The organism is Lentimicrobium saccharophilum (assembly GCF_001192835.1).
Classification (GTDB): domain Bacteria; phylum Bacteroidota; class Bacteroidia; order Bacteroidales; family Lentimicrobiaceae; genus Lentimicrobium; species Lentimicrobium saccharophilum.
In genome coordinates, this window is the sequence record NZ_DF968182.1 from 1234311 (window position 1) to 1291981 (window position 57671).

At 46.2% G+C, this 57671-nt stretch carries 50 protein-coding genes and 1 tRNA gene (2 of these 51 cut by a window edge); 36 read left to right on the forward strand and 15 right to left on the reverse strand.

The genetic code is table 11. The annotated features are described in order from the left end of the window. From dnaB to TBC1_RS04480, 4 genes are all read left to right on the forward strand, one after another. Positions 1–1302 carry the 3' portion of a replicative DNA helicase gene (gene dnaB, locus TBC1_RS04465; protein WP_062039081.1) on the forward strand. It extends 231 nt beyond the left edge of the window, so the window shows 1302 of its 1533 coding nt (coding positions 232–1533); its start codon lies beyond the left edge, outside the window; its stop codon occupies positions 1300–1302. Between the two features lie 107 nt (positions 1303–1409). Next, positions 1410–2669 (forward strand): asparagine synthetase B, encoded by a 1260-nt coding sequence (locus tag TBC1_RS04470; RefSeq protein WP_062039083.1) that lies wholly within the window; start codon positions 1410–1412, stop codon positions 2667–2669. A gap of 64 nt (positions 2670–2733) precedes the next feature. Next, on the forward strand, positions 2734–5106 hold the full coding sequence (locus TBC1_RS04475; RefSeq protein WP_062039086.1) for a TonB-dependent receptor: 2373 nt from the start codon (positions 2734–2736) through the stop codon (positions 5104–5106). Positions 5107–5111: 5 nt separating this feature from the next. Continuing rightward, the gene (locus TBC1_RS04480; RefSeq protein ID WP_062039089.1) at positions 5112–5984 is read left to right on the forward strand and encodes a DUF4249 domain-containing protein; all 873 of its coding nucleotides are present in this window, start codon (positions 5112–5114) and stop codon (positions 5982–5984) included. 7 nt (positions 5985–5991) lie between these two features. On the opposite strand, the gene TBC1_RS04485 is transcribed toward TBC1_RS04480, so the two are convergent. The 7 genes from TBC1_RS04485 to ung form a co-directional block, all read right to left on the reverse strand. Continuing rightward, positions 5992–6489 (reverse strand): dihydrofolate reductase, encoded by a 498-nt coding sequence (locus TBC1_RS04485; RefSeq protein WP_062039092.1) that lies wholly within the window; start codon positions 6487–6489, stop codon positions 5992–5994. A 53-nt stretch (positions 6490–6542) separates the two neighbouring features. Beyond that, positions 6543–7337, reverse strand: a complete 795-nt coding sequence (locus tag TBC1_RS04490; RefSeq protein WP_062039094.1) for a thymidylate synthase — start codon at positions 7335–7337, stop codon at positions 6543–6545. A 177-nt stretch (positions 7338–7514) separates the two neighbouring features. Next, complete coding sequence (hydE, locus tag TBC1_RS04495; RefSeq protein WP_062039098.1) at positions 7515–8594, reverse strand: [FeFe] hydrogenase H-cluster radical SAM maturase HydE; 1080 nt, start codon at positions 8592–8594, stop codon at positions 7515–7517. Between the two features lie 44 nt (positions 8595–8638). After that, positions 8639–9868 carry a GWxTD domain-containing protein gene (locus tag TBC1_RS04500; RefSeq protein ID WP_082189475.1) on the reverse strand — a complete coding sequence of 410 codons (1230 nt, stop codon included), beginning with the start codon at positions 9866–9868 and terminating at the stop codon, positions 8639–8641. Between the two features lie 186 nt (positions 9869–10054). Then, positions 10055–10990 (reverse strand): M23 family metallopeptidase, encoded by a 936-nt coding sequence (locus TBC1_RS04505; protein ID WP_172668824.1) that lies wholly within the window; start codon positions 10988–10990, stop codon positions 10055–10057. 314 nt (positions 10991–11304) lie between these two features. Beyond that, the gene (locus TBC1_RS04510; RefSeq protein WP_062039107.1) at positions 11305–12912 is read right to left on the reverse strand and encodes an OmpP1/FadL family transporter; all 1608 of its coding nucleotides are present in this window, start codon (positions 12910–12912) and stop codon (positions 11305–11307) included. 193 nt (positions 12913–13105) lie between these two features. Continuing rightward, positions 13106–13777, reverse strand: coding sequence for a uracil-DNA glycosylase (gene ung, locus TBC1_RS04515; RefSeq protein WP_062042772.1), 672 nt, complete (start codon positions 13775–13777; stop codon positions 13106–13108). A gap of 353 nt (positions 13778–14130) precedes the next feature. On the opposite strand from ung, the gene TBC1_RS04520 reads away from it, so the two are divergent. Next, positions 14131–14895 carry a hypothetical protein gene (locus TBC1_RS04520; protein WP_062039109.1) on the forward strand — a complete coding sequence of 255 codons (765 nt, stop codon included), beginning with the start codon at positions 14131–14133 and terminating at the stop codon, positions 14893–14895. 371 nt (positions 14896–15266) lie between these two features. Here the strand turns inward: TBC1_RS04520 and TBC1_RS04525 are convergent, their stop codons facing one another. Then, positions 15267–16742 (reverse strand): T9SS type A sorting domain-containing protein, encoded by a 1476-nt coding sequence (locus TBC1_RS04525; protein WP_062039112.1) that lies wholly within the window; start codon positions 16740–16742, stop codon positions 15267–15269. A gap of 56 nt (positions 16743–16798) precedes the next feature. After that, on the reverse strand, positions 16799–19672 hold the full coding sequence (locus tag TBC1_RS04530; protein ID WP_082189477.1) for a T9SS type A sorting domain-containing protein: 2874 nt from the start codon (positions 19670–19672) through the stop codon (positions 16799–16801). A gap of 385 nt (positions 19673–20057) precedes the next feature. Here TBC1_RS04530 and TBC1_RS04535 point away from each other — a divergent pair, with 385 nt between their 5' ends. From TBC1_RS04535 to yaaA, 18 genes are all read left to right on the forward strand, one after another. Next, on the forward strand, positions 20058–21254 hold the full coding sequence (locus TBC1_RS04535) for a C1 family peptidase (protein WP_062039119.1): 1197 nt from the start codon (positions 20058–20060) through the stop codon (positions 21252–21254). Between the two features lie 145 nt (positions 21255–21399). Beyond that, positions 21400–22392 (forward strand): AAA family ATPase, encoded by a 993-nt coding sequence (locus TBC1_RS04540; protein ID WP_062039122.1) that lies wholly within the window; start codon positions 21400–21402, stop codon positions 22390–22392. Positions 22393–22440: 48 nt separating this feature from the next. Beyond that, on the forward strand, positions 22441–23316 hold the full coding sequence (locus TBC1_RS04545; RefSeq protein WP_062039125.1) for a DUF58 domain-containing protein: 876 nt from the start codon (positions 22441–22443) through the stop codon (positions 23314–23316). 27 nt (positions 23317–23343) lie between these two features. Further along, positions 23344–24357 carry a hypothetical protein gene (locus tag TBC1_RS04550; protein WP_137305435.1) on the forward strand — a complete coding sequence of 338 codons (1014 nt, stop codon included), beginning with the start codon at positions 23344–23346 and terminating at the stop codon, positions 24355–24357. 5 nt (positions 24358–24362) lie between these two features. Next, positions 24363–25358 carry a vWA domain-containing protein gene (locus tag TBC1_RS04555; protein WP_062039131.1) on the forward strand — a complete coding sequence of 332 codons (996 nt, stop codon included), beginning with the start codon at positions 24363–24365 and terminating at the stop codon, positions 25356–25358. Between the two features lie 34 nt (positions 25359–25392). Beyond that, the gene (locus tag TBC1_RS04560; RefSeq protein ID WP_062039134.1) at positions 25393–26439 is read left to right on the forward strand and encodes a VWA domain-containing protein; all 1047 of its coding nucleotides are present in this window, start codon (positions 25393–25395) and stop codon (positions 26437–26439) included. Then, a complete protein-coding gene (locus tag TBC1_RS04565; RefSeq protein WP_062039137.1) occupies positions 26436–27125 on the forward strand; it encodes a tetratricopeptide repeat protein in 690 nt (229 codons plus the stop codon). Before TBC1_RS04560 ends, TBC1_RS04565 begins: the two co-directional genes overlap by 4 nt. Positions 27126–27179: 54 nt before the next feature. Beyond that, positions 27180–29024 (forward strand): BatD family protein, encoded by a 1845-nt coding sequence (locus TBC1_RS04570; RefSeq protein WP_082189478.1) that lies wholly within the window; start codon positions 27180–27182, stop codon positions 29022–29024. 25 nt (positions 29025–29049) lie between these two features. After that, positions 29050–29805 carry a tetratricopeptide repeat protein gene (locus TBC1_RS04575; protein WP_062039142.1) on the forward strand — a complete coding sequence of 252 codons (756 nt, stop codon included), beginning with the start codon at positions 29050–29052 and terminating at the stop codon, positions 29803–29805. An 8-nt stretch (positions 29806–29813) separates the two neighbouring features. Next, the gene (locus TBC1_RS04580; protein WP_062039145.1) at positions 29814–30755 is read left to right on the forward strand and encodes a hypothetical protein; all 942 of its coding nucleotides are present in this window, start codon (positions 29814–29816) and stop codon (positions 30753–30755) included. Beyond that, a complete protein-coding gene (locus tag TBC1_RS04585; RefSeq protein WP_062039148.1) occupies positions 30748–31431 on the forward strand; it encodes an ATP-binding cassette domain-containing protein in 684 nt (227 codons plus the stop codon). Before TBC1_RS04580 ends, TBC1_RS04585 begins: the two co-directional genes overlap by 8 nt. An 86-nt stretch (positions 31432–31517) precedes the next feature. Next, entirely contained in the window at positions 31518–32321 is an 804-nt protein-coding gene (locus TBC1_RS04590) for an energy transducer TonB (protein WP_062039150.1), read from the forward strand. A gap of 29 nt (positions 32322–32350) precedes the next feature. Continuing rightward, positions 32351–33256, forward strand: coding sequence for a DUF3078 domain-containing protein (locus TBC1_RS04595; protein WP_082189479.1), 906 nt, complete (start codon positions 32351–32353; stop codon positions 33254–33256). 42 nt (positions 33257–33298) lie between these two features. Next, positions 33299–33715, forward strand: coding sequence for a large-conductance mechanosensitive channel protein MscL (gene mscL, locus TBC1_RS04600; protein WP_062039156.1), 417 nt, complete (start codon positions 33299–33301; stop codon positions 33713–33715). A gap of 305 nt (positions 33716–34020) precedes the next feature. Continuing rightward, positions 34021–34914, forward strand: a complete 894-nt coding sequence (locus tag TBC1_RS04605) for a mechanosensitive ion channel family protein (protein WP_062039159.1) — start codon at positions 34021–34023, stop codon at positions 34912–34914. A 2-nt stretch (positions 34915–34916) separates the two neighbouring features. Then, positions 34917–35981 carry a magnesium/cobalt transporter CorA gene (gene corA / locus TBC1_RS04610; RefSeq protein WP_062039162.1) on the forward strand — a complete coding sequence of 355 codons (1065 nt, stop codon included), beginning with the start codon at positions 34917–34919 and terminating at the stop codon, positions 35979–35981. 132 nt (positions 35982–36113) lie between these two features. Continuing rightward, positions 36114–36731: a hypothetical protein gene (locus TBC1_RS04615; RefSeq protein ID WP_062039165.1), complete on the forward strand. Its 618-nt coding sequence runs from the start codon at positions 36114–36116 to the stop codon at positions 36729–36731. 31 nt (positions 36732–36762) lie between these two features. Beyond that, complete coding sequence (yaaA, locus tag TBC1_RS04620; RefSeq protein ID WP_062039167.1) at positions 36763–37527, forward strand: peroxide stress protein YaaA; 765 nt, start codon at positions 36763–36765, stop codon at positions 37525–37527. A 1065-nt stretch (positions 37528–38592) separates the two neighbouring features. On the opposite strand, the gene TBC1_RS04625 is transcribed toward yaaA, so the two are convergent. Then, positions 38593–38682, reverse strand: a tRNA-Ser gene (locus TBC1_RS04625). A gap of 149 nt (positions 38683–38831) precedes the next feature. Between TBC1_RS04625 and TBC1_RS04630 the strand changes: the two genes are divergently transcribed. From TBC1_RS04630 to TBC1_RS04690, 13 genes are all read left to right on the forward strand, one after another. Further along, positions 38832–39644, forward strand: a complete 813-nt coding sequence (locus TBC1_RS04630) for a hypothetical protein (RefSeq protein WP_062039169.1) — start codon at positions 38832–38834, stop codon at positions 39642–39644. Between the two features lie 551 nt (positions 39645–40195). Continuing rightward, positions 40196–41647, forward strand: a complete 1452-nt coding sequence (locus TBC1_RS04635; protein WP_062039171.1) for a c-type cytochrome — start codon at positions 40196–40198, stop codon at positions 41645–41647. 49 nt (positions 41648–41696) lie between these two features. Then, positions 41697–44648: a TAT-variant-translocated molybdopterin oxidoreductase gene (locus TBC1_RS04640; RefSeq protein WP_062039174.1), complete on the forward strand. Its 2952-nt coding sequence runs from the start codon at positions 41697–41699 to the stop codon at positions 44646–44648. A gap of 41 nt (positions 44649–44689) precedes the next feature. Continuing rightward, on the forward strand, positions 44690–46075 hold the full coding sequence (gene nrfD, locus TBC1_RS04645; protein ID WP_062039177.1) for an NrfD/PsrC family molybdoenzyme membrane anchor subunit: 1386 nt from the start codon (positions 44690–44692) through the stop codon (positions 46073–46075). Beyond that, entirely contained in the window at positions 46068–46595 is a 528-nt protein-coding gene (locus tag TBC1_RS04650) for a DUF3341 domain-containing protein (RefSeq protein WP_172668825.1), read from the forward strand. The genes nrfD and TBC1_RS04650 overlap by 8 nt, the downstream gene beginning before the upstream one ends. Before the next feature lie 5 nt (positions 46596–46600). After that, a complete protein-coding gene (locus tag TBC1_RS04655) occupies positions 46601–47179 on the forward strand; it encodes a c-type cytochrome (protein ID WP_062039182.1) in 579 nt (192 codons plus the stop codon). 10 nt (positions 47180–47189) lie between these two features. Then, complete coding sequence (locus TBC1_RS04660) at positions 47190–48353, forward strand: hypothetical protein (protein ID WP_062039185.1); 1164 nt, start codon at positions 47190–47192, stop codon at positions 48351–48353. A gap of 203 nt (positions 48354–48556) precedes the next feature. Further along, positions 48557–49354 (forward strand): SCO family protein, encoded by a 798-nt coding sequence (locus TBC1_RS04665; protein WP_062039188.1) that lies wholly within the window; start codon positions 48557–48559, stop codon positions 49352–49354. Beyond that, positions 49354–50976: a cytochrome c oxidase subunit I gene (locus tag TBC1_RS04670; RefSeq protein WP_236695638.1), complete on the forward strand. Its 1623-nt coding sequence runs from the start codon at positions 49354–49356 to the stop codon at positions 50974–50976. The genes TBC1_RS04665 and TBC1_RS04670 overlap by 1 nt, the downstream gene beginning before the upstream one ends. A 12-nt stretch (positions 50977–50988) precedes the next feature. Next, positions 50989–51612 carry a cytochrome c oxidase subunit 3 family protein gene (locus tag TBC1_RS04675; protein ID WP_236695639.1) on the forward strand — a complete coding sequence of 208 codons (624 nt, stop codon included), beginning with the start codon at positions 50989–50991 and terminating at the stop codon, positions 51610–51612. Between the two features lie 12 nt (positions 51613–51624). Next, positions 51625–51909: a cytochrome C oxidase subunit IV family protein gene (locus TBC1_RS04680; protein WP_062039190.1), complete on the forward strand. Its 285-nt coding sequence runs from the start codon at positions 51625–51627 to the stop codon at positions 51907–51909. Positions 51910–51917: 8 nt separating this feature from the next. Next, positions 51918–52853 carry a cytochrome c oxidase subunit II gene (gene coxB, locus TBC1_RS04685; protein ID WP_062039192.1) on the forward strand — a complete coding sequence of 312 codons (936 nt, stop codon included), beginning with the start codon at positions 51918–51920 and terminating at the stop codon, positions 52851–52853. Continuing rightward, positions 52850–53722, forward strand: coding sequence for a protoheme IX farnesyltransferase (locus TBC1_RS04690; protein ID WP_062039194.1), 873 nt, complete (start codon positions 52850–52852; stop codon positions 53720–53722). Before coxB ends, TBC1_RS04690 begins: the two co-directional genes overlap by 4 nt. 204 nt (positions 53723–53926) lie before the next feature. Here the strand turns inward: TBC1_RS04690 and TBC1_RS04695 are convergent, their stop codons facing one another. From TBC1_RS04695 to TBC1_RS04715, 5 genes are all read right to left on the reverse strand, one after another. Continuing rightward, on the reverse strand, positions 53927–54112 hold the full coding sequence (locus TBC1_RS04695) for a hypothetical protein (protein WP_062039200.1): 186 nt from the start codon (positions 54110–54112) through the stop codon (positions 53927–53929). A 242-nt stretch (positions 54113–54354) separates the two neighbouring features. Further along, a complete protein-coding gene (locus TBC1_RS04700) occupies positions 54355–54813 on the reverse strand; it encodes a c-type cytochrome (protein ID WP_062039202.1) in 459 nt (152 codons plus the stop codon). Positions 54814–54949: 136 nt separating this feature from the next. Next, the gene (locus tag TBC1_RS04705; RefSeq protein ID WP_062039204.1) at positions 54950–55534 is read right to left on the reverse strand and encodes a hypothetical protein; all 585 of its coding nucleotides are present in this window, start codon (positions 55532–55534) and stop codon (positions 54950–54952) included. 268 nt (positions 55535–55802) lie between these two features. Next, entirely contained in the window at positions 55803–56816 is a 1014-nt protein-coding gene (locus tag TBC1_RS04710) for a hypothetical protein (RefSeq protein ID WP_062039205.1), read from the reverse strand. 65 nt (positions 56817–56881) lie between these two features. Next, on the reverse strand, positions 56882–57671 hold the 3' portion of the coding sequence (locus tag TBC1_RS04715; RefSeq protein ID WP_082189480.1) for a TonB-dependent receptor. 1553 nt of this gene lie beyond the right edge of the window; 790 of the gene's 2343 nt are visible here — the last part of the coding sequence; its start codon lies off the right edge, out of view — the gene reads right to left on this strand; the stop codon is at positions 56882–56884.

The window sequence follows — 57671 nt, forward strand, 5'->3', positions numbered from 1 at the left end:
ACCCGGCTTTTTGCCAAAGGAGAGCCGATTGACATACTAACTGTCACCAATGAACTGAAATTTACCGGTGAGCTTGAAACTGCCGGAGGACCATTTTATATTGCCCAGCTTACAAACCGTGTAGCTTCCGCCTCAAACACTGAATTCCATGCACGCATCATTCTGCAGAAATTCATACAGCGCGAACTGATCAGGATTTCTTCCGAGATCATCCACGATGCCTATGAAGACACTACGGACGTTTTCCAGCTACTGGACAAGGCTGAGAATCAGTTGTTCAGTGTCGGAGAAACCAACATGAGACGAAATTACCTCGACATGCAATCGCTGGTGCGCGATGCCGTAAAGCGCATTGAAGCCGCCAAAAACCAGACCGGGCAATTCAGCGGAGTACCATCGGGATTCACCGAACTTGACCGGGTTACTGCCGGATGGCAGCCCTCGGATCTGATCATTGTTGCTGCCCGTCCAGGTATGGGCAAGACTGCATTTGTGCTTACCATGGCCCGCAATGTTGCAGTGGAATTCAAAAAAGCGGTAGCAGTTTTCTCCCTTGAAATGTCGTCAGTTCAGCTGGTAACCAGGCTTATCTCCGCCGAAGCGCAATTACCGGGAGATAAACTGAGAAAGGGCAATCTCGAAAACTATGAATGGGAGCAATTGAATGCCAAAATCAGCACGCTGATTGATGCACCGCTTTACATTGACGACACCCCTTCCCTGTCGGTTTTTGAACTCCGGGCGAAGTGCCGCAGGTTGAAAGCCCAGCATGATATACAAATGGTAGTCATCGACTACATACAGCTCATGTCTGCCGGCATCGACCGCAGCAGCGGGAACCGCGAGCAGGAAATCAGCACCATCTCAAGATCATTGAAGAGCCTTGCCAAAGAACTTAATATTCCGGTTATTGCACTTTCACAGCTAAACCGTTCAGTCGAACAAAGGCCCAACAAAAAGCCGCTGTTGTCCGATCTCCGTGAATCCGGAGCTATTGAGCAGGATGCGGATATGGTTGTATTTATCTACAGGCCTGAATACTACAATCAGAGTGTGGATGAGGGCGGTGCCAGCCTGGTGGGACATGCTGAAATCAGCATTGCCAAACACCGTAACGGTGCACTGAAAGATGTGCCACTGAGGTTTATCAGCAAATATGCAAAGTTTACCGACCCGGAACCCGGCGACTTCGACATCTCAGGAGCGCTTGCGCCCAACGGCAAATTCGAAAATGGCATCAACACGCTGACCGTTCAATCCAAAATGAATGATATGCATGAAGACCATGATGTTCCATATTAAAGTTTAAGCATAATTACCACTTCTGCGTTCATTATTAAAATTAAAAGCCGGATAACAAAACCGGCCCATATTGCGTTTAACATGCAGAATTATTCATGGCTCAACCGATGAGAAAAGCTTTATTTTCGATTACCATGATGCTGTTCCTGAGTCTGACTGTTCAGGCAGCTTACCTGCTGCTCCCGATGGACAATACTCAGAAAAACCATCTGAAAGCATACGGCATTGCTTACTGGACGCTGCAGCAGGATGTTGAAGTCAGCTGGCTGCTGAATTACAGAGGGGGCAGTTTTATGTTCCGGCATCATCCACTACTGGAATCAGAATGCCTGATAAGGGGGGTAACTTTTCAGGTAATCGCGGATGTGCAGGCTGATGCTATTCTGGCTGAAATCAGCGACCCTGCTGTTAATATGGATGAGATGCGACTTCAGAAAGCGCCTAAAATTGCCGTTTACACTCCAAAAAATAAACTTCCCTGGGACGACGCCGTTACCCTTGCGCTGACCTATGCCGAGATTCCGTACGATATTGTTTACGACGACGAAGTGATTGGCGGGGTATTGCCGTTATACGACTGGCTTCACCTGCATCACGAAGATTTCACCGGACAGTATGGAAAATTCTGGGCCGCTTACCGTAACGCACCCTGGTATCAGGAAGATGTCAGCAAAACAGAAGCTGCCGCAGCCAGGCTTGGATTCAGCAAGGTATCACATCTTAAGAGGGCCGTAGCCCATAAAATCAGGGAGTTTACCGCGGGCGGAGGTTATTTGTTCGCGATGTGCTCCGCCCCTGACAGTTACGACGTAACCCTGGCAGCCGAGAATCTTGACATCTGTGATGTAATGTTTGATGGCGATCCCGCCGATCCGCACGCGAATGATCATCTTGAATATCATAACTGCTTCGCATTCACCGATTTCAGCCTGGTAATGAATCCCTATGAATATGAAATTTCCAACATCGATGTAACGACAACAAGAAAAGTCACCCTGGCCAACGATTTCTTTACTTTATTTGATTTCTCGGCAAAATGGGATCCCGTCCCGTCGATGCTTACCCAGAATCACGAAAGGGTGATTAAAGGATTTATGGGACAAACCACGGCATTCAACAAGAATTTCGTCAAGCCTAATGTCATTTTAATGGGAGAAAACAAGGCGGCCAATGAAGCCAGATATATTCACGGGACTTATGGCAAAGGGACCTGGACTTTCTACGGCGGACACGACCCTGAAGATTATCAGCATCTGGTGGGCGATCCACCCACTGATCTTAACATGTACCCCAATTCGCCCGGGTACCGCCTGATACTGAACAATGTATTATTCCCGGCAGCAAAAAAGAAAAAACAAAAGACCTGATTTGCAGGTGCTGGCCTGATTTTTGACTTAACAAGCAATCCAGACACTCATCCATACGCCCTGTATGCAAAAAATAATACTATTATCCCTTCTGCTCTTTATGTTGCAGGAGTGCTCCCTTTATGCCCAGCAAAAATATTCCGTGAGCGGGTATGTCCGTGAAAAGAACAGCAGAGAATTGTTGCCGGGCGTAAATATATATATTCCTGAAATCCGCAACGGTACGGTTACGAATAATTACGGTTTCTACTCTGTTACCCTGCCTGCCGGCAAATACCTGATCAGCTATTCCTATGTCGGCTACAAATACGAATCCAGGGAAGTTAACCTGAATTCAAACCTGATGATCGATGTAGAGCTTGATCCCAGCCTAAACCTCAGCGAAGTCATCATCACCGCCGAAAAAGCAGAAAGGGTCAGTGAGAGCAACCGCATCAGCATGATCACGCTGCCGGTGCAGCAAATACGGGATATTCCTGCCCTGCTGGGTGAAAAAGATGTTTTCAAAGCGCTTCAACTGATGCCCGGAGTTCAGAAAGGCTCCGAAGGAAGCAGTGGCCTTTATGTGCGCGGAGGCGGTCCCGATCAGAATCTTATCATCCTGGATGATGCTCCGGTATATAATGCCAGCCACCTTTTCGGATTTTTCTCCATCTTCAATGGTGATGCACTTAAAAGCGTGGAGCTCACCAAGGGCGGATTTCCGGCCCGTTACGGCGGACGGCTTTCGTCAGTGGTTGAAATGACCATGAAGGATGGCAATAAGCAGAAATTTTCAGGAGAGGCAGGCATAGGTCTGATTTCTTCAAGGCTGGTGCTGGAAGGGCCATTGAAAAAAGACACCTCTTCATTTCTTATATCAGCCCGGAGAACCTATCTGGATGTCATTATAAAGCCTTTCGTGCCATCCGAAAGCCAGGGCGGATATTACTTCTACGACCTGAATGCAAAACTGAATTATGACTTCGGCCCCAGAAATAAACTATACCTGTCGGGTTACTTTGGAAGAGACAAATTCCAGTTTGTGGACAGATACAGTTATGACAACAACAGTTACAAGAACAAAGGTGGATTGTACTGGCAAAACGCGACCGGCACCCTGCGCTGGAACCATCTCTTCACCGAACGGATTTTTGCTAATACTTCCCTGATCTTCAGCCGGTACAACCTCACGATCTTCAATGAAGAAAAAGATAATTCAGGTACTTATACACTTGACTACAACTCTGGTATCCGCGACATTGCCTTCCGGCACGATCTCGAATATCATTTATCAACATCCTACAGGCTCAGGGCCGGATTACAATCCACAACCCATTTGTTCACACCTTCGGCCATCGTTGAAAAAAACAGTCAGACGCTGCTTGATTACAAACAGAAAACGAAGTACAATTCACTTGAATCCGGTGTTTATCTTGAGAATCATTTTAACATCAACAACCGGTTTCAGGCTAATGCCGGCATACGTTTAAGCCATTTTATCGCCGACGGCAAACATTACTTTTCTCCCGAGCCGCGCCTTTCTGCCAATTTCTTAATCAAAGAAGGGTTCTCCGTGAAAACCGCCTTTGCCGAAATGAACCAGTACATTCATTTGCTCAGCAATACCGGCATCGGATTGCCGACTGATCTTTGGGTACCTTCTACCGACAGGGTAAAACCACAGAACTCGAGGCAAATTTCAGGTGGTCTGGCTAAAGACATGATCAGCAAGAATCTGACAGTGACCCTTGAGGGATATTACAAATGGAGCAGGAATATATTGGGATATAAGCCCGGCGCGAGCTTTCTCCTGCTTGACGACCCTACCGAAGCCCAGAATTTCACCTGGCAGGATAATGTTACAGCCGGAGAAGGTCAGTCGTACGGCGCAGAACTGCTGATACAGCGAAAAACCGGCAAACTGAGCGGCTGGATAGGTTATACCCTGTCATGGACCCGGCTCAGGTTCGATGAAATTAATTTCGGCGAATATTTCTGGGCCAGGTACGATCGCCGGCATGACCTTTCTTTGGTGCTGATCTACGACCTTAAGGAGAATATCACCCTGTCAGGCACCTGGGTATACGGAACCGGCAACGCCATCACCCTGCCACTGGGAGAATATCCGGGAATCACCCACAATCCGTTTATTGATTTGATGGGAGACGAAAATCCTTACTATTATGAGTATTACAACACCATTACCGATTATGGCGAGGTAAACTCTTACAGGATGAAGGCCTATCACCGTCTCGATTTTGCGATTCAGTTCCATAAAAGTAAACCGGGGTATGAGAGGACCTGGGAACTTGGCGTGTACAACGCCTATAACCGGAAAAATCCTTTCTTCTATTTTATCGAAAATGAGTACAGTGAGTCAGGGAGCATCAGCAAGCTCAAGCAGGTCTCAATTTTCCCGCTGATTCCATCTGTTTCCTATAACATTAAGTTCTGAAAAAAATGAAAATCAAGACAATAAGGCTGATTCTCATCTTTGCCACAGCCCTGCCCATTACAGCCTGCGAAGATATGATCTCAGAAGTGGATGTGCCCGAATCGGATCCCAAAATCGTAGTCTATTCGGTAATTTCCCCTCAGGATGAATTCATCACTGTAAAGGTATATAAAAGCCGGGCATTGTACAGCCTTACACCCCAGCACTCCTGGGAAGAATCATTCCCGGTAATTCCGGATGCAACTGTCAGGATTTCAAACGGAGTCGATTGGTTGCAGTTACCCTACAACGCTGAAACAAGGTCATACCGGATTTCTTCGGTAAATATGCCGGTGCAGGCGTCACAAACCTATTATCTCGACATCAAAGCTCCCGGCGGATACGCTGCAGAAGCCAACTGCACAGTTCCTGCCGGCATCCCGCCTGACATTGAAATTACGGCAACAGAATATGTCGAAAATTATGGAGAGCAGTCTGCTATGGTTAGTTTCAGGTTTAAGGATATCCCTGGAAACGGGCACTTTTACAGAGTTTTACCAGGGACGTATTTCAGTGATGAATACTACGGAGATAATTTCTTCAGTGAAACCGGCCTCAGCAGGGGCGAAAGCGTTTTCTCGGATAAGAACCGTGAGGGTGCTTTTTTCAATTTCAGAACATCAGAAATATACAATGGGAACAACCCGGATAACAGGTTGCTGATATGGTCTTCGGTTACCGATGAAGATTATTATAATTATCACCATTCGGTGATGTCATTTCAGGGTGACAATCCTTTCTCAGAGCCTTCACCTGTTTTTACAAATATTGATGGAGGGCTGGGCATTTTTGCCGCTGTCAACGGAAGGTTGCAGGAATTCAGCCTGAATCAGCAGTAATCCCGGTTCAGTCCTGCTTCCGATCGTAAGTCACATAAGAGTAGCTAAATCCCAGTGATTCAACGGCATCCACATCGGTTCTTTCCACTTCGGCCCATTCATCGAAGTTTATTTCCGGATAGAAAGTATCCGCATCAAACTCCTTGTGCACAAGTGTGAGGTAAAGTTTATGGGCAAGGGGCATAAACTGCTTGTAAACCATGCCACCGCCAATGATGAAATTCTCACGGCCGTCTTCCATTTTCTCAATGGCATCATCAATGGAATATGCCATCACACAACCGGGAATCTGCTCTCCCGGCACATCCGTAATCACAACGCTCCTGCGGTTAGGCAGGGGGCGCAATGGCAATGATTCGAATGTGCGTTTACCCATTACGATGGTGTGACCGGTAGTAAGGGCTTTGAAACGCTTCAGGTCTTCGGGGATATGCCAGAGCAGGCGGTTATCTTTTCCAATGGCCAGATTGTCGGCAATGGCGACTATAATTGAGATGGTTTTCATAAACTTCAGCGCAGGCTATACAATAATCAGTTGACTAATCATCCGGTGCTGCATCAGACAGCCACCGGAGCCTTGATATGGGGATGCGGATTATAATCAACAAGAGAAAAATCCTCAAACCTGAAATTAAAAATATCTTTCACTTCCGGGTTAATAACCATACGGGGGAGCGGCCTTAAGTCACGGCTCAGTTGCAAGGCAACCTGATCGGTGTGATTAAGATAAATATGCGCATCGCCGAATGTATGAATAAACTCCCCCGGCTTCAGCCCTGTAACCTGAGCCATCATCATTGTCAGCAATGCATAGGAGGCTATATTGAAAGGCACACCAAGGAAGATATCCGCGCTGCGCTGGTAAAGCTGACAGGATAGTTTCCCATTGGCAACATAGAACTGGAAAAGCACATGACAGGGAGGCAGCGCCATCTGTTCCACTTCGCCGGGGTTCCAGGCACTCACCATCATCCGGCGCGAATCCGGTTTTTCCCTGATCAGTTTCAGCACTTCACTGATCTGATCAATCGTTCTGCCGTCAGCAGTTGCCCATGAGCGCCATTGCCTTCCGTAAACCGGGCCGAGGTCGCCGTTCTCATCGGCCCACTCGTCCCAGATGGACACTTTGTTGTCATGCAGATACCTGATGTTGGTATCTCCTTTCAGAAACCACAGCAACTCATAGATGATGGACCTCAGGTGCAGCTTTTTGGTCGTAAGCACAGGAAAACCCTCTTCAAGGTTAAACCGCATCTGGTAACCAAAAACACTGATCGTACCTGTCCCGGTGCGGTCATCTTTGCGGATGCCGTTATCCATTACATGCCGGAGCAGATCATGGTATTGCTTCATTGCTTATTGATATTTATGCAAATTTAAATTTTTACAGGTAAAAAATGCTGGTTCATCAAAGGTGGGCAGAATAAATCTTTTCCGTTGTCACTTTCTCTCCTTCAGAGGAACAACTGGCTGTATGGCTCCGGCTGCTTACCCGTATGACTGCAACCTGATTCAGGGTAAAGGACCGGTTCAGTTTCTCTCCTTAAAATGAAGTGAATCCCCCCACTGATCATAGCCGATTTTATTCCCTGACATGTGGATCCTTGCTTCGAGGCAATTCTTGCAATCGGCAGCCTCCTCGTCGGTGCAGGGTTTATTCTCATAAAGTTTATAATCGTCGCGGTATACACCGGGGGTTATGTTCGGCATGATGATATTGGCTCCTATCTTGAGGGCTTTTTCCCTGCCGATGGGATCAATGGCCTGCAAAGCCGTTGCCGAGGCGATATTAATTGTTTTCATCATCAGCCGCAACACTGCAATCATTTTAAGTGCCAGGTCAAATCGGGCTTCGAGGGGCAGTAACTGATCACGGTATTCCCAAAGCGGTGTATCGGCATGTTCAATGTACGGACCCATACCGCACATATCAATGTCGAGCGCTTTCATAAAAAGAAGATCACCGGCCAGATGATCAGTTGTTTGAAACGGAAGGCCTATCATCACGCCGGTACCTACCTGGTAGCCGGTATCCCGGAGATCATATAATGCCTGCAAACGCCTTTCAAAACTGTGATTTTTATCCCGGGGATGTATTTTGTAATACAATTCGCGGTCAGATGATTCAATGCGGAGCAAATAGCGGTGAGCACCGGCCTCATACCAACGCCGGTAAACTTCCCTGGTCTGCTCTCCGACTGAAAGTGTAATGCCCAGCCGGCCATCCGATAACTCCTTGATCCGATGCAAAAGGCGCTCAATTCTGAGGGTAAAGGCCTCGCCCTCGAGTTCACCCCCCTGAAGCACCACCGAACCATAATTGCTTTCATAGGCAAACCGGGCGGCTTCAAGGATCTCATCATCCGTCAGATTGTAACGATTCGCCCTTTTGTTTCCTTTCCGGATGCCACAATAGAAACAGTTCTTGCCACAAATATTGGAAAACTCAATCAGCCCCCTGAAATAAACGATATTTCCCACATTTTCTTCCTTAACCTTTGCCGAACAGGCAAAGAGGGCACTTCTGTCCTCATTCTCAGAGGCAAGCAACCGGATAATTTCTTCACGGGAGAAGTTATCCTTATTAAGAATCTCGCTGATCGGAATCATTTAAAAATTTATTACCAATGGCAAAGTTAGTCTAAAATCCCTTACTACCTGCGCCAGTTTGAAACGGCCATGTGCCATGGTGTACGGTAGGTCTCCGACCTGATCAGAAAATACTCGGACTGGTTATCCGGGAGTGTCTCAAGGTTGAACAGGAATCTTAAGGACAGCGGATTCCCTGCTTCACCATAAGTCCACTGCTCCGACAAAGTATTGCGGTAAACAAGATTCGGCGGCCCAAAAACCATGTATATCATTCCACGGTCCGATTTCCATCCTTCACGGCTTAAACTGAAAAAACGGTTGGCCTCCTCCACCCTGCCATAGTATCTTCTTATCTGAGACAAGGCCCTTTCGGAATGCCCGGTAAGTTTAATCCAGAACTCATCAATGGCAGCCCGGGGCGGCAACTGACTCATTTCCCTGTATTCTGCATCGGTTGAGATATACCTGAGCGATTCCCGCATCTGACCGGTTGAACCGATATCTGGAAATCCGTCGTAGAACCTGTGTATAACCATCACCGGACTTCCGCCACCATATAATAGATATCTGCCTTCTCCCGGCACTGTGCCGGAAGAGGTGACACCATCCCGGAATTTAACTCCAAAAACACTGTCAGCAGCATTTATGGCTATGTTATCCGGAAAGCCAAAAGGCGGAGTTCCCGGCAAATACTTTTCAGTAAAGTATTTAAAGTGCAGGGAATCAGAAAGCCTGTTTGACCGTATCCGAACCTTTTCATTTCTATACAGGAAGTTGCGCATCAATGGTATCCCTGACTCATCCAGCAGCAGAAAATCATGAACATTATAGATCTGCCTCTTTTGCAAACTGAGAAATGCACCATAATTATTACCTGCATTAAGATCAAGCAACTCTATACTAAGCACATAATCATTTCCAGCCAGGGCCCGGATGGGAACTGAATCCATAAAGATGGCCCTACCCGTCAGGGAATCCATGCCGGTAAATGAAGCAGAATCAATCAAAACGCCCTTTTCAAAGCCATCAAACAACTGATAGCTAAGTCTGAACCGGGATTTGCCAGCCCCGTTATCAGGAAGGTATCTGAGGCCTTTCATCGGTATGCGGACATATAGGTTGGTGATACTGTCGTTCAGATTGAACAGGGCATAAGATAATCCGGCCAATTGCAGGTCAGGCTTGTAAAAGTTGGAAATATTTCTGTAAGAAAGCTTCGCAGGGCCTTTACAGTATGCCAGTGCCATAGCGGTCAGAAGCGTTGCAAAGAAGAACGTCAGTCGGGACTTCATCCGTGTATATTAAAAAGTTCGGCAATTAAACAGATTTTCTAACGATGCATGGTTTGCAATCCAACAACCGTATTAACCGGAAAATCAAAAAATCTGACTAACCTTAATGAATGGTAAATTTAATACATTTTGAGCAGTAGACCAGGCTGGTTCTGCAGATCAGGAAACAATTAATGCAGGAAATGATTACGCAACCCTGATTCGTGAGCCGATTCTGAGCACTTTGGTTGGTTTGATGCCGTTAATTCTGCACAATTGGTTTACCGTTGTGCCGTATCGTCTGGCTATTTTCGAGAGGGTGTCTCCCGACCTTATCGTATGATATTTACTTCCGGATGAAGCCGTTCCATCATTTGCCAAAGATGAAGCACTCCGCCCTAAGCTCCAGAATTCTTTGGATATCAGCAATGTATCCACCCGAAGGGTGTAATTCTCAAAATCGATAATCTTGCCGGGATTAAAATGCTCACCGCGAAAACGGGTTTCGAAATGCAGGTGGGTGGTGCTCGCCCTGCCTGTTCTGCCACCCAATCCGACCGGCTCTCCTGCTTTGACTTCCTGATTGATATTTACCAGAATTTTTGACAAGTGGCTGTAAACCGTCTCCAGACCGTTATGATGCCTGATCACCACCATTTTTCCGTATCCGCTCATCACCCTGGCAATCCTCACCTTCCCGTCAAAAGCGCTCACTACGGTGTCACCTGTCTCAAGCTTTATATCCATACCGGCATGAAACCGGCTTCCCCGCTGCCCATACTTAGAAATAAGCTTTCCTTTATGCGGAAAAGCAAAAGGTGTTTCCGCCGGATTATTCAACAGCAGCAGCACCGAATCAGACATACCGGCCGCATCAATCCTGCCTGTCCTTATATACAGCGTATCCCACCTGTTATTGTATAATACATCCGAGGGCACAAAAATCATATCTTCCGGCACAAAATTGTCACCGTCCTCTTCAGTAAGCAACTCCTCTTCATTAGTTGATTCAGCGTCATGCTCCGGCATCTTTTGTATTCTCAGATATTCCCGCTCTTCATTCAAAAAAGCACTGGTATCAATGGTAAATGATTGTGCAAAGCCGGGAGGTGGTAATACAGCCAGCAACAAAAAAGCGGTCAAAATACTCTGATATCTGAAAGATATGCCAGATCGATCAAGAACCGACCGGAAGAAAGGATACAGCTTTCCATATAACATGCAGAAATATCTGTGCAGGACGCAAAGTAGAAATTTCTGATTTATTTCCGGATTAGCTCTCATGGCATGTTATCATGTCACAAAAGTACTATTTTGCCGGAAAACGCGACACCCGCAATCCGGATACTGAGCATTACACAAAGATTGTCATTATTATAATAAATTAATTATAAAGCAATTACAAAAAAAAGACCGGCCCTTTCAGGGCCGGTCCTTAGTTAAAAATTAACTTTTTTTTAGAAACTGATATCGACTCCAAGCGCCACGGTGAAGGCGCTGCGGTTATAGGTTTCGGTGTATGCAGGCAACGGAGCTGCTGCCGGGAAATCTCTGGTATCTTCAACATAAGAAGTGTTCATAGCGCCCAGGTTGATCCCGATTTTCTCGTTAACCATGTAACGAAGACCGGCAGCAATACTATTTGTTGAAAGACTATGACTCAGGTCGGTCTGATACAAATCCATCACACCGGTCTGGGTGCGCAGATAACCAGCGCTGACCAGCCATTTGTCGGTAAGGGCATATTCAAGTCCCAGGGCAAATTCCCAGAAATTCTTATCCATCACTTTATCATTCTTCACATATTCGCCCTCAAGCTTTTTGCCGTATTCTGCACTTTTATCAAAATAATAATGCAGGCCGGCGCTTATATTAAGCTTTTTGGTTGCCTCAAAGCCAATTCCGGCAGTAAACATTGCCGGCAGATCACTTGGCACTTCTGCTTTATCAGGGTACAAACCGACATCATCCACTTTGGTGCTGTTCTTTACCTTAATGCTGGCTTTATGCTCATATTTCAGTCCGACATTGAACCGTTCAAACTTCAGGTTTACACCGATAATGGGAACGATGCCGGTTCCGCTCTGCGATGCATCCACTTCTTTATCCTGGGTTGCTGCAGCATTCCCGGCCATTGCCTGCTGCTGAGCTACAAATACAGGTGTAGCCGCACTGTAGGCACCCTGAATCTGCTCAACCGACAGAGTCATCGGATCGATGGATGAATTGATAAGGGCAAAACCTCCTGCAATCGATTCTACATCTTCAGATGTCAGATATCCGGCCTGCTGAGCCTGTTCGAGTGTGAGGCTCCCACCGCCACCTGCTACCAGTGGTTCCAACGACCCGGCTATTCCTGAAAGTCCCTGAAACATAACTGACATTGCATCGAAGAAATCTTTTGCAGGCACCATCTCACCGGTATAATTCAAAGCAGGAAATAACGGATTGATCATAATATCTGATAAATGGCCTTTGTAGTTGTTGTTAAGCATTACGTAACGCAATCCAAGGCTGACAGAGAGTACCTCGTTCACCTGATAGGAGGCTCCGGCCTGAATGCCATAAAATACAGACTTGCCTTCAAATTCCGTATCGAAACTATACTTTGTTGTTTGGATTCCTCCATTGCTCAATGCACCTGGAATGCCGGCTACCTGCATCTCAAAGGAAGGCAGACCGTCCTCAAACAAGGCACTGCCTCCACCACCAATCGGATTGAAACCGAGTGAGAATGCGAGTTTACCGGTTTTGTAAGCTGCATAAACCGACGGAAACAGCGGAGCAACAACATTTCCTTCAAAACCATCACGATTAAGCCCTGGAAAACTGGTATAAATTTTCCTGGTCTGTATAATATACTGATTGTTGAGAGAAAGGTGGAATCCATCCTTAAGCTGCGTAAGTCCGGCAGGATTGTAATACACACCATCCAGACCCAAAGAAGCATCCCTCGCAGGCATGCGGATAAAAGAGGCACTCTGATTCGTGTTGTGCACTATACCGCCGGCAAATGAAGCGATAGCAAAGGCACCGAATGATAAAATCAGTAATGTTTTTTTCATGTGGTTCGTATTTGGTTAGGTTAGCTAAAATATTGCAATTATTAAATATTTCAAAATAATTTACTTCCTAACAGAAAAAACATCCGGGTGACGGCTTAAATCCTTGGAAAATAGTCAATGAAAATGCTTTAAAACCTGCTTTAGGAAAATATCAGAGCAGTATTAAAGAACGGAAGTCTTAAACGCTGGACAGCTAATCAAGTTTCCAGTCAACCGGTGATAAACCTGAATCAACAAGAAACTGGTTTGTCAGGGAAAAATGCCTGCACCCGAAAAATCCTCGGTATACACTCAGAGGAGAGGGATGCGGAGCTTCCAGTATAAGGTGTTTTGATGTATCGATAAGAGATCTCTTATTCTGTGCATATTTTCCCCAGAGAAGAAATATTAGTTTATCCCGTTCAGATGACAAGGCGCTGATTACAGAATCGGTAAATGTCTCCCACCCCCTGCCCTGGTGAGAACCAGCCTGATTGGCCCTGACCGTGAGTGTTGCATTCAGAAGAAATACACCCTGATCAGCCCATTTCGATAAGTCACCGCTTTGCGGGTACGGATAACCAAGATCGGTCTGCAACTCACGTAAAATGTTTTGCAGCGAAGGAGGAAAAACGGTACCTGCCGGCACCGAAAAGCAAAGCCCGTGCGCCTGACCCGGACCATGATAGGGATCCTGCCCCAGCAGCACTACTTTTACCTTGTTAAAAGGAGTCCGGTTGAAGGCTTCAAAAATTTTTGATCCGGGCGGATATACGGTATATCGGGATTTTTCTGAAACCAGGAATGACTTGAGTTCACCGAAATATGGCTTACCAAACTCAGCAAAAAGTATTTTCTTCCAGCTTTCTTCAATTTGTGGATTAATTTCTGACATCAGGCGTTACTTTTAAGCATTTCAAACATAAACAATATAAACTTGTTTTTTAAGTTACTTTATCAGGCACTTTATCTTTGCAAAAAAAATGTCACTCAACTGAGTAAAATTATGAAAAAAATTGTTGTATCACTACTGGTTGTAGTTTCTCTGGGATTAATTCTGTCTGCGTGCCAGTCGAGTAAGAAGTGTGCTGCTTACGGCGAAGCAAGCAGATATAAGATTGAGAGAAACCGTTGATGATTTCAGATCATCCTGCTACAGCCTGTGATAAGTCATGGGCTTTTTTTGTTTGATACGGCATATTGTTTGTGTACTTTTGCTTAACCCTTATCCGGATATTAATGAATCGTTTCTTTTATCTTTTCCCGGCGGTGTTGCTGCTTCTTTTCAGCAAATCCGATCTTCATGCGCAGGTCGATGAGGAGTACGACAGTATTGCAGACAATGTGCTTTTCCGGAAAGAGATGAATGGAAGCCTGATCATTCACAGCAATGGCTGGGGACTTGAATTCAGGGCCGGCAGGAACCAGAGCATTTTCACGAAGTGGATGTTTGAAGCCAATCTGCTTGAAATGAAGGACAGCAAGGAGATAAAATCCATCAATCCGTTTTTTACCAATACACGCAGCTATTACTACGGAAAACTGAATGCCATTTATATGATCAGGGCCGGAGCGGGACAGCAACGGATGCTCAACAGGAAACCTTACTTCGGCGGCGTTGAGCTCAGGCTCTTCTATTCGGGAGGGCTTTCAGTTGCGTTTACAAAACCTGTTTACCTTAACATCATCAAGCTTGATGAAAGCACCTATCGTTACATCACGGTCACAGAACGTTACGATCCCGAAAATCATTTCCCGGATAATATTTATGGCCGGGCTTCTTTCACCAAAGGTTTCAACCAGCTTAAGCCATATCCTGGCATTTACCTCAAAACCGGTCTGAATGTAGAGTTTGGCACGATCAATCAAAAGCCAAAAACCGTGGAAGCCGGCATTGCACTGGATGTATTTGCCAGACCGGTTCCCATCATGGCCTTCCGCGATCCGTCTCAATTCTTCTTTACACTCTACCTTAGTGCAGGGATCGGTAAAAGATACGATTAAGCTTATCAGGAATTATTATAGTTTAAGAAAAAAAAACTGAAACCGGCCCCAAACAAAAAAGCAATCCTGATATATTGTGTGACAACACACATTGCTCATTGTTTTAACCAGCTATTAGCCACAACCGGCCTTATCAGCCATTGCCGGCAAGCAGATTTCTCCTGCAATCTACATCCTGCCTGAATCGTCTTTAAAACAGAGAACTGATTAATCACCAGTAATAAACCTGAATTACTCAATAGGAAGGCTGGAAGGTTTATACGATTGATTTTATTAGTGTAATCCTGATTAAGTAGTGTCAAAAGCTTGATCCGTGGTAAAAAAAAGCCCTGGCTGAATAAACAACCAGGGCCTTGAGTCAGATATTTTTATTAATGCCTTACAATAATTTTGGTCGTGGCAGCAGATCCTCTCATTTCCATCAGGAGCATATAAACACCATCGGGCAATGGACCAAGATCAAAGTTACTGATTAATCCGGCTTCAACCTGAACATCCCGGCTGATGCGGGTTTTTCCAAGCAGGTCTAGAACCTTGATGGTCGCTGTACCATTGATGGAATTTTTCATGCGGATGGTCACGAAATCATTCGCCGGTGCAGGATATACACTCAACCCAGAAACCGAACCAGGATCATCGATACTAAGCGCGACGCAACGGAAATTCCATGTTTCGCTCCATTCCGTGGTATCGCGGCTGCTGATGGCATTGACCCTCCAATAATATGTACCTGCACTGTCGAGAACATGAAGGGGCACTTTAAACTGCTCATCCCCGGCCGACGTAGTTGCAGTAATGCTGTAATTCCTGGCATCTGTAAATCCAGCATTTGAAGCAAGTTGTAGTTGATATTTGAGCACTCCTGTCATTTTTTTCCAGGCCAGCGAGGGTTGCAGTACAACATTCGTGGAATTGTTGAGCGGTGAAGTTAAGGTAACCGAACTTACCGTTGTAAAAGACCTTGATGCTGAAAAGAGAGTATCTTTTGAATGATTGGCAGACATTTTCCAGTAATACGTAGTACCAAAAAGCAAAGTATCAGGCCTGGTGCGGGTGGCTGTCGCCAAAACATTATATACATCATAATGGATCATTTCAGGCTCCTGTGAAAGATAGATATTGTATTTATTGATGCCTTTCACGGCTGTCCATTGAAATTCAGCGTCAGGAACCACATCGATGGCATTGTCGTTTGGCCTGCTGAGGTTGAAGGTACTTGTAACGTTGAAAAAGGTCGTTGCTGTCCAGGCGGAAGTGTCAGCAGCATGCCTTGCCCTGAGCCTGAGGTAATGGCCGGTTCCGAACAGCAGGTTTGCAGCATTCACCTCTTTCAGTGTTCCGTTCACGGAAGTGATATAGGCAAAGGGACTGTCAAAGTTGGCGGAAGTATCAACCTGATAGTCAAAATTACTTACTCCGGTAATGGCATCCCATTGCAGCAGCACATTGGCATCCTGGTTATTTGCATTGTTGGCAGGGCGCCTCAGGATGGGCCGGGCCACCACGGTGAATGCGCGGGTTTCAGTCCAGTCTGATGTACCTGTCTGATCCACGGCCCTCACTTTCCAGTAATAGGTCTGACCAAACATAAGATTTGCCATATTGTACCTGGTGAGATCGGTTGAAAATTCCACCGGATTGGTAAATGCCTCATCCTGACTGAGATGAACGATGTAATGAAGTCCTGTTGTTCCAACTACGGCATTCCAGTCGAGCAATACATTCGGAGCAACGCCGGTTTGGTTGTTGCTGGGGGAAACAAGTTCAGGGGTATAGATGGTCGGAGAAGCAAGTATCACCTGACAACTGATCGCTAAAAACAGCAATGAGAGAAATATTTTTTTCATTTTCCTTGAATTTTTCTGATTTACAAACTTACGCCGATGGACGGCTTCAGCTAATGCTATTTGGTTACAACAAACTTGGCTGTTTTAACAGATGAGCCTTCTGTTACCTTCATAAGATAGGTTCCGTTGACCAGGTCAGAAGCCGGAATAGTCAGCTGATGTTCTCCACGGCCGGGCATGCCGAAATTAACAGACTTAACGAGCTTTCCTTGCAGGTTGTAAAGGCTGACCTGAAGTGAGCTGTTCCCGTTCAGACTGACATTGAAATGAATCTCTGACTGAACAGGGTTGGGATAAACACTCAGTGTGACTGATTTTCCCTGCGGATCAGGACCGGGGCCGTCAATCCCCACAAACATGCGGTTCTCAAAAATTCCGTTTCCGTGTGAAGCCAGGTAAATAGCCCCGAAGTTACTGACACCGGTAATTCCATCTATCCAGGGTCTGCTAACCGTTTGCTGGCGAACCATCATTACCGGAATCTCACCAAGACCGGTATTCTCAGCGGTCCATGACGGACTTGAGCCAAGTGATTCAGTAGTAAATACGCCAAGATCAGTACCGAGGATAACCCTGCTTGAACTGTTCATTTCGATCAGGCAGGAGTAAACCGGCATGGCCGGGAGGTTACCCTGGATCGGGTTGAAATCAGGAAACTGAGCCAGCGCGTTGGTGGAACGGAAAACATATTCGCTGTTTCCATAATTACCCAGGGTAACAATAACATGATTGTCGTCGTTGGGATCAACAGCGATTGAGGTAACGAACCGGGCCCCGAAATCCTTAACAATACCGGATGAAATGATACAGGCAGAACTACGCACATCGGCCCGGAGTGAATCGTAAGCCAGGGCAATATTGGCGATCCTGAGCAGTTTGCCATCGGTAGTTCCGACATAGAGGTAATTTGCATCCGAGGAGTAAGCCAGGCATGACGGCACTCCGGTAAGGTTGGCAATGCGGTCCCATGAAGGCAGTTTGCCGAAATCCAGCACATCTCTTGACATATAAACGGCGTTCGTCATCCCGACAAAGAAGATTGAGGAAACGGGATCAACGATATGCAGCGAGTCTCCGTTTGCAAGCGGTTGTGTCAGGGTATAGCGGAAGGGGAACTGGGCATTCTTACTCTTGAGCGACAATACATCACCGGTGTTGTAATTGGCTTTGGCATGAAAAGTAATGCTGTCGCGCGAATTCGGGTTATTGAAGTCTTCCCAGATTCGGAATGGCGTAATAAACACATTCCCGTTATTATTGGTCACTTCTCCGTTATATATAAAATTATTTGCTTGCGAAACACCAAGGTCGGTTGAGCGCCAGAGGCGACCACCGGTAGAGGAATAAAAAACAGCGCGAGGATTAATCATCGACATTTCAACTGTCCCTCCAACAAACAAGTTAATGGGTATATTATTCTCATCAACAGGAATAATCTTGGTTCCGGTTTCAGGTGTATTGCCTTCCTGATCAAGAAAAACAACGCCATTGCCCTGGGATCCTCCTACTACGCGGCCCTTGTCATCATATGCCACAGAATAAAACATGGAAGTAACATAATTCTTGTTAATCAACTTAATGGTGACATAGTCATCTTCAGTCAGGGCAAGTCCTTGGTCTGAAGCCATATATGCATTTAATTCATTTGCCGGGTTAATAAATATCTGGTGGAAATAAAGCCCTGCATTGCCCAGGGTTTTCTGTTGCCACTGGTAAAAACCATCATCAAGTACTTTAAGGCCTTCCCATACATTGACGCCGCCGACATAAATTTTATCGGGATTCGTCGGGCTTACCACGATGGAAGCAGCATAATCGCCATAATGTGTTGTATTGGCGGCATTGCCGAATACATTGAAAACCGGGCTGGCTCCGGGACCGACAAGGCGCCAGGTTTCACCCTTGTTTTTCGAAACAAAAATTCCTTTCAGCTGGCCGCGCAATGTTCCGCTAAGGGTACCGTCAGAAATAAGCACTGCATAAAGTGTGGAAGCATCGGAAGGAGCAAAAGCAACCTCAATGCGTGCCACGCCTTCTGCAGGCAGGCTATCCTGACCCGCGCCCGTTGAACGCAGAATAAAACCATCGGCAGAGCCGGAAGGTGAAACATATAGTTTATTATCAACCGAAGCAGCGATGGCACCATCGGGACCAATCTTTACTTCGTTGCTGGTTCCGGAAAGATTTTCGCCACCTGACTTTGCCATCGACCAGGATTGTCCTCCATCGGAAGAATATTTCAAACCGTAATTGGTTGCGGCTATCACCCTGTTGTTATCACCAGCGGCAATTTTGTTGACAAAAGCCCATTCGGCAGTCGGGTCATTATAGGTTCCCGGATCAGTTGAAGCCAGTTTGGTAAAACTGCTACCATCCGTTGATTTATAGATTCCCTGACCAATAAAACCGCTGAAAAGGTTGAAACGGTCACTGGCAAAGGTCTCTCCGGTTCCTACATAAATATCGCCGCTTTTTGACTGGGTAATGCAGCTGACATTTAGAATTACCCCGCCTGCCTGAATCTGATTCCATGTTAGTCCACCTGAAGTGGATTTCCATAAACCACCCGAAACGCTTCCGGCAAAAACTGTGCGGCCGGAATTGTCCCTGTTGTCCAATATCACAGCACGGGTGCGGCCTGCAAAGTTATCCGGTCCCATCGATGACCAGTTAAGGCCGATCGCCCCTGACTCTCTTAACCCTGAAGCCTGGTTTCTGGCTTTTAAAACATCAGCAGGGTTTACCTGACCGGTACTGTAATTGCCGCGGATCTGCGACAGGTAATCCCAGCCGTTTTCAAGCCCCTCCGCAAGATTTCCCTTAACAGAGCTACTGACAATTTGCCTGAATGAGCCTGAAGTAGTCAGCAAAATCATTCCGGCTCCAAAAATTAAAGCAAGAAAGCCAAAGAGTAATCGTCTATTTTTCATATTCTTGTAGTTTATGGATATTACGATTTCAAGTCAACAAAAACAGTGGCACAAGTTACATCTTTTTTAAAGATGAACAAGATTCACCTCCTTTTTTCCAAACAAAAATAAACCAAAAATCCAATACCGACCCAACTTTCAGCAATAAAATATATTGAATTGGCATCCGGTATCAGGCGGCAAATGTAGGAGAATTTGACAATTTAAAAAAGACCGGTTAAATCTTCGGAAAAAAATAATGTGTCTGACAAAAATATTCTGTCTGAAATGCCGTTTGAATCGCTTTTTTCATACGTTTGCCGGTAGCTTCACATAATCCACTACCTGTACAGGCTATTGTTTGACGGCAAGAATTATGTAATTATAAATCAATTAGTTAAAAACCATGAGAATTATTGCACTGGTAATCATGTCCGGGCTGGCGGCATCCTTTTCCTTTTCATATGCCCAACAGGACAGCGTAAAGAAAGAAGGTTTTCAGTTTGAAATAATCATAAACAATCCGGCTACTCCCGTTAAAGACCAGTACCGGTCAGGAACCTGCTGGAGTTTTGCGACCGTTTCGTTTGTGGAATCAGAACTTCTCAGGCTGGGCGCCGGAGAAAAAGATCTTTCGGAAATGTATTTTGTTAACCATGCCTACCGCGAAAAGGCAGAAAGGTATGTACGTCTTCACGGATCTTCAAATTTTGGTCCCGGTGGCCAGGCCCACGATGTTATGAATACCATCGCGAAGTTTGGTTTTGCCGGAGAAAATGACTATCCCGGACTCCTTGCCGGCGAATCAAAGCATTTACACGGGGAACTGGATGCTGTGTTGAAAGCATATCTTGATGCGGTTTTGCAAAAGAAAGACGGTAAACTGTCGAAGGTATGGCCCCATGCCTTCGCCGGCATCCTCGAGGCCTACCTGGGCCCTGTGCACGATCAGGCCAATGGAAAAAATGCCGGCGCATTGCCTGTTTATGCTCAGGCAGCAGGTTTTAATCCTGCAGATTATGTTGAGCTCACTTCCTATCTGCACCATCCGTTCTATCAGAAAATCAATCTTGAAATACCCGACAACTGGTCGCAGGACCTTTATTACAACCTTCCGCTCGATGAGCTGATGGATGTGATGAACCATGCCATTGAGAAAGGTTACACTATCTGCTGGGACGGCGATGTGAGCGACAAAGGATTTTCCCATGCAAAAGGCGTTGCCATCCTGCCCGAGATTTCAGGCAGCTCTCTTGAAGGAACTGAACGGGCCCGCTGGGAAAAGCTTACCGAAAAAGAGAAAAATGCCGAGCTTTACAGCTTCAGCAAACCAGTGACGGAAAGAATCATCACCCCTGGTATCAGGCAGGAAGATTTCAATAACCTGAAAGCTACCGACGATCATCTGATGCATATTACAGGACTTGCAACTGACCAACTCGGCACCAGGTATTACATTACCAAAAATTCGTGGGCAGCCGACAGCAATAAATCAGGAGGTTACCTCAATATGTCGGAAGCCTATGTACGCCTTAACACCATAGCTGTGATGATTCATAAAGATGCCGTTCCGCCGCTGATCAGAAAAAAACTGGGCATCTGAGTTTCCTCTTTTATTCAAATTTTCAGGGAATTGAGGATTGCAGAATCAGCAAAGTCCCTGAAAGCCTTATGGTTTAACAATTTTTAACACCGGTTCTGCACTCCGGCAGCATTGGTAGTAATACTTTTGCAAAAAAAACATTGCCATGATTGAAACTGATATCAAGGAACTGAACGACCGCATCCAGAAGGAAAGTGCTTTTGTTGATCTCATTGAGATGGAGATGCACAAAGTTATCGTAGGTCAGAAACACATGGTGGAACGACTCCTGATCGGATTATTGTCGAACGGGCATATTTTGCTGGAAGGAGTTCCGGGTCTCGCCAAAACGCTGGCCATTAAGTCATTGGCCAATATTATAGATTCCAGGTTCAGCCGCATTCAGTTTACCCCCGACCTGTTGCCTGCCGACCTTATAGGAACCATGATCTACAGCCAGAAAAAGGAAGAATTTCTGGTCCGGAAAGGCCCCATATTTGCCAACTTTATCCTTGCCGACGAAATCAACAGGTCTCCTGCCAAAGTGCAGAGTGCACTGCTGGAGGCAATGCAGGAAAGGCAGGTTACCATCGGAGAAAATTCTTATCCGCTTTCAGAACCTTTCCTGGTGCTTGCCACTCAGAACCCCATTGAGCAGGAAGGAACCTATCCTTTGCCGGAAGCCCAGGTTGACCGTTTCATGCTGAAGGTAATCATTGGCTATCCCAGCCGTGAAGAGGAAAAACTCATTATGCGTCAGAATATGTCGGGTAGCTTTCCGGAAACAAAAACAATCATTTCACCTGAACAGATTCTGAAAGCAAGAAATCTGACCCGGGAAGTTTACCTTGATGAAAAAATTGAAAACTATATTACCGATATTGTTTTTTCCACAAGATTTCCTGCAGAAAACAAGCTTAAAAAATTTGAAGGACTGATTGCTTACGGAGCCTCACCCCGTGCAAGCATCAACCTGGCCCTGGCCGCCAAAGCCTATGCCTTTATCAAACGTCGCGGTTATGTTATCCCTGAAGATGTCCGTGCCGTTGCCCATGATGTAATGCGGCACAGAATCGGGCTTACCTATGAAGCTGAGGCCGAAAACATCACTACCAATGATATCATCAACGAAATACTCAACACGGTTGAAGTTCCCTGATCGGGACGATACTGACCGGAAACCAGTTTCTCATTAAGCTAAATTCTGATGGAAACCAGCGATATCCTTAAAAAAGTCCGCAAGATTGAAATCAAGTCCAGAGGCTTGTCCAACCAGATTTTCTCCGGACAATATCATAGTGCGTTCAAGGGTCGCGGTATGGCATTCAGCGAAGTAAGGGAATACCAGTACGGTGATGACATCAGAAACATCGACTGGAATGTTACGGCGCGGTTCAATCATCCTTATATTAAAATTTTCGATGAGGAACGCGAACTTACGGTTACTTTGCTGATAGACGTGAGCGGATCCAACGAATTCGGCAGCCGGCAGTGGCTTAAAGAGGAAATGATGACCGAAATTGCTGCTGTACTTGCTTTTTCGGCAATACAAAACAACGACAAAGTAGGGGTCATTTTTTTCAGCGATAAGGTTGAAAAATTTATTCCGCCCAAGAAAGGGCTGAGCCACATTCTGCGCATCATCAGGGAACTGATTGATTTCAAGCCGGAAAGTCAGAAGACCAATATTTCTGAAGCCCTGAGGTTTCTGACAAATGCCATGAAGAAGCGTTGCACGGCGTTTCTTATTTCCGATTTTATGGACAGCGGATTCGAGGATGCCCTCAGAATAGCCGGAAACAAGCACGATCTTGCAGCCCTGCATATCATCGACGAAAGGGATTTAAGCATCCCTGACATGGGTCTGGTAAGGATGTACAGTAAAGAAGCCAATAAAGCAATCTGGGTCGACACTTCAAGCCGGGCCGTCAGAAATGATTATGCCGCTTACGCTGAAAGCAGGATGAAGATGCTTGAACTGGCATTCCGGAAAAGCGGGGTGGATGTTGCGCGGTTCAGAACCGGTCAGGATTATGTAAAACCTTTGCTGGGACTTTTTAAAGCAAGAGAATCGAGAAGATAAGCAGACCACAGTTAATGCAGGATGGAGATGAAGGGAGCGTTAATCATAAAAAACACCGGTAAGCTGACGGGATTGTTTATTCTGCTGCTGCTTTGCCCGTTTCACGGCATAGGGCAGAAAGCGACACCCGATACAACCAGATTCCTGATCGGGCAGCAGATCAACGTTACACTGGAATTGCAGGTGCAGGAAGGCACGCTGGTTAACTGGCCGGTTTTCGGCGATACGATTACAAAGTCACTTGAAATAATATCCGTCTCCGGAATCGATTCGCTGAAGCAGGAAAACACCAACGATATTTTACTCCGCCAGATAATCAGAATTACATCATTCGACAGCGGCTATCACGTACTCCCTCCTGTTTCATTTGCGATAAAGGAAGCCGGATCAAATGAATTTAAAGATCTGCTTTCAGAAGCATCCCTGCTGGAAGTAATGAATGTGGCCGTTGATTTATCTGCCGATATCAAAGACATTAAACCGGTGCTGAAAGCGCCTTACACGCTCCGTGACTTTCTGCCGTACTTTTTAATACTGCTTGGGCTGGGGCTTGCGGGGCTGCTTTTATGGTACTACCTGCAGAACCGGAAAAAGAACAAACCTCTGATCAGATTTCCTTTGAAACCGGACAAGCCGGCCCACCTGGTTGCCATTGAACAGCTTGAAGAGCTGAAAAGAGAACAACTCTGGCAAAAGGGTCAGGTAAAGGAGTATTACACCCGGCTTACCGATATTCTAAGGACATATTTTGAGGCACGTTTTCAGGTGGATGCCATGGAAAAGACCTCTGATGAGATTCTTGATGCCATGCGTGATCACCTTGCCGATGCAGGAAGAATGGAAGATCTGCGAAAAATTCTGACGCTTTCGGATATGGCAAAATTTGCCAAAGCCCGGCCGTTGGGCGCTGACAATGAACTCAGCCACACCCTGGCCGTTTCCGTTGTCAACAGCTCCATTCCTGCTCCATCGAGACCGGAGACGGGCTCTGTTCAACAGCCTGAAAGAAATGAGCAATCAGATACAAATATCAATCACTGACAGTCATGTTTGAGCACTTAAAATTTGCCAATCCTGAAGCGTTGTATCTCCTGCTGCTGATTCCTGCTGCCATTGTCTGGTACTGGTTCAGGGGACAGGACACCAAAGCACGGTTACAGGTCAGTGATTTCGGGGCGTTTCTCAATAAGCGGAAAACCCTGAAGCAAAGGCTCCGTCATTTAACCTTCATCCTTAAAGTAATCGCTTTCTCGCTGCTGATCCTCTCGCTGGCCCGTCCCCAGTCCACTACATCACGCCAAAACGTCAGTGTGGAAGGTATAGATATTGTATTGGCGATGGATATCTCAGGCAGTATGCTGGCCGAGGATTTTAAGCCAAACCGCCTGGTAGCGGCCAAAGAAGTGGCGAAGGATTTCATCAAAGGACGGCCCAGTGACAGGATCGGCCTGGTTGTATTCAGCGGTGAGAGTTTCACACAGTGCCCGCTCACTACTGACCATGCAATATTATTTAATCTGCTTGATGAGATTAAAAGCGGAATGATCGAGGATGGCACAGCCATCGGCGATGGCCTGGCAACGGCTGTAAGCCGGCTCAAAGAGAGTTCTGCGGTTAGTAAAGTCATAATACTGCTCACCGATGGCGAAAACAACCGGGGCTTTATCGATCCCGCATCAGCGGCTGAAATTGCAAAGGTATTCGGACTCAGGGTTTATACCATCGGGGTCGGTACCATCGGCACTGCACCCTATCCGGTTCAAACCCCTTTCGGGATGCAATACCAGCAGATGGAAGTAAGGATAGATGAACCACTGCTCAGACAGATTGCTGAAATGACAAACGGCAGGTATTACAGGGCGACAAATGCCGGCAAGCTGAAAGAGATTTACCAGGAGATCGACCAGCTCGAAAAATCCAAAGTCGATGTGACTGAATTCCGGAAGAAAACCGAAGAATTTTTGCCTTTTACACTGGCAGCGCTGGTCCTGCTGCTACTTGATTTTGTCCTGGGTATCTCTTTTTTCAGGAAATTCCCCTGACAAAAAATTTTTAAATTAAAGACAGGAAGAGACAATGTTTAGATTCGAACATCCTGAATATTTAAACCTGCTGATGCTGCTTCCTCTGCTGCTCGTAGCTTACCTGTTCTACCTGCAATGGAAGAAACGCGCTGCGCTCAGGTTTGGAGAAAAACCATTGGTTACACGGCTGACACCGGATGTTTCGCCTGGCAGGTCACACATAAGGTTTTTACTTCTTTCACTGACCATCGCCTCAGTTTTACTTGCGCTTGCGAATCCCCAGATCGGCTCGAAACTTGAGAAAGTGCAGCGCAAGGGTGTTGATCTCATCATTGCCCTTGATGTGTCAAACAGCATGTTGGCGCAGGATATTCAACCCAGCCGGATTGAGCGGGCCAAACAATCCATTTCCAGGCTGATCGATGAACTGGAAAACGACCGGATCGGACTGATCGTTTTTGCCGGGAAGGCATATACCCAGCTCCCCATTACCACGGATTACGGTGCAGCTAAGCTCATGCTCTCTACGGTAAAACCCGACATGGTTCCCGTTCAGGGCACGGCCATCGGGCAGGCAATAGAAATGGCCATGGCATCGTTTAAAGAAGAAGAGGCGGGAAAAGCCATGATAATCATCACCGATGGTGAAAACCACGAAGATGATGCTGTGGAGAAAGCTTCCGAAGCAGCGCAAAGAGGTATCAAAGTGTATACCATCGGCATGGGCCTTGCCGAAGGGGCCCCGATACCGGTTTACCGCGACAATCAGTTGGCGGGATTTAAAAAGGACAGAAGCGGGAGTACCATCATAACCCGTCTTGACGAAACCATGCTTCAACAGATTGCGCAGGCCGGCGAAGGTATTTACGTGCGGGCAAGCAACACCCAGGCCGGGCTGCGTAAGGTATTCGAGGAAATCAGTAACCTTGAAAAAAATACTTATGACACGAAAAGCTTTTCCGATTACGAAGACCGGTTTCAGTATTTTGTGGCACTGGCAATTATACTAATGGTCCTGAATTTCCTGCTTAATGAACGTAAAAGCCGCTGGGCAGGAAAATTCCGGATTTTTAAACCCGAACAGCCTATCAGATTATGAAAAAATTGATCTTAATATCCTTTTTAGCTTTAATCTGCAATCTTTCTTTCGGGCAGAAGGAAAATCCCTTTATCAGAAAGGGGAATAAACTATATGATAAAGGTAAATTCAATGAAGCAGAAATCGATTACCGCAAGGCAATGGAGGTGGCGCCTGCTTCTGCCAAAAGCACTTTTAATCTTGGCAACTCACTTTACAGGCAGGAGAATTACGAAGAGGCTGAACGGAATTTTATGAATGCAGCCGGATTATTAAAGCCCGGTGATCAGGCAGCCAGAGCCGGCGCCCTTCATAACCTGGGCAATACCTACCTGAAAGCAGAAAAATACCAGGAAAGCGTTGAAGCATACAAACAAGCCCTGCGCCTGAACCCGGATGATGAAGATACCCGCTATAACCTGGCCTATGCCCAGCGGAAACTGATGCAGCAACAACAACAGCAGCAGCAACAACAAAAAAATAACGACAAGGAGGACAACAGGGACGAGAAAAATCAACAGCCTCAGCAAGATCAGTCAGATCAGCAGGACCAAAAGGAGCAGCAACAGCAGCAAAAACCCCAGATATCGAAACAGGATGCCGAACGCATGCTCCAGGCGTTGAAAAATGATGAGCAAAAAACCATTGACAAGGTCAATAAGCAAAAGGTAAAAGCAGTGCCGTCGCAGGTTGAAAAAGATTGGTAACTTGTGCCGGAAAATTAAGGTGAAATTCAATATCAGAACATAGTTATTTGGCCGATGAAAAAGATACGATTTTCTGCATTACTGGTTATGTTTACCTGGATTTCGTTTGCCAGCGGGCAGGATCTGGATTTCAGGGCCTCTGCCAGAGAAGTTGTTTCCGTCGGTGACCAGTTCCGGCTGATTTATTCCATTAACGGGCAGGCTTCCGGTTTCCGCGCCCCGGTTATCAAAGACTTTTCGGTACTTGCCGGCCCAAGCCAATCGACCAGCACCAGCATGCAGATTATCAACAACCAGGTTTCGCGTTCGGTTGAGTATTCATTTACCTACATCTTACAGGCCACCAACGAAGGAACCTTTACCATTCCGCCTGCATCCGTCAATGTGGATGGCAAAGCCTATCAATCCAATCCGGTTACCATCAAGGTGGTAAAGGGCAGCGCACCTGCATCGCCCGGAGCACAGCAGCAGACCCAGCCCCAGGGTGGAGAAATCACCGCAAAAGACCTTTTTGTAAGGGCTTCAGTGAATAAATCAAACCCTTATCAGGGGGAACAGGTAATTATTACCTACAAAATTTACACCCGTGTTCCGGTTGCTGAATACAGTATAACACGGGCACCGTCCACTGCCGGATTCTGGTCGCAGGACCTGATCAAAGACAACACAAAACTGAATCAATACCGCGAAACGGTTGACGGCAGCGAATACGTAGTGGCGGAGATTAAAAAAGAGGCGCTGTTTGCTCAGAAAAGCGGCAATCTCACCATTGAACCTCTTGAAATGGACGTGGTAGCACAGATTCAGCGGAAAGCAAGCCGCAGAGGATTCAATGACCCCTTCTTCGACAGCTTCTTCAATGACAGTTTTCTTGGAAGCACATACCAGAATGTAAGGAAAACACTTAGATCCAACCAGCTGAATATCAATGTACGACCATTGCCATCGGCAAACAGGCCCAGCGAATTCACCGGAGCTGTCGGAAATTTCAGCATCAGTAGTTCCATCGACCGGGAACAGCTCAAGGCCAATGAGGCATTAACTCTTAAATTTACCATAACCGGCAAAGGCAATATCAAACTGGTAGAAAAACCCAATCTGGTTTTCCCAAGCGATTTTGAAGTTTATGATCCAAGGATTACCGATAATATTGCTGCTTCTCAGGCCGGTGTTTCCGGGTCCCGTACGTTTGAGTACCTGGTTATTCCGCGTAATCCGGGTGATTTCACGATAAAGTCTTCCCGTTTTGCCTTTTTCGATATCGAATCAGGAACGTACAAAACGCTGAATTCTCCCGACTTCAGGATAAAAGTTGAAAAAGGAACAGGCAATGAAGCAAACGTGGTTGCCGGCAGCTCCAATAAGGAGGACTTTAAATATATCGGCACCGATATAAGATTTATCAAAACAAGTCCTCTGAAACTGAGACCGGTGAACAGTTATTTTTTAAGTCATCCGTTATTCCCTTTGTGGCTGGCTATTCCTCCGGTGCTGCTTGCGGCATTTATGCTGATCTGGCGGAATGAACTCAGGAAAAGAAACAACCTGGCACTTATGCGCAACCGGAAGGCTACGCGGGTAGCCAGGAAGCGGCTGAAAGCAGCGGAACATTTCCTGAAGCAAAAAAATCAGGATGCTTTCTGGGCCGAGGTCTCAAATGCTTTATGGGGTTACATCAGTGATAAATTCAATATCCCCGGATCAACGTTATCGATGGATTCGGTGAATCAGGCCCTGAAAAACAAAAACGTAAATGAAGACCTGATTACCCAGTTTATTTCTGCGCTTAACAACTGCGAGTTCGCAAGATTCGCACCCGGAGATAAGTCGCAGGTAATGGACAAACTTTACAGGGAAGCCATTGAGGTAATCACAAACACCGAACAGCATTTAAAATAAAGGCAGTCAACACAAGTTTAACGACATGAAACTCAAGACAGCTATCGTTATTGTATTTGCGGGTTTTTACCTCTCGCTTTCAGCCAATCCGCAGGCGGATTATGAGAAAGCCAACAAAGCGTATATGGCCGGGTTTTATGAGAATGCCATATCCATATACGAAAGAATCCTTGAAAATGGCGTTGCCGCCCCCGATCTCTATTACAACCTTGGAAATGCCTATTTCAAAATTGACGATATCCCGTCAGCCATACTGAATTATGAGAGAGCGCTGAAATCGGATCCGGGGAACGAAGATTACCAGTATAATCTCAGGGTGGCGAACAATAAAATTGTTGATAAAATAGATGTATTGCCCGAATTGTTCTATATCCGATGGTGGAAAGGTTTAAAACTACTGCTCTCACCTGACGGATGGGCAAAACTGGCTCTGTTTAGCTTTACCCTCATATTTATTACTGTTGCTGTCTTTCTTCTTTCGAGCCGGATGGGGGCCCGCAAGCTGATTTTTTCATTCGGTCTGTTGCTTCTTCTGATAAACCTGATTTCCGGAATAATTGCCTGGCAAACATACAGGGATGCCAAAGATCAGAAAACTGCCATCATCTTCACGCCTACCTTGCCGGTAAAAAGCTCTCCCGACGAAAGCAGCATCGACCTCTTTGTCATTCACGAAGGGCTTAAGGTAACGGTAATTGATAAAATCGGCGAATGGCAGGAGATCAGGATTGCCAACGGCAGCAAGGGCTGGATAAAGGCCGGCCAAATCAAACCCATATAATCTGAAACATGCTGCAGGCCGCAAGCTTCATTGCAGTTATCCACCTGCGCAGAACATGGCGTATTATCACTGCGCTCGGACTTTTCAGGACCATCTTCCTTCTGGTGCTGATCGTTTTCGGATTTGTTTCAACATTGAGACCTGGGATGCTTCCGCTGCAGGCTGCACTGATTCTATCGCTGATTGCACAGGCACATCTCACCCGGAAAGACCATAATTTACTGATGAGCCTTTCTTTAAACAGACCGGCCTTTTTCATCATAATATACAGCCTGATGGCCGGACCGTTTTTATTGCTGTATCTCTTTCTCCGGGATTTTAATGCATTTCTTATGCTTGCCGGTGGATTGTGTCTTATTTCGCTCTACAACAAACCTGTGAAGTTCAGAAAAAGAAAACTATATCTTTCCTTTCCCTTTATTCCTGTTGATGCCTGGGAATGGCGCGCCGGGCTGAAAAATTCATGGTTCATTATTTTGCTGTCATGGCTGATTCTGTTGATCTTCTATCGTCAGGATTTCCTTTTCCCGGGGAGTATCATATTATTCTCACTGCTGGCCGCGGGCTTCCAGATGAATCATGAAAGCGTGGCAATGGTCAGGGCTCTTGGATTAAGCAGCCGGCAATTTCTGATCAGAAAAATCCTTCTTCAGCTGATGCTTTTTATGGCCATTTCAGCCCCTTCTATCATTGTCGGCATGATTATTCATCCCGAAGGCAATATCGCTTTGCTGATGGTCACACTGAACAGCCTGCTGGTTCAGGCATTTGCAGTTACGATTAAATATTCAGGTTACCGGCAGGGGCAGCACACCCAATATCAGATGTCCATCATTTTCATTTTAAATATTGCATTTGCCATCCCTGTGCTTCTCCCCCTTCCAATGATTATGCTGGCTATTTATCTGCGAAGGGCCGGTTTACAGTTAAAAACAGTATTGTATGCTTAAACTGGAAGACCTCTGCTTCAGTTATGAAAAAGCGGTTGTTATAAACCATCTGAACTGGTTACTGGAACCCGGGAAGGTGCATGGACTTGTAGGCATGAACGGATCCGGTAAAACCACTCTTTTCAATGTTTTATCCGGGATGCTTGTGCCGCAAGCCGGCTCCGTAATTTTCAACGATCAACCCCTGCACCCTGATAAATGTGCAATGATGGAGACTTCTCCATTTTTCTATCCTATGATCAGCGGTAAAGAATATCTTGAAATCTTCAGGCTGAAAAATCCCGGCTTTGACATAGCCTTATGGAACGGTCTCTTTCACCTTCCTCTGACAGAGGTGGTTGACAATTACTCGACCGGGATGCAGAAAAGACTTGCCCTGCTGGGACTGATCGCTTCGGGCCGCTTACTGCTGATTCTGGATGAACCCTTCAACGGACTTGATTTTGAAGCAGTAAGAATGGTTCAACAGATCATTCCTGCACTTGCTGACAAAGGTAAAACCATTTTACTGAGCTCACATATCCCGGAATCACTGACTTCTGTTTGCCATACCATAAGCTTTATACGGGATGGAAAAATTGATTTCACCCTCCATAAGGATGAATTCGGAAAACTGCCGGAGCTTATTGATTCTGAAAGCAAAATACCCGGCGACATTCTGCAGAAAATGAACTAATCAGGTGCATTCACCCGATTCAGGCGGATTCCCGCTATTGACAACTGCGAAAATATCCTTATATTTACAAAAAATCCCTTATCCTGATGAAGTGGACCTGGTTCCTGATACTTTGTCTGTTCCCATGCTTTATCGCTGTACCTCAGGAATATATACATATTCAACCGGTAGGTGGCAAAGGGCAGCTCCGGCACTTTATTGATCAGGAACTGGTTTATCCTGAAACATGTCTGGCCTCAGGCACTGAAGGCAAAGTAATGATCGCGTTCAAAGCCTCGGAAAAAGGACAAATTAAACTTATCAGGTTTCATCAGAAACTCAGCCCCGCCTGTGATCGTGAAGCAATGAGAATATTCAGGATGATTGAATGGCATCCCGCGACGAATCTGGGCATCCCCGTCGCAGACTCAGGTATGTTTGAAATGGAGTTCAACATTAAGAAATACAAGAGATTGTGCAAAAGCCGGGGGTATTCCGGGCATTTCTACCCGTTTGAGCCAACCGACACTTCCGGAATAGTTTATAACTACCGCAACCTTGAAACAGCCCCCCACCCCATTTTTACCAACGACAAGATTAACCTGGCCGCTTTTATCGCCGCTAACCTCAGATACCCCGATGCAGCCATCAAACAAAACCTGAGCGGAGTTGTTAAGGTTGGTTTTATTGTTGAACCTCACGGAAGGCCATCAAACATTCAGATCCTTAATTCGCTGGGAGCCGGCTGCAATGAGGAAGCCATCAGAATTGTCAGGTTGATCAAATGGATGCCGGGAACGGTAAACCACTTGGCGGTCAGGACAAGAATGAGTATTTCAATCAACTTCAGCCTGGAACCGGGTAGCGACGGGAATACAGTACCTAATATCAGATCAAGTTACGGAGGATAAAAACCATTAACTAACTAAAAACCAAGACTATGCGAAAAACATTGTTCTTATTGCTGCCATTGATTTTTTTTATGTCACCGAACTCCTTCTCCCAGAAGGCTGACACTACCGGCATCTGGACCCGGGGAATGAAAGCTTCCTTTGCCTTTAACCAGGTATCACTTACCAACTGGGCTGCCGGTGGAGAAAACAGCCTGGGCGGAAATTCATTCCTGAATCTTTTTGCCAACCTGAAGCAGGGCAAGTCTACCTGGGACAACTCTCTCGACCTCGCATACGGTCTTGTTAAACTGGGAGATGCAAAAATCAGGAAAAGCGATGACAAGATTGATTTCGTTTCGAAATACGGGCATAACGTAATTCATAAGAACCTGTTTCTGAGCGCTAACCTCAGCTTCAAATCTCAGTTTACCGAAGGCTACAATTATCCGAACGACTCCGTGATGATCTCCAACTTCATGGCCCCCGGTTACCTGATGCTCGGTCTTGGTATGGACTGGAAACCTTTTCCTTACCTTTCGGTATCCTTTTTGCCGCTTACCGGAAGGCTTACCTTCGTTACCGACCAGACCTTGTCAGATGCCGGCGCTTATGGGGTTGACCCGGGCAAACATGTCAGACCTGAATTCGGCGCCGCCTTCAAAGCGGTATTTGATAAAGACCTGGTTGCCAATGTAAACCTCAAAAGCAAGCTAGAGCTTTTCTCTAATTACCTCAACAAACCCCAGAACATCGACATTAACTGGGAGGCAATGCTTATGCTGAAGGTAAATAAATTTCTTTCTACCTTTATCGGATTGCAAACCATTTATGACCATGATATCCTGATTGCGGACAAAGACGGTAATCTGGCACCCCGCACCCAGTTCAAACAGACTTTTGGCGTCGGACTTACCTATACCGTATCGGGAACACATGCCAACGTAAAACCATAACAAACCCAATAAAACCATCTATTAACCCTTAACACACACAAGATGAAACTTTTAGACGAATTCAAATCATTTGCCATGCGTGGTAATGTTGTTGACATGGCTGTAGGTATCATTATCGGTGGTGCATTCGGCAAAATTATCTCATCGTTTGTAGCCGATGTGCTGATGCCACCTCTTGGGTTACTGCTGGGCGGCATTGATTTCAAGGACATGACTTATGAAATGAAAGCTGCCGTTTTGGAAGGAACCGAGGTGATTACCCCTGCCGTTACAATTAACTACGGGTTGTTTATTCAGAATGTTGTTGATTTCCTGATCATTGCATTTGCAATATTTATGGCCATCAAAGCAATGAATTCCATGAAGAAAAAGGAAGAAGAAGCACCCGCTGCACCGCCGGCTCCCACCAAGGATCAGGAACTGCTCTCAGAAATCCGTGATCTGCTCAAAAATAAATAAACCCGTATTAATCATTAGGAAGCCTTGAAGGGCTGAACTGTTGATTCTAAGAGGGTAATCAAGGTTAAGTGTTTGTTCAGTGCAATACTGATTGTGCTGATTACAAACACTTAATCGTTTAAACATTGCCAAATGCTTAATCCGGGATAAACTGCTTCCGATGATTGACCAGCCTGCTGAAAAGCAGGCTTATTTTTTTTGCGCTGCAACACGCACTGACTTTATAAATCCGGCAATTAATGACGACATAATCCTTATACACTCTGATATGTAAGATTTTCTTAATTTTGTACAAAACACCGGGTATGCAGTTTCTGTCTTTTGATTTTACCACCTTTTCAGCGTCAAATCATAAATTAATACAGTATATCGTTGTCGCGTTGATCATCGGTTTGGTTGCTGTAATTCTTTCGCGTATTTTGCAGAAACTGATGAAGGTCTACTTTGAGCGCTCGAGCAGGGTGCTGAAGGTGGATCCGACAAGGTACAAGTTCCTCAGAAACGCGGTAAGTTTCGTCATTTTTATGCTGGCGGTAACGCTGATTTTTTATACAATTCCCGGGTTGCGCACCATTGGCATTACATTATTTGCCGGAGCAGGAATATTTGCCGCAATTATAGGATTTGCATCCCAGGAAGCATTTTCAAATATTGTAAGCGGCATCTTTATTGTGATTTTCAAACCTTTCAGGGTCGGCGACAATATTAAAATAGGAGATCTTCACCAGGGAACCGTAGAGGATATCACCCTGAGGCATACCATTATCAACAACTTCGAGAATCGCCGGATAATCATCCCGAATACGGTCATCAGCGGGCAAACCATTATCAACTCTACCATTGAGGATGAAAAGGTGTGCACATTTATTGAATTGGGCATCAGTTACGACGCCGATCTCGAAAAAGCCATTGAAATACTGCGCGATGAAGCTGAAAAGCATCCCTACTGTATCGACAACCGCAATCAGGAAGACAAAGAAAAAGGTATCCCCAAAGTTGTTGTAAGGGTGCTTGGTTTTGGCGATTCGGCCGTTAACCTGCGTGCCTATGCCTGGTCAGCCAATTCTGGTGAAGGGTTTGAAATGAAATGTGATATTTTTGAATCGCTTAAAAAAAGGTTCAACGCTCAGGGAATCGAAATCCCTTACCCGCACAGAACTTTGGTTTTTAAGAATCAGCCCCCTCATTCAATTCCCTGAACATGGCTGCAGAAAAAATAAGAAACTACCGCAAGAAAGCTGGTCTCCCGCCCGGCTCCCTTGTCTATACCGGTTCGGTTGAAAGCGAATCAAAACTGGATCTCTTCAGTTTTGATTCAGAATCAATAGAAAGAATGCAAAGCGATGATGTTGAACAAATTATCAACGGAATTTCACCGGCCAGAAATTACTGGATCAACATTACCGGCCTGAACAATACAAGCATTATCAGCAAGTTGGGGGCCCATCACAATATTCATCCGCTGCTGCTTGAAGATATACTCAATACGGAGTCGGTCCCGAAAATTGAAAATACCGGCGATATGCTGTTCATCTGCATGAAGATGCTCACCTGGGATCAAAAATCTGCAGGTATAGATGCAGAACAGATCAGTTTCATCATAGGAGAAAAGCACCTGTTGTCGTTCCAGGAACGCGAAGGGGATGTATTTAATCCGGTGAGAGAGCGGCTGCTCAACGGCCTCAGCAAAGCCCGTGAAAAGAGTATCGACTTTCTGGCCTATATTCTGATAGATAAAATTATTGACAACTATTTTCTTGTTCTTGAAAAAATCGAAGACCGGATAGAGCAGGCTGAAATGGAGTTGCTGCGGGATACTGACCGCATAACGCCCCTGGAGATGATGCGCCTGAAGAAGCAATTGATTCTGCTCAGGAAATATGTTTATCCTTTGCGCGACGAAATCCGTAAACTTCAGCACGACGATTCAAAACTCATTGACCGGAAGACGATTAAATATATCAATGACCTTTACGATCATCTGCAAAACATCGTTCAGAACATAGAGGGATTTCGCGATACCATCACCGGATTGATGGAATTATATTCTGCCAGCCTGTCGAACCGCATGAACAGCGTAATGAAAACCCTTACGATGATCGGTGCGATTTTTATTCCCCTGACATTCATCGCAGGCATCTACGGGATGAATTTTGATTACATGCCCGAACTCACTTATCCATGGGCTTATCCGGCAGTGATGCTGCTGATGCTTGCCCTGGCTTTGGGCATGTTTTTCTATATGAAATCCAGAAAATGGTTTTGAATACCCATGAAAAATTCCCGGAAAAACAGACCAATTGAACTAATTCTGTTTTGCAATTTTTAACATCCATCCGGAACGATTTTTGCAGAAATCGCTGATAATTCGTAATTTTATCCGTCAATTATTCCTGATATGATACATATTCGTTTTCTGGTTGCACTGTTATTTATTCCGGCTTCATCGCTGCTGTCACAGACTTTTAACAGCAGGGCTTTCAGCCCGTTTTCCCCGGGGGCCGGATTACCGCTGTGGACAGCACAAACCATGCCTGCATTCAGTTTACAAACAGGGGCGGAATTCGGCATGTTCAACAACGGAAGCATGCTTAACACCTATCTGGCCCCGGTTTTCAGCCAGCCGTTGGGGAAAAAGCTGACCTTGTCGGCAGGTGCCATGATCAGTAATACGACTTTTCACAATGTATGGATGTTTGATCAGGCAGGGGAATTATCGGATTTCAGTGGCAATCTGACTACTATGACGCTGTTCGGAAGTGGCTCTTACCAGTTAAACGACCGGGTTACGGTGACGGGTGCCGCTTACAAAACCATCAATCCTGCTTTCAACAGCCGGCTGAGCCCCGACAATCTTCGGATGGAAGCACAGGGAGTCAGTATGGGCGTGGGATACCGGATTAACGACAACCTGCATATAGGGGCTGAAATCAGGATGCAACAGGGAAATTCCAGCTTTTACACACCATTTGCTAATCCTGCAACTCCCTTCAGGAATAGCTTATTTGGTTTCTGAATAGTCCATCATTAACATTAAAGTACGTCAGATGCTGATCATTATTTCTCCCAGCAAAACCCTTGATTTTGAAAATAAAACAAGCATCAGAAGTGGTGCTGAACCCGAAATGATCTCACGGTCGAAAAAGCTGGTTTCGTTGCTGAAGAAAAAAACGCCCCGGCAATTGGCTGAATTAATGGATATCAGTCCGAAATTAGCCGAACTTAACGCGTTGCGCTACAGCGAGTGGACGTTTCCCTTTCCCGAAGGGAAAAGCCGGCCGGCCCTGGCAGCCTTCAAGGGCGATGTTTATGAAGGGCTCAAAGCATGGGAACTGACAGACGGACAAATAGACTTTGCTGACAACCATCTGCGGATACTCTCCGGTCTTTACGGCATCCTGAAGCCGACTGACCTGATACTGCCCTACCGGCTTGAGATGGGCACTGCATTGCAAGGGAAAGACTACAAAAACCTTTATCAGTTCTGGGGCGAATCAATCACAAAAAGCACCCGAAAGGCTTTGAGAGATTCAGGTTCTGATATACTGATAAACCTGGCCTCTGACGAATATGCAAAAGCAATAGATTTCAAGGCGCTTAAAGCAAGGATAATAACGCCTGCATTCAGGGAATTCCGCGACGGTAAATATAAGTTTGTCAGTTTCAATGCCAAGCGCGCCCGCGGCCTGATGACCCGGTTTGCGATCGACCGCAGAATCAGCGACCCTGATGATTTCAAGCATTTTGATTATGAGGGCTATGGATATATGGAAGGGCTTTCAAAAGGAGATCAGTGGGTATTTGTCAGATAGCATTTAATAGCTGCAATGGTCGGTTTAAGCAGATAAGCGCATAAAATCCTTCGGGAATTCCCTCTCCCGAAACACAACTGTAATTCATCAGAATTTTAAGTTCAACCAACCCAGGCGAGTCAAAACGTATATAAGATAAGGACATCAGCCCCCGGCTGATGTTTTAGTTTAACAGGCAGAAGAAACAAGAAAAAATCACCAGTTTACAGGGGATGACCTGCGGTTATCCCCCGGGGGGGCTTCAGACAATCAGGACATCAGCCCCCAGCTGATGTTTTAGTTTAACAGGCAGGATAAACAAGAAAAGGATCACCTGTTTGCGGGGGATTACCTGCGGTTATCCCCCGGGGGAGGGCTTCAGACAATCAGGACATCAGCCCCCGGCTGATGGTTTAGTTTAACAGGCAGGATAAACAAGAAAAGGATCACCTGTTTGCGGGGGATTACCTGCGGTGATCCCACGGGGGAGGGCTTCAGACAAACAGGACATCAGCCCCCGGCTGATGTTTTAGTTTAACAGACAGTTGAAACAAGAAAAGGATCACCTGTTTACAAGGGATTACCTGCGGTGATCCCACGGGGGGAGGGGCTTCAGACAATCAGGACATCAGCCCACGGCTGATGGTTTAGTTTAACAGGCAGGAGAAACAAGAAAAGGATCACCTGTTTGCGGGGGATTACCTGCGGTGATCCCACGGGGGAGGGCTTCAGACAAACAGGACATCAGCCCCCGGCTGATGTTTTAGTTTAACAGACAGTTGAAACAAGAAAAGGATCACCTGTTTACAAGGGATTACCTGCGGTGATCCCCCGGGGAGGAAGCTTCAGACAATCAGGACATCAGCCCACGGCTGATGTTTTAGTTTAACAGGCAGTAGAAACAAGAAAAGGATCACCTGTTTACAAGGGATTACCTGCGGTGATCCCACGGGGGGAGGGGCTTCAGACAATCAGGACATCAGCCCCCGGCTGATGTTTTAGTTTAACAGGCAGGAAGCTCAGACGAGTCTGACTTACTGCCTGTTAAACTAAAATGCCCCGCTTGCGCGGGGCATCCTGATTGGCTGGCGGAGAGAAAGGGATTCGAACCCTTGGTACCCGTAAGGGTACAACGGTTTTCGAGACCGCCCCATTCGACCGCTCTGGCATCTCTCCGGAATCGTTTGGGATTGCAAAATTAGCAAATTATTATTAGTACAGAACCAAATAATTCCTCACTTTTACCTCTTTAAAAATAAGTGTGGCACAGTTATTGAAATTTACGGCAGAAATAAACCCTGATCTTATCACCAAGCATCTAAACTATGTATAAAAAAATCCTTCTTGCAACACTGACTCTGCTGGTATTTATTGGCAGTCTTTCCGCCCAGGATATCATCATGAAAAAAAACAATGATCTCATTAAATGTAAAATCAGGGAGATCGGACTGGATGAGATTAAATATAATCTACCGGAATATTCAGCTGACGTTTTATTTTCAATTGATAAGGATAAAATCATCAAGATTATTTTCGAAAATGGCCAGGAGATGGAGTTTCAGAAAGAAATGACAAATCCTGAAAATTACCTCGACAATAAAAAGAATGTGCTGAAAATTGATTTTCTGTCTCCGCTGACCGGCAATACTACTTTTGCTTACGAGCGCAGTCTGAGACCCGGCCGGAGTGTTGAAGCCACCCTGGGCATCATCGGTCTCGGTGTGGATGCCGGCGACAGAAACCCGGGCGGAGTTTTCACCCGGTTCGGGTACAAGTTTATCAAGGACCCGGACTTTTATCTGCGCGGGATGCGTTATGCCCATATCCTGAAAGGCAGTTATTTAAAGCCAGAGATTGCTGTTGGATTCTTTAATCACGACACATGGATGTACAGAGATTATTCAAGCAGTTATTATGAAGAAAGCAGGGAAAGCGTTTTCTCGGGAACCATACAACTGGTAATCGGCAAACAGTGGATTGTTGACAATGCCTTTGCTGTTGATTTTTTTGGAGGCATCGGCTACGGGTTTACCACCGACGAGTCATACACCCCTTACCATTACGGCTACAGTGTGATGGACGAGAGCTTCCCGATGGCCTTTTCTGCAGGACTGAAGATCGGGTATCTATTCAAATAGAAAAAAGACTTTCAAAACCCATAACAAGATAAGTCCGGCCGGCGCTACCACCCCTAAAGCTGCAGGCCGGATTAATTCTTTTTATTCCCATCCTTACCGGCAATGAATCAGCGCTTTCTGTCCGGGGTTATAAATGCCACCGTACCCTTAGATAGAAAATGATTTTTTTTCAACGCAAACGTTTGCATTTTATTTTATTCAGGCATATTGAAATCCAATCAGTTACATGTATAGAAATAGCTCACTACTTACTTAGACTGTGTATAATTAGAAGATTGTCATCACTTTATTGAAAACTTTTTTTGAAAGATTGTGTTTTGTGCACTAAATTCGCATTATAAGAACTGCCGGAAACTGACACACACAATCCGGGAATCCGAATTTTTACATGACGTCTGACTACACACTGGGACTGCATTTTTTTTTAGAATACAATGCCGGAGTTTTTCATCTGCCGGCTGACGAATTATAGTATGGTTTGATCCTTCGGGATCAAACCATTTTGTTTTTAAAGATATTCCGAATTGAACCATAACACACAGCAAACCGCTATGAGGCACTCTATCGCGACATCCATCTTCAGAAAGGCAATTGCCGGGATTCTTCCGCTCTTTGTTCTGTCGATATTTCTTCCGGCCGGGTCAATGGCCCAGAATGATGGTAAAAAGTTGTTTGAAAAGCATTGCACGGTTTGTCACAAACTGGGCGAGGGTAAACTTGTCGGGCCTGAACTGGTTGGAATCACCAAGGTCCGCGAAAGGGAGTGGCTGGTAAAGTTTATCAGAAATTCCAAGGAACTGATCGATGCCGGTGATCCGATCGCCGTGAAGGTATTTGAAGAAAACAATAAAATTCCGATGCAGGCTTTTACTAACCTGTCTGATGCCGAGATCAACGGCATCATCGATTACATCGAAAACTGGGAGCCCCCGAAAGCACAGGAATTTACAGCTGATGTCAATAAAAAGGACGGTTTTACGGAAACTGAAATTCTGCGGGGTGAGCGGATGTTTTACGGCCTGATCCCTTTTGAAAACGGAGGAACTACCGCCTGTAATTCATGCCATTACACCAAAAACAGCGACAGCCTCAACTGGAATCCTTCAGCCATGGATCTGGCACATGCCTTTATGGAAAAGGATGGGATGAATATTTATGCCTCAATGAGCGAGCCGGCTTCATCGGTGATGGAAAAAGCCCACGCGGATTATAAACTGAATGAGCAGGAGATATATTACATCTCAGCCTATCTTTCTCATTTAGTACACAAGGAAATTAAACCATTCAAAATTTTCCCGACCCGCTTACTGATATTTATTTTGTTTGCAGTCCTGATGACACTGGCACTGATCGACCTGATTTTCACCCGTAAAGTCCGGTATCGGTTCATTCATGTCATCATTCTGATGGTCGGCATCGCTGTTCATTTTAATATTGCCATGGTTGAAGCACAGAATCTGAGCCGTACAAAGGATTATGCACCCGATCAGCCCATAAAATTCTCTCATAAAATCCATGCCGGCGACAATCAGACCGATTGCCAGTATTGCCATCATATTGCCGACCAAAGCAAATCGGCCGGAATCCCTTCAAACGATGTTTGCATGAACTGCCACAATGTTGTTCAGGAAGGACGGAATTCAGGCAAATTTGAAATCAACAAAATCCTCCGTGCACAGAAAACCGGAAAACCCATTGAATGGATCAGGATTCACAATATGCAGGAACATGTGTTCTTCAGCCATGCCCAGCATGTGAATGCCGGGAAAATTGCCTGTGAAACCTGCCATGGCCCGGTGGCTGAAATGGATATTATGCGGCAGTTCTCCGACCTGTCGATGGGCTGGTGTATTGATTGCCACCGCAACACCAGGGTGAATTTCAAAGACAATGAATATTACTCAACCTACATGAAGTTGCATGACGAACTGAAATCAGGCAAAATTGACTCTGTCACCGTAGAACAGATCGGTGGACTTGATTGCATGAAGTGCCACTATTAAAAGCATTTTCTGAAACCTGCATTATCAGGCATTTAATAAAAAGATTTAAATGGAAAAGAAATACTGGAAAAGCCTTGAAGAGCTGAACAATCAGCCCGAAGACAATAAATCAGCCGATCGTATTCCACAGGGAAAAAACCTGCTGGATGTGATCCATGATGAAATCGCCGATAAACCTTCTTCAAGAAGGAATTTTCTCAAATTCTGCGGTTTTGGCTTTGCATCCGCCGCCATCATAAGCAGCTGCGAGAACCCGGTAAAGAAAGCCATCCCCTACCTCAACAAACCGGAAGATGTAACCCCCGGCATGGCCAGCCATTACGCTTCCACCTACTTCGATGGCTCGGATTACAGCAGTATCCTTGTGAAGGTCAGGGACGGCAGGCCCATCAAGATTGAAGGAAATGCCCTTTCACCCCTCACCAAAGGAGGAAGCTCTGCCAGGGTGCAGGCTTCGGTGCTCAGCCTCTACGACGGCCACGCCAGGCTCAAAAACCCCTCGAAAAGCGGAGAAGACATCGACTGGCAAACACTCGACAATGAGGTTATTTCAAAACTGAAAGAAATCAGTGATGCAGGGGAAGCCATCGTGCTGCTCACCTCCAGTATTATCAGTCCTTCTACAATAAAACTGATAGAAGAATTTAAAACCTTCTATCCAGGAACCCGTCATGTAATCTATGATCCGGATTCCTTCAGCGGCATGCTGATGGCAAATATGACAACATACGGACAGGCTGTCATCCCTGATTACCGCTTCGAAAAGGCAGAAGTCATTGTTTCCTTTATGGCCGATTTCCTCGGCACCTGGCTGAACCCTCAGGAGTTTGCTTCCGGATATGCCGCCATGCGAAGCCTCACCAATGGAGAGCAAAAACTTTCCTACCACATCCAATACGAAACCGGGGTGAGTATTTCGGGCAGCAAGGCCGACAAGCGCGTGCGCATCAGACCTTCAGATGTGGGGGGCCTGCTCACCGGCCTGTACAACAGCATTGCCACCCTTGCCGGAGCCGAAACACTTCCCGGCGGCACCGCACATGAATCCTTCGGTGAACTGGCACCAAAGCTCTGGGAAAACCGGGGCAAGTCGGTGGTGATTTGCGGCACCAATGATCCGGATGAACAAATCCTGGTAAACGCCATCAACAACCTGCTTGGCAATGAAGGAAATACCCTCAGCTACGCCACTCCACTGCTTACCCGGCAAGGGTTCGACAGTGAAATGGAAACGCTTGTTGCTGAAATGAAGTCCGGCAAAGTGGGCGGTCTGATTCTGTGGGATGTAAACCCTGCCTTTGATTATTACAACCCTGAAGCTATTAAAGAAGGGCTTAAAAACCTGAAAGTCAGTGTTTCCTTCAATACCTCACTCGACGAAACCCTCGAAAATATCCTTTATTCGGCACCAGCACACCATTATCTGGAGTCGTGGGGAGATGCGGAACCCAAAAAGAGGTATTTCAGTCTCGCCCAGCCTGCCATAAGACCCATTTATAATACGCGGCAGGCACAGGAAAGTTTGCTGAAATGGATGAATTCCGACAGGGATTACTATACTTATCTGAAGGATTTCTGGCAAAGCAATATCCTGAAATCCGGAGAATCTGCATGGCGGAAGGCCTTACAGGACGGGGTATTTCAGCTTGACGCAGCCGCAACTGAACCAGGCTTTACCGGCTCAGGGGTACTTCCTGCCGCGCAAAAACTCTCAGAATCTGTCAAGACACAGGGATTCGAGATCCATCTCTATCAGACAATCGCCATCGGTACCGGCCGCTATGCCAATAATCCATGGCTGATGGAAATGCCCGATCCCGTGTCAAAAGTGTGCTGGGACAATTTTGCTGCCGTTTCGCCCGGCACCGCGCAGGAGATGGGCCTCATCAAAGGAAGCATGATCAAAATCGGCAACCTCGAACTGCCTGTGCTGATCCAGCCCGGACAGGCCGACAAAACGATATCCGTGGCACTCGGCTACGGGCATAACGCTTTTGGCAAAGTTGCCGATGGCGTTGGCGTGAATGTATTCCCGCTCAGCACCATCAGCAAAAACTGCCGGACTTATCGCATCAGCGGCGTTGAACCTGAAAAAACCGCAGGAGAGTATAAACTGGCCTCCACCCAGATGCACCACAGTATGGAAGGCCGGCCGATTGTGCGCGAAACAACGCTGGCCGGTTATCTGGAAAAGCCTGACTCAGGAAATGAGTTACATGCGGAATTTGAAAAGAAACATGTTACCCTCTATAAGGAAACCGAATTCAAAGGGCACCACTGGGGCATGGCCATCGACCTTAACAAGTGTATCGGCTGCAGCGCCTGTGTGATCGCCTGCCAGGCTGAAAATAACGTGCCTGTGGTTGGTAAGGAAGAGGTGATGAAATCACGCATCATGCACTGGATCCGCATCGACAGGTATTACAACGGAGACGGACAGGATCCTGAAATCGTCTTTCAGCCTGTGATGTGCCAGCATTGCGACAATGCTCCCTGCGAAAATGTATGCCCGGTTTCTGCCACCAACCACAGCAGTGAAGGTCTCAACCAGATGGCCTACAACCGCTGTGTCGGAACCAAATACTGCATCAACAACTGCCCGTATAAGGTTCGTCGTTTCAACTGGTTCCGTTATGTAACCAACGACAAGTTCGATTATAATATGAATTCCGATCTCGGCAGAATGGTGCTGAATCCTGATGTAACGGTGCGCGAGCGCGGGGTTGTTGAGAAGTGTTCATTCTGCATACAGCGTATTCAGGAGAAGAAACTTCTGGCTAAGAACGAAAACCGTCCGCTCGCTGACAACGAAATTCTTCCGGCATGTGCACAGGCTTGTCCATCCAAAGCAATTGTCTTCGGCGATCTTAACAATCCCGAAAGCCAGATATCGAAGATGTTCAGTGATCCGCGCAACTATCATCTGCTGGAAGAGCTGCATACCCTGCCTTCGGTGGGATACCTGACCCTGGTAAGGAACAAACCCGGAACAGAAGCCTGAAAACGTTGAAAATATGAAGCTAATGTATAACATCCTGCTCTATGTATAAAACTGAAGTGAGAGGACCACTGATTCTGGGCGACAAAAACTATCGCCAGATCAGCAGCGACATCATTGCCCCGATCGATCAGCCGATCCCCACCTGGTGGAAAGCGGTATTCGGGATTAGCATGCTGGCGACCCTGTTTGGCATATACGCCATGTATAAAACAGTGTCGGAAGGGATAGGAACCTGGGGGGTAAACAACTCCGTTGGCTGGGGATGGGAAATCATCAACTTTGTATGGTGGATCGGTATCGGACACGCCGGTACGGCTTTTTCCATCTTCCTGCTGATTCTGCGCCAGAAATGGAGAACATCCATCAACCGTGCTGCAGAGGCTATGACTGTTGTTGCCGTCGGCGCAGCGGCCATTTTCCCCGCGCTGCATATGGGACGTGTATGGCTGGCATTCTTTATATTCCCCTACCCGAATACCCGCGGACCGCTCTGGGTTAACTTCAATTCCCCATTGTTCTGGGATTTCATCGCCATTTCTGCCTACCTGCTAATTTCAGCATCTTTCTGGTATTATGGAATGGTGCCTGATTTTGCAACCATCAGGGACAAAACCACCTCAAAAATCAAAAAAGCCGTTTACGGATTCTTCGCTTTCGGATGGACCGGATCATCCAGGGAATGGCTGCGCTATGAAGCCCTCAGCTATGTGCTTGGTGGCATTGCCGCGGTGCTGGTAGTTTCTGTTCACTCCATTGTATCCACCGACTTCGCGGTTTCGGTGATCCCGGGTTGGCACACCACCGTATTCCCACCTTACTTTGTGGTGGGGGCAATTTTCTCAGGTTTCGCCATGGTAATGACCCTGATGATCATTATCCGAAAAATATATAAATTCCAGGATTATGTGACTGATTCCCACCTGAATGCTATTGCCAAGATCCTGATTTTCATTTCATTGATCATGGGAACAGCCTATGCTACGGAAATTTTTATAGCATGGTATTCAGGCAGCCAGTATGAGATGTTTACCTTCTTCAAAAACCGCATCACCGGCGATTACACATTCCAGTTCTGGGCTATGGTGGTATGCAATGCCTTTATTCCCCAACTGTTCTGGTTTAAAAAGGTAAGGCAGAACCTGACCCTGGCATTTATCATTTCGTTGTTCATCAACCTTGGCATGTGGTATGAGAGGTTTAATATCCTGATCACTTCCCTGTCGAAAGATTACCTGCCTTCGAGTTGGACAACCTACAGCCCCACCTGGGTGGAAGTAGGGGTTTACATCGGCACGCTGGGAATATTCGTATCCGGTGTACTGCTGTTCTTCAAGTACATCCCGATGATTGCCATCAGCGAAGTGAAGAGTATTTTAAAGGTGACCAGTATAAACAAGAATGACAAAAAACATATCAGCCATGAATAACAATCATATCATCGGCGTATTCGACGATGAAGACACATTGATGGAGGCTGTGCACGAAGTGAAAAAAAACGGCTTCGAGATCGGCGAGATATACACCCCCTACCCTGTACATGAGGTCATCGAAGCCATGGGCAAGAAATCAAGGTTCACGCTGGCAGCCTTTATTTACGGGTTTCTGGGTGCGGCGGGTGTACTCGCGTTTATGTACTACACGGCTGTGATCGACTGGCCGGTAAATTACGGCGGCAAGCCCACCAACGCCTTCCCATCGTTTATCGTTGTCACCATCGTGATCACCATCCTTACTGTGACCCTTGCCAGCCTTTTCACCTTCTCCGTCAGGGCGCAGATATACCCGGGCAAGGCATACATCCTGCCCGATGCAAGATCGACCGACGACAAGTTTGTGATGATTTTCGACAAAGCCCTGAGCGGCAGCAAAACCGGAGAACTGGAAGGAATTCTAAAAGAGAAAGGTGCAGTTGAAGTGTACGAAAAAGAGTTAAAACCACAAAAATAAGCGGCATGACAAAAAAACGAATCAACCGGGCTACCATTGCCGCCCTGTGTATAATGGTTATGACAGTTTCATGTGATCGCTCAAGAAACGACAAGGGTTTCGAGTATTTCCCAGATATGGCGCATTCGCTGGCCTACGAAACCTATGCCCCTAACCCCAACTTCGGCGACAGCATGACCATGCGTTTGCCGGCCGAAAATACCATTTCGCGTGAAATCATGCCTTATCCATATCCCAATACGCCTGAAGGCAGGGCACTGGCTGCCGTTGAACTTTCCAACCCGCTGGAGTTGACCGAAGATCATCTGAAGGCAGGGAAAGAAAAATATGCCATATTCTGCCGGAATTGCCATGGTGCGCTGGGCGACGGCAACGGCTACCTGCACACCAGCGGCAGGTATGCCATCAAACCGGCTTCGCTGCTCTCAGACAAGATGCTGGCAGCACCTGAATCGGATATTTTTCACGTAATCACAGCAGGTTATCAGGTGATGGGCGCACACGGGCATATGATCAGGCCTGAAGACCGCTGGAAAATTGCCATGTTTGTGAAAAACGAATTGCAAGCCAACACTGTAAAATAAAGGAGCTGAGATGGATACAAAAATCACGCTGTCAAAGGGCTTTCAATATACAGCCATTGCGATGATCACTGCCGGTGCGGCTGTGATTATCTACAGTTTCATTGCTGACCCTGCAAGGGCCTGGGCCAATCTGCTGCTCAACAATTACATGTTCCTTTCCCTGGCCATTGGTGCCAGCTTTTTCATCGCCATCCAGCATATTTCACAGTCAGGCTGGTCGTCTATGTTTAAAAGAGTACCCGAAGCCATGATGGCTTACATCCCCTATGCCGGTATTATCATGCTTCTTTTGTATTTCGGCATGCATTCGGTTTACCACTGGACCCATGCGGAAGCAATAGCATCAGACACGCTGATTCAGCATAAATCTCCCTATCTCAATATTCCGTTTTTCTTTATCAGGATGGTATTGTTCTTCATTGCATGGATGGTGATGACCCGCCTGATCAGAAATGCCTCGCTGGCCGAGGATACCCAGGGTGGCATGCTGTGGTTCGAAAAAAGCGAAACTTACTCGAAAATCCATATTTTCCTGCTGGCAGTAACCTTTTCATTCGCTTCCTTCGACTGGATCATGTCGCTGGATGTCCACTGGTTCAGCACCATTTTCTCGCTTAAGAATTTTGTCGCCGCATTTTTCCACGGTTCGGCAACAGTGGTCCTCGTGGTGATCCTCCTTCATGAAAAAGGCCATTTTAAAGCGCTTAACAAAAGTCACATGCTCGATTTCTCCAGGTATATCTTCATGCTTTGTATTGTGTGGGGGTATTTTGCTTTCTCCCAATTCATGCTGATCTGGTACGGAAATATCCCTGAAGAAACCGAATACTTCGCCCATCGCTGGCACAGCGGGTTCAAAGTGATTTTTTATGTCAATTTCTTTATTAACTGGTTCCTGCCTTTTGTTTTCCTGCTTCCCCAGGTGCTCAACAAGAACATCAGGGTTGTGAAAACAATTGCCATTCTGTTGATCGCAGGCCAGTACCTCGATCTCTATGAGCAAATCTTTCCGGCCGTGCTGCACCACCCTGTTTTTGGCATTACCGAGATTGGCTTTTTCATTGGTTTTGCAGGTCTTTTCATGTTTATAACGGCCAGAGCGCTGGCGGCAGCCCCGCTGATCCCCCGCAACCATCCTTACCTTGAAGAGAGTTTGCACCACCATGTACATTAGTACCTATTTTTGTTAACTTTGATTATCATGATTTCTGAATTCCTTTTCGTAATTAAGCCGGCTTACACGCACTGCACAGATGGACTGCAGATCGCTGAACACAATATAAGATGCTTTACGGGAAGGGTTTTCAATACGCAAAATCCTGAAACCGGTCGGGGTTGCGCAATGGTTTTGAAACGCTGTAATTTAAAAAGAGTAGTATGAAAAGATTTATTCCTATTAGCCTTATCGCGTTCCTCATCCCGCTGATGATGCAGGGACAAACCATAAAAGCAACTCAGGACATCAAATCTCCCGAACTGGAGATAGGCATTGTTGAACATCTGGATGAATATATTCCCGATGACTTGATGCTGATAGATACAACCGGCCAGGCGGTTAACCTGAAACAGCTGATTGACAAACCCACTGTACTTATGTGGGTATATTACCGCTGTCCGGGCATCTGCAGTCCTTTAATGACCAGCGTAGCTGAGGTGATCGGAAAAACCGACCTCATCCTGGGTAAGGATTTCCAGGTAATTACCATCAGTTTCGATGCACGGGAAGGAAGTGATCTGGCCATCCGTAAAAGAGAGAACTATCTCAATCTTATCGGTAAACCTGTTGATGAATCAGGCTGGATGTTCTATACGGCAGACAGCGCAAACATTGCCAGGGGAACCGAAGCCACCGGCTTCCGGTTTAAGAAAGCCGGGAATGATTTTATGCATTCAGCGGCATTGATCATGATCAGCCCTGACGGAAAAATAACCCGCTATCTCCAGGGAACCTACTTTCTCCCATTTGAATTCAAGATGGCACTTATCGAGACGTCTCAGGGAAAAAGCGGACCCACCATTTATAAAGTACTTCAGTTCTGCTATACTTATGACCCCGCCGGTCAGCAATATGTGCTCAATGTCACAAAAGTTGCCGGTAGTCTGATCCTGATCATTGCATTGATTGTTTTTCTGATTCTTGTACTGAAACCCCGAAAGAAAACCACAACAAACTAATGAGCAAACAACATATGACTGATTTTAACAACTCACATAAAGAGCCTAATTACCTGGAATACAGGGGGAAATATAAAGGCATACTCGGATGGATTACATCCACTGACCACAAACGGATTGGTCTTTTATATTTCTATTCGATGATGTTCTTTTTCCTTGCCGGCGTTGTAATGGGGCTGCTGATGAAATATGAGCTGATCTCTCCGGGTGAACAGATTATGGGCGCCCAGACCTACAATGGTCTCTTTACCCTCCACGGGCTCACCATGATTTTCCTCTTTGTGATCCCCGGCGTGGCGGCCGTTTTCGGCAACTTTTTCCTTCCCATCCTGATCGGAGCCAAAGACGTCTCTTTCCCGAGACTGAACCTGATGAGCTGGTATCTTTACATCATCGGCGCCATTGTGGTACTGATCTCCCAGTTTATCGGTGACGGCCCGCCCGATACAGGCTGGACCTTTTATGCGCCTTACAGTCTTAAAACCAACACCAACGTGGTTGCAGCCGTTACCGGCGCCTTTATCCTGGGATTTTCATCTATCCTTACGGGGCTGAACTTTATTGTCACCATGCACCGCCTGCGCGCCCCCGGCATGGGCTGGCTGCGCATGCCGCTCTTCGGCTGGGCACTTTACGGAACCGGCTGGATTCAATTGCTTGCAACTCCGGTGGTAGGCATTACTTTCCTGATGGTCATTGCCGAACGTCTGCTCGGTATCGGATTCTTTGACCCGGCCATAGGCGGCGATCCCATCCTGTATCAGCACCTGTTCTGGATATACTCCCATCCTGCTGTATATATTATGATTCTGCCGGCCATGGGCGCCATCACTGAAATCATCCCGACATTCGCCCGGAAAACGATCTTCGGCTATACCGCCATTGTAATCTCGAGTATGGCAATCGCTTTTGTCGGGTATTTTGTCTGGGGGCATCATATGTTTACCTCCGGAATGAGCTCTACTTCCCGCTGGGTCTTCTCCCTGCTTACTTTTTTGGTTGCCATTCCTTCCGCCATCAAAGTTTTTAACTGGACTGCAACACTTTACAAAAGCTCCATCAATCTTCAGACCCCGTTTTACTGGGCCATCGCCTTTGTATTTGTCTTTATGATCGGAGGCTTCTCCGGTCTGGTGCTTGGCTCTCTGGCAACCGATATTCATGTGCACGATACCGCTTTTGTGGTAGCTCACTTCCATTACATTGTATTCGGCGGGACCGGATTTGCCTTTTTCGGCGCCCTGCATTACTGGTTTCCCAAGATGTTTGCAAAGGTTTATAACTTTAAAGTTGCAAACATTGGTCTGATCGTTTTCTTTATCGGATTCAACATGCTCTATTTCCCGATGTTCTACCTCGGACTGCTCGGTATGCCGCGCCGCTACTACGATTACCTGCCCATGTTCCACTCGGCAAACATTCTCTCTACCGTCGGTTCGTGGATTATGGCAACCGGGCTGCTGATCATCATCATCAACCTGATCAGAGCACGCAAAGGCAGTGGCAAAGAGATAGATGATCCATGGGATGGTAAAACCCTGGAATGGACGATCCCTTCTCCACCCATTGTAGAAAACTTCGAACAGATCCCTGAAGTGAAACATGGACCTTACGAATACTAATCCGCGGATATTATGGAAACAATGACGCACCAACATCACGCTGATGCCCATCGCGACGACACAGCGTCCAAGATTGGCATGTGGCTGTTTATTTTTACCGAAATCCTGCTTTTCGGAGGGCTCTTTATCGTTTACTCTGTTTACAGGCACATGAATCCTGTTGCTTTTCACCTGGCTCATGAAGAGCTGAGTATCACTATGGGGTTTATCAATACCATCATTCTGCTTGTCAGCAGTGCCACTGTCGCCATATCTATATCGGCCATACAGAAAAATGACAGGAAACTGACTTTGCTGATGCTCGGCATCACCCTGCTCCTGGCACTCACATTCCTGGTTAACAAATACTTTGAATGGGGCGGTAAATTTGAGCATGGTATGTATCCGGGGTCAGAGCTGATGAAAAACCTGAGCAACGGAGATATGCTGTTTTTTAGCCTCTACTTTTTCATGACTGGTCTGCACGGGGTTCATATCATTGTGGGCATGGTGCTGCTTGGGATTACGCTGTATAAAGTAAAAACGGGAGCAGTTAACAGCGGCAGGTATGCCCTGCTCGAAAACAGCGGCCTTTATTGGCACCTTGTAGACCTGATCTGGATTTTCCTGTTCCCTCTGTTTTATCTGATACATTAATAACCGGCACCCATGGAAAACGAAAAACATCATATCGTACCGTATTTAACACACATCATGGTCTTACTCGGCCTGATTGTGCTGACTGTAATCACTGTGCTGATTACCAGTGTGGAACTTGGCGCCTACAATACCACCGCGGCCTTGATCATCGCATCCTTAAAGGGCGCAGTGGTGCTGCTGTATTTCATGCACCTAAAATTCGATCATAAAATATACTGGGTTATGGTGAGCATTGTTATTGCCATATTTGCTGCCGTGATCGTGGTTACCTTTTTCGATTACCTTTACAGATAGGAGAATCTATGTACTCAGGAGCATCAAACTTTGTTACAACAACCGATACAGCGTTTGCCGTAATTATCGGCATATCGGTAATTTTTCTGGTCGGAATCACGGCAACCATGCTTTGGTTCGTTTATCGCTACAATAAAAAAAGGAATCCGGTTGCCACACAGATTCACGGGAGTAATACCCTTGAAATCGTCTGGACAGTTATCCCGACCATCCTGGTCCTGATTATGTTTTTCTATGGCTGGTCAGGCTACTCTCCAATGAAAAAGGCGCCGGAAGATGCCATGAAGGTCAGGGCAACAGCCAGGATGTGGTCATGGCTTTTCGAATATGAAAACGGCATAAAGACTGACACACTCTATATCCCTGTCAATAAAGCCGTCGCTCTTGACCTGATTTCCGTTGACGTGATTCACAGCCTCTATATTCCCGCATTCAGGGTGAAAGAGGATATGGTACCCGGTAAAACCAATAAAATGTGGTTTATCGGGCAAAAGGAAGGGGATTATGAATTATTCTGCACAGAATACTGCGGACTTTCTCATTCTTATATGTTTACAGAAGTTAAAGTTCTCCCCCAGCCGGAATTTGATGACTGGTATGCGGCCATGGCTGACACCTCAAAGCAGTCAGCTGTAGCAGCCAAACCCGGGGCTGCCGGAAAACGGCTTGTACAGATAAACGGATGCCTTGCCTGTCATTCCGCCGACGGTACCAAGCTGATCGGCCCCACCTTCAAAGGCCTCTATGGCAAGGCCCATACGGTAATAACAGGAAATTCGGAACGCGAAATTGTTGCGGATGATGACTATATCATCAAATCTATTTATGAGCCAAACGAAGATGTAGTCAAAGGTTATGTTAAGGGTCAGATGATCTCATACAAAGAGCAACTGAGCGAAGAGGACATCGCCCATATTATTGAATATCTGAAGACACTTGAATGATTGAAAAAGCATATTCACGTTATGCTGCCCTCTCTCGTCTGTGTAAATTCAGAATTTCCTTACCGGTAGCTCTCACAACCTTTACCGGTTACCTGATTGGAATGGGGGGAATCGCTCCGGAAATAATCTTTCCGGTAAGCGGCGTATTTTTACTTGCAAGTGCCGCCTCTGCCCTGAATCAGATTCAGGAATACAAAACAGACCTGCTGATGCCGCGAACGCGCAGCAGGCCCATCCCTGCCGGCGAAATCAGCCGGAAAGCTGCGATGGCCTGGACGATTTTCTTTGCTGTCGCCGGCACCGCTATACTCTGGTACTTTTCAGGATGGTTGCCGGCTTTTTTGGGATTACTCACCTTTGTCTGGTACAACGGCATCTACACCCCCCTGAAACGCATTACCGCATTTGCGGCTGTTCCCGGCGGCGTGGTTGGCGCCCTGCCCCCGGTAATCGGATGGGTGGCAGGAGGAGGCGACATTGCCCACCCTGCCGCATTCGCCCTTGCCATGTTCTTCTTTATCGGACAAGTACCTCACTTTTGGTTGCTGCTCCTGCGGTTTGGGGAACAATACGAAATGGCCGGCATCAAATCACTCACTTCCCGGCTATCACATGTACAGATACGTCGCCTTACCTTCATTTGGATTGTTGCCACGGCAGTGTCGGCCATGCTATTGCCGGGGTTTTATGCATTCCATCATGAAATATCCGCCTGGGCCGTGTGGATACTCTCAGGACTCCTGGTGGCTGTGTTTGTAAAACTGCTTAAACCTTCACTGGAATCGGTGAGGTTCAAATCATCCTTTTTACTGATCAACCTCTACTATCTTCTGATCATGGTAACCTTCGGCCTGGATGTATTGATCTGACAATTGCCGTAAAGCAGAGATCTGTGTTCCATCCGGTAACGCAGCAGGTAAATAACCAGCGCCAGGGAGAGGAAAAGAAAAACCACCTGTAAAACTGCAGCTAAAGGCGGCGCCTCATCAGGCCAAAACCAGCCAGGTAAAACCATTGGAGGCGGATACCGGAAAAAACGCGGGACCGCCTGTAAATCACCAACTTCTATAAATTTACATCCCCAGTGACTTCATTGCTTCATACACCAGAAACGCAGGCCACACCAGGGCTTTGAGAAAACCAAGCACACCCATCCAGAAACCGGTGGCATGCGAAATAAAATAAACTGCTGCGCCAATCAGCCCTAATCCGTAAATGGCTCCGGAAGGACCGCTTTCATGCATCTGAGTCTTTGCCATAAGATAACCGTTTTATATTATAAAATTAGATGAATTTACTATGCGGATTACAAACATTACCAGAAAGTAAATCCTGAACTGAGTATTTCCGGATGCATAAAATTGTCTACATAAAAAAGTGTTCCCCAACCTCAAAACCAGGATTCTCCCCGGTAATTCATATCAGCAAAAAAGACCCGGCCGTTGTCAGCTAGCAAAAAAAGGGGGCCGGAAGCCCCCATTAAAACATGGTAAACGGTCTTCTATCTTTCAACGGTAATGTCCTTAACCTCATCAACGGTAATCAGTTTACCGTCATTGCCAAAATTCTTTAATACATAATTGATCACGGCAACCGCATCTTCATGATTATCCAGCTGAGGCGGCATGGGTGCGGGATAACTTACAGTACCGCCTGAAGCTACTTTCTCTGAACCATTCAACACCTGGGCCACAGCCATTCTGGTGTTGTTCAGCAGGAAGTCAGAGCCGGTAAGAGAAGGAAATACATTGGGAAGACCCTGACCATCAGCCTGGTGACAGGCAAAGCACTTCTCCTTATAAATCTGCTCTCCGCGTGCCAGCTGTACTGCAGGATCCACGGTTTCTTCAACCTGAGCAGACTCTGTGGTACCTTTCTGTCCTCCGCCACCACAGGCGGTGATCATTACGATCCCGAAAACCGATGCTAAACTTGCGATAAGTAAACTTTTTGCTTTCATAATATTTGGTTTAGTAAATTGTAAAGTTAAGAATAAAGAACAACAATCAGCCTTTCAGGGCTGCTTTTATCTGTAAATTAACAAAAAAGGCTGAACCCGAAGGTAACAGCCTCTTAAACGATCCACCCGGAAAGTTTTAATTCAATGGTGTATAGACTATAGATAATAACTCACCGGACTTACCGGGGATTACCGGACATTTATCAACAATGGTGGTCATCGCATCTTCCGGGATATTCGCCGTAACGGTAACTTTCAGGTTACCACAGTTACAACCGGTGTATTCTGCCATGAACCTGTTTGAAATCCAGACACCCTGATTAAACTCATTTACCCCCTGATATTCATACACATATCTGTTTCTCAGGGCAATATTATTCAAATAATCGCAGGCATATTTAAACCTTTCCTGGGTGGCAACCGTAGTATACTTGTAATTGACCCCGTTTTCATCGAAATCGTAAATATGGGCCACATTTGACCTGTTTTTGTTTTCTGATCTGTGGCAATAGAATACCAATCTGTTGGGAAATGATGAAACATCCCATGATTCATCGGGATTTTCGTTATTCCACCTGGCATATTCCATTTTTATAATGGTGCTGTCAAGCCCTAGCATCAGGCCCGGAGCTTTTGCTTTTATTTTACTTACAGGCTTCACTTGCCCGAAACACAAAAGCAGGGAAAGTATAAAACCAGATAAAAGAATGACTTTTTTCATAACGGTCCGGGTTAAAATTCAAGTTAAATGAATTGGTAAAAAAACCGGACCAGATAAATCTGGCATGACAACCGGTCCGGTTTTCTATGTTACAAAAATACACCCGGATATGGTCTTGTGCAATCCGTCAAAATACTACTTTTACGGGCACCGGAGATAAAACAGACCGTAAGTAGAAATACCCATAAGTCAGTATCTAAAGGCAATGCATAAGAAAAATCCGGGAAACTGATTCGTTAGCCCGGATAATACAACACGGTAACAATGCTTAAAGTTCGTCAGCCTGCAAAAAACGCACTTCATTCAGGCAACGGATGGAACGGTCCGAAAAATAATCAGCGGCCGGATACAGCAGAAACGCCCCCTGGGTTTTTATGCCGTACATCGGAACAATGAGCACTTCGGCCTGATCGTTCCGGTTAAATATTTCGCTGTAGGTAAACACGGCACGATAACCGTCAGGAGCCGAAACCAGCACCATTCCGGTCATCAGGTTCTGTTTTGATACAGGATAAAGGTCAGCGGTAAAATCCTTGAACATCACCCCGGCAAAAGGCGTTGTGCCGTGAATACCGGTACCCCTTCCATAAAAAACAGCGCCATACGAAACCATGTCACCGGTCAGTTTGCCTTCTTCAATGGTTCTGAGCAGCTTGTCACCGGCTTTGAACTGAAGTTCCGGTGCATACATATCAGGTATATTCCGGTCAATCTTAAATGCGATTTTCGAAGAGCGTACGGTGATTTTCACCGGATTGCTGATATTGCGTTCCGTGTATAGATCAGAAGCCACCACGAGTTTTGAATCTACCGGGAGTGGCCAGAGTTCTTTGGTTTTTGAAGGTACGATCCTGCGCACAGCAGCAGCAATGATGATCTCATGCCTGTGGATCGGATAATACAACTCACCCCAGCTGAGCACTACTTTTTGCCCGGAAGCATTTTCTACCTCCACAAAAAGATCAATGATGGGCGGAAACTCCGCTTCATTCTTTTTTTTCAGGATCGCAGCATTCAGGATATCGTAAAGCGAATAGCCCTCATAAAGATAGGCTCCGGTAAATTTCCCGTTTTCGCCTTCCAGCAGGGTCTCTTTTACGATCACCTCCCTGCGCTTCAGCGCTGAAAAATCAACCTCTCCGGGATTTGCCACCTCGCCGGCTATTACAACTTTGCTCATTTTAAGTTCATTCAAGGGGGCATCGTCATAAAAATCGTTGGTCTGTGCCTGCAAAAGACCGGTGAAAATCATTGCAATTGCTGTGATTATAATTCTTCTCATATCAGATGTTTTGTTTAAGGTGATTAAGATTCATGTTAAAAGAACCAGGCGGTATCCGGATGTTGTCAGAAACCAGCTTCCAGACCTGCTGTAATAAACCGTCCGGGCCCTACGTTAAATTTGCTGTCGTAGATTTTTTCGTCAAACAGGTTCTGCAGGTTCAGCGAGACTTTAAGGTGTTTGCCGACGGGCCTCCAGAACCTCAGATCAAGGGTTGGGTATCCCGGATATTTGTCCCGGTTTAAAATTTCATCCACGGTATTCTGATCATTTATATAAGCAGCCCCTGTATACCGGAATGAGGCTCCGGCATTGACAAACCTGTTTGTCCAGATCAGTCCTGCGTTGATGATGTGACGGGGTACGTCCGTCATGGTTTTGCCGGCAAGATCAATGGTATCATTTGCGGCGATCTTGACATAATCCAGTATTTCAGCGCTGGCAAAGGCGTATCCGGAATAGAAGGTAACAGCCGGTGTGATTTCAATATTTACGGATAATTCAGCGCCATAGATTTCCACTTCGCTGATATTGGCCCTGATAAGAATCGGACGTTCCCCGAAACCCATATCAATGGTCTGTCCGTTGGTTACATAGTACTGAAAATCGCTCCCCCTCGAATAATATGCGGAAGCTTCGAGGGATATACCATTGAGCGGGCCGTTGGCAAAAGGCCTCAGGTCGATGCCGGCCTCAAAATTATTAAGATACTCGGGCCTGAGGTCAGGACTGGCCACTTTGAAACCGCCTTTAATCCGGCCGCTGCGGCACATATCATCAAGCACTGCCGGCCTGAATCCCCTGGAATAACCTGCATAAACCCGGCCCTGCTCATTCCAGCGGTAATGAGCCGAA

What these genes read in the sequence shown, in the direction of transcription:
- TBC1_RS04470 (WP_062039083.1), top strand. Translation starts at nt 1,410, where the DNA reads ATGAGAAAAGCTTTATTTTCGATTACCATGATGCTGTTCCTGAGTCTG.
- TBC1_RS04475 (WP_062039086.1), top strand. Translation starts at nt 2,734, where the DNA reads ATGCAAAAAATAATACTATTATCCCTTCTGCTCTTTATGTTGCAGGAG.
- TBC1_RS04480 (WP_062039089.1), top strand. Translation starts at nt 5,112, where the DNA reads ATGAAAATCAAGACAATAAGGCTGATTCTCATCTTTGCCACAGCCCTG.
- TBC1_RS04485 (WP_062039092.1), bottom strand. Translation starts at nt 6,489, where the DNA reads ATGAAAACCATCTCAATTATAGTCGCCATTGCCGACAATCTGGCCATT.
- TBC1_RS04490 (WP_062039094.1), bottom strand. Translation starts at nt 7,337, where the DNA reads ATGAAGCAATACCATGATCTGCTCCGGCATGTAATGGATAACGGCATC.
- hydE (WP_062039098.1), bottom strand. Translation starts at nt 8,594, where the DNA reads ATGATTCCGATCAGCGAGATTCTTAATAAGGATAACTTCTCCCGTGAA.
- TBC1_RS04500 (WP_082189475.1), bottom strand. Translation starts at nt 9,868, where the DNA reads ATGAAGTCCCGACTGACGTTCTTCTTTGCAACGCTTCTGACCGCTATG.
- TBC1_RS04510 (WP_062039107.1), bottom strand. Translation starts at nt 12,912, where the DNA reads ATGAAAAAAACATTACTGATTTTATCATTCGGTGCCTTTGCTATCGCT.
- TBC1_RS04520 (WP_062039109.1), top strand. Translation starts at nt 14,131, where the DNA reads ATGAATCGTTTCTTTTATCTTTTCCCGGCGGTGTTGCTGCTTCTTTTC.
- TBC1_RS04525 (WP_062039112.1), bottom strand. Translation starts at nt 16,742, where the DNA reads ATGAAAAAAATATTTCTCTCATTGCTGTTTTTAGCGATCAGTTGTCAG.
- TBC1_RS04530 (WP_082189477.1), bottom strand. Translation starts at nt 19,672, where the DNA reads ATGAAAAATAGACGATTACTCTTTGGCTTTCTTGCTTTAATTTTTGGA.
- TBC1_RS04535 (WP_062039119.1), top strand. Translation starts at nt 20,058, where the DNA reads ATGAGAATTATTGCACTGGTAATCATGTCCGGGCTGGCGGCATCCTTT.
- TBC1_RS04540 (WP_062039122.1), top strand. Translation starts at nt 21,400, where the DNA reads ATGATTGAAACTGATATCAAGGAACTGAACGACCGCATCCAGAAGGAA.
- TBC1_RS04545 (WP_062039125.1), top strand. Translation starts at nt 22,441, where the DNA reads ATGGAAACCAGCGATATCCTTAAAAAAGTCCGCAAGATTGAAATCAAG.
- TBC1_RS04550 (WP_137305435.1), top strand. Translation starts at nt 23,344, where the DNA reads ATGAAGGGAGCGTTAATCATAAAAAACACCGGTAAGCTGACGGGATTG.
- TBC1_RS04555 (WP_062039131.1), top strand. Translation starts at nt 24,363, where the DNA reads ATGTTTGAGCACTTAAAATTTGCCAATCCTGAAGCGTTGTATCTCCTG.
- TBC1_RS04560 (WP_062039134.1), top strand. Translation starts at nt 25,393, where the DNA reads ATGTTTAGATTCGAACATCCTGAATATTTAAACCTGCTGATGCTGCTT.
- TBC1_RS04565 (WP_062039137.1), top strand. Translation starts at nt 26,436, where the DNA reads ATGAAAAAATTGATCTTAATATCCTTTTTAGCTTTAATCTGCAATCTT.
- TBC1_RS04570 (WP_082189478.1), top strand. Translation starts at nt 27,180, where the DNA reads ATGAAAAAGATACGATTTTCTGCATTACTGGTTATGTTTACCTGGATT.
- TBC1_RS04575 (WP_062039142.1), top strand. Translation starts at nt 29,050, where the DNA reads ATGAAACTCAAGACAGCTATCGTTATTGTATTTGCGGGTTTTTACCTC.
- TBC1_RS04580 (WP_062039145.1), top strand. Translation starts at nt 29,814, where the DNA reads ATGCTGCAGGCCGCAAGCTTCATTGCAGTTATCCACCTGCGCAGAACA.
- TBC1_RS04585 (WP_062039148.1), top strand. Translation starts at nt 30,748, where the DNA reads ATGCTTAAACTGGAAGACCTCTGCTTCAGTTATGAAAAAGCGGTTGTT.
- TBC1_RS04590 (WP_062039150.1), top strand. Translation starts at nt 31,518, where the DNA reads ATGAAGTGGACCTGGTTCCTGATACTTTGTCTGTTCCCATGCTTTATC.
- TBC1_RS04595 (WP_082189479.1), top strand. Translation starts at nt 32,351, where the DNA reads ATGCGAAAAACATTGTTCTTATTGCTGCCATTGATTTTTTTTATGTCA.
- mscL (WP_062039156.1), top strand. Translation starts at nt 33,299, where the DNA reads ATGAAACTTTTAGACGAATTCAAATCATTTGCCATGCGTGGTAATGTT.
- TBC1_RS04605 (WP_062039159.1), top strand. Translation starts at nt 34,021, where the DNA reads ATGCAGTTTCTGTCTTTTGATTTTACCACCTTTTCAGCGTCAAATCAT.
- corA (WP_062039162.1), top strand. Translation starts at nt 34,917, where the DNA reads ATGGCTGCAGAAAAAATAAGAAACTACCGCAAGAAAGCTGGTCTCCCG.
- TBC1_RS04615 (WP_062039165.1), top strand. Translation starts at nt 36,114, where the DNA reads ATGATACATATTCGTTTTCTGGTTGCACTGTTATTTATTCCGGCTTCA.
- yaaA (WP_062039167.1), top strand. Translation starts at nt 36,763, where the DNA reads ATGCTGATCATTATTTCTCCCAGCAAAACCCTTGATTTTGAAAATAAA.
- TBC1_RS04630 (WP_062039169.1), top strand. Translation starts at nt 38,832, where the DNA reads ATGTATAAAAAAATCCTTCTTGCAACACTGACTCTGCTGGTATTTATT.
- TBC1_RS04635 (WP_062039171.1), top strand. Translation starts at nt 40,196, where the DNA reads ATGAGGCACTCTATCGCGACATCCATCTTCAGAAAGGCAATTGCCGGG.
- TBC1_RS04640 (WP_062039174.1), top strand. Translation starts at nt 41,697, where the DNA reads ATGGAAAAGAAATACTGGAAAAGCCTTGAAGAGCTGAACAATCAGCCC.
- nrfD (WP_062039177.1), top strand. Translation starts at nt 44,690, where the DNA reads ATGTATAAAACTGAAGTGAGAGGACCACTGATTCTGGGCGACAAAAAC.
- TBC1_RS04650 (WP_172668825.1), top strand. Translation starts at nt 46,068, where the DNA reads ATGAATAACAATCATATCATCGGCGTATTCGACGATGAAGACACATTG.
- TBC1_RS04655 (WP_062039182.1), top strand. Translation starts at nt 46,601, where the DNA reads ATGACAAAAAAACGAATCAACCGGGCTACCATTGCCGCCCTGTGTATA.
- TBC1_RS04660 (WP_062039185.1), top strand. Translation starts at nt 47,190, where the DNA reads ATGGATACAAAAATCACGCTGTCAAAGGGCTTTCAATATACAGCCATT.
- TBC1_RS04665 (WP_062039188.1), top strand. Translation starts at nt 48,557, where the DNA reads ATGAAAAGATTTATTCCTATTAGCCTTATCGCGTTCCTCATCCCGCTG.
- TBC1_RS04670 (WP_236695638.1), top strand. Translation starts at nt 49,354, where the DNA reads ATGAGCAAACAACATATGACTGATTTTAACAACTCACATAAAGAGCCT.
- TBC1_RS04675 (WP_236695639.1), top strand. Translation starts at nt 50,989, where the DNA reads ATGGAAACAATGACGCACCAACATCACGCTGATGCCCATCGCGACGAC.
- TBC1_RS04680 (WP_062039190.1), top strand. Translation starts at nt 51,625, where the DNA reads ATGGAAAACGAAAAACATCATATCGTACCGTATTTAACACACATCATG.
- coxB (WP_062039192.1), top strand. Translation starts at nt 51,918, where the DNA reads ATGTACTCAGGAGCATCAAACTTTGTTACAACAACCGATACAGCGTTT.
- TBC1_RS04690 (WP_062039194.1), top strand. Translation starts at nt 52,850, where the DNA reads ATGATTGAAAAAGCATATTCACGTTATGCTGCCCTCTCTCGTCTGTGT.
- TBC1_RS04695 (WP_062039200.1), bottom strand. Translation starts at nt 54,112, where the DNA reads ATGGCAAAGACTCAGATGCATGAAAGCGGTCCTTCCGGAGCCATTTAC.
- TBC1_RS04700 (WP_062039202.1), bottom strand. Translation starts at nt 54,813, where the DNA reads ATGAAAGCAAAAAGTTTACTTATCGCAAGTTTAGCATCGGTTTTCGGG.
- TBC1_RS04705 (WP_062039204.1), bottom strand. Translation starts at nt 55,534, where the DNA reads ATGAAAAAAGTCATTCTTTTATCTGGTTTTATACTTTCCCTGCTTTTG.
- TBC1_RS04710 (WP_062039205.1), bottom strand. Translation starts at nt 56,816, where the DNA reads ATGAGAAGAATTATAATCACAGCAATTGCAATGATTTTCACCGGTCTT.